The 57,671-nt window shown below is 31.2% G+C and carries 68 protein-coding genes, 1 tRNA gene and 1 other annotated feature (2 of these 70 running past the window's edge); of the genes, 67 read left to right on the top strand and 2 right to left on the bottom strand.

Going from position 1 to position 57,671, the window contains the following annotated elements; translation table 11 throughout:
• The 7 genes from ARA19_RS14915 to ARA19_RS14885 all read left to right on the top strand — a co-directional run.
• Positions 1-1,183 carry the 3' portion of an aminotransferase class I/II-fold pyridoxal phosphate-dependent enzyme gene (locus tag ARA19_RS14915; RefSeq protein WP_055071733.1) on the top strand. The gene continues 245 nt to the left of window position 1, outside the view, so only the last 1,183 of its 1,428 coding nucleotides appear in the window; its start codon lies off the left edge, out of view; the stop codon is at positions 1,181-1,183.
• Positions 1,184-1,202: 19 nt separating this feature from the next.
• Positions 1,203-1,790, top strand: a complete 588-nt coding sequence (locus ARA19_RS14910; RefSeq protein ID WP_055071732.1) for a nucleoside/nucleotide kinase family protein — start codon at positions 1,203-1,205, stop codon at positions 1,788-1,790.
• 309 nt (positions 1,791-2,099) lie between these two features.
• The gene (locus ARA19_RS14905; RefSeq protein ID WP_055071731.1) at positions 2,100-2,426 is read left to right on the top strand and encodes a cyclic-di-AMP receptor; all 327 of its coding nucleotides are present in this window, start codon (positions 2,100-2,102) and stop codon (positions 2,424-2,426) included.
• A 25-nt stretch (positions 2,427-2,451) separates the two neighbouring features.
• A complete protein-coding gene (locus ARA19_RS14900; RefSeq protein WP_242862452.1) occupies positions 2,452-3,426 on the top strand; it encodes a DNA polymerase III subunit delta' in 975 nt (324 codons plus the stop codon).
• A 3-nt stretch (positions 3,427-3,429) separates the two neighbouring features.
• The gene (locus ARA19_RS14895; protein ID WP_055071729.1) at positions 3,430-4,341 is read left to right on the top strand and encodes a PSP1 domain-containing protein; all 912 of its coding nucleotides are present in this window, start codon (positions 3,430-3,432) and stop codon (positions 4,339-4,341) included.
• 13 nt (positions 4,342-4,354) lie between these two features.
• Complete coding sequence (locus tag ARA19_RS14890) at positions 4,355-4,558, top strand: hypothetical protein (protein WP_055071728.1); 204 nt, start codon at positions 4,355-4,357, stop codon at positions 4,556-4,558.
• Between the two features lie 101 nt (positions 4,559-4,659).
• Positions 4,660-4,830 carry a DUF362 domain-containing protein gene (locus ARA19_RS14885; protein WP_055071727.1) on the top strand — a complete coding sequence of 57 codons (171 nt, stop codon included), beginning with the start codon at positions 4,660-4,662 and terminating at the stop codon, positions 4,828-4,830.
• A 52-nt stretch (positions 4,831-4,882) separates the two neighbouring features.
• Here ARA19_RS14885 and ARA19_RS14880 read toward each other — a convergent pair whose 3' ends face one another.
• Positions 4,883-5,545 carry an MBL fold metallo-hydrolase gene (locus ARA19_RS14880; RefSeq protein WP_055071726.1) on the bottom strand — a complete coding sequence of 221 codons (663 nt, stop codon included), beginning with the start codon at positions 5,543-5,545 and terminating at the stop codon, positions 4,883-4,885.
• A 356-nt stretch (positions 5,546-5,901) separates the two neighbouring features.
• Between ARA19_RS14880 and ARA19_RS14875 the strand changes: the two genes are divergently transcribed.
• From ARA19_RS14875 to disA, 13 genes are all read left to right on the top strand, one after another.
• On the top strand, positions 5,902-6,408 hold the full coding sequence (locus ARA19_RS14875) for a UvrB/UvrC motif-containing protein (protein WP_055071725.1): 507 nt from the start codon (positions 5,902-5,904) through the stop codon (positions 6,406-6,408).
• A gap of 1 nt (position 6,409) precedes the next feature.
• Positions 6,410-7,423, top strand: coding sequence for a hypothetical protein (locus tag ARA19_RS14870; protein WP_055071724.1), 1,014 nt, complete (start codon positions 6,410-6,412; stop codon positions 7,421-7,423).
• Positions 7,424-7,447: 24 nt separating this feature from the next.
• On the top strand, positions 7,448-9,910 hold the full coding sequence (locus ARA19_RS14865; protein WP_055071723.1) for an ATP-dependent Clp protease ATP-binding subunit: 2,463 nt from the start codon (positions 7,448-7,450) through the stop codon (positions 9,908-9,910).
• Positions 9,911-9,947: 37 nt separating this feature from the next.
• Entirely contained in the window at positions 9,948-10,310 is a 363-nt protein-coding gene (locus ARA19_RS14860; protein ID WP_055071722.1) for a hypothetical protein, read from the top strand.
• A gap of 201 nt (positions 10,311-10,511) precedes the next feature.
• Positions 10,512-11,447: a thioredoxin-disulfide reductase gene (gene trxB / locus ARA19_RS14855; RefSeq protein ID WP_055071721.1), complete on the top strand. Its 936-nt coding sequence runs from the start codon at positions 10,512-10,514 to the stop codon at positions 11,445-11,447.
• Between the two features lie 2 nt (positions 11,448-11,449).
• Complete coding sequence (locus tag ARA19_RS14850; protein WP_055071720.1) at positions 11,450-11,686, top strand: glutaredoxin domain-containing protein; 237 nt, start codon at positions 11,450-11,452, stop codon at positions 11,684-11,686.
• Between the two features lie 16 nt (positions 11,687-11,702).
• Complete coding sequence (locus ARA19_RS14845; protein WP_055071719.1) at positions 11,703-13,148, top strand: NADP-dependent glyceraldehyde-3-phosphate dehydrogenase; 1,446 nt, start codon at positions 11,703-11,705, stop codon at positions 13,146-13,148.
• 55 nt (positions 13,149-13,203) lie between these two features.
• Positions 13,204-13,434, top strand: a complete 231-nt coding sequence (locus ARA19_RS14840; RefSeq protein ID WP_055071718.1) for a glutaredoxin family protein — start codon at positions 13,204-13,206, stop codon at positions 13,432-13,434.
• Between the two features lie 206 nt (positions 13,435-13,640).
• Positions 13,641-14,789, top strand: coding sequence for a polysaccharide deacetylase family protein (locus ARA19_RS14835; protein ID WP_055071717.1), 1,149 nt, complete (start codon positions 13,641-13,643; stop codon positions 14,787-14,789).
• A 537-nt stretch (positions 14,790-15,326) separates the two neighbouring features.
• Positions 15,327-16,049, top strand: coding sequence for a GntR family transcriptional regulator (locus ARA19_RS14830; protein ID WP_055071716.1), 723 nt, complete (start codon positions 15,327-15,329; stop codon positions 16,047-16,049).
• Positions 16,046-16,777: a glucosamine-6-phosphate deaminase gene (gene nagB, locus ARA19_RS14825; protein WP_055071715.1), complete on the top strand. Its 732-nt coding sequence runs from the start codon at positions 16,046-16,048 to the stop codon at positions 16,775-16,777. The genes ARA19_RS14830 and nagB overlap by 4 nt, the downstream gene beginning before the upstream one ends.
• A 624-nt stretch (positions 16,778-17,401) precedes the next feature.
• Entirely contained in the window at positions 17,402-18,772 is a 1,371-nt protein-coding gene (gene radA, locus ARA19_RS14820; protein ID WP_055071714.1) for a DNA repair protein RadA, read from the top strand.
• A 15-nt stretch (positions 18,773-18,787) separates the two neighbouring features.
• Complete coding sequence (disA, locus tag ARA19_RS14815) at positions 18,788-19,852, top strand: DNA integrity scanning diadenylate cyclase DisA (protein WP_055071713.1); 1,065 nt, start codon at positions 18,788-18,790, stop codon at positions 19,850-19,852.
• A gap of 77 nt (positions 19,853-19,929) precedes the next feature.
• Here the strand turns inward: disA and ARA19_RS14810 are convergent, their stop codons facing one another.
• Positions 19,930-20,325, bottom strand: coding sequence for a hypothetical protein (locus ARA19_RS14810; protein ID WP_055071712.1), 396 nt, complete (start codon positions 20,323-20,325; stop codon positions 19,930-19,932).
• Between the two features lie 279 nt (positions 20,326-20,604).
• On the opposite strand from ARA19_RS14810, the gene ARA19_RS14805 reads away from it, so the two are divergent.
• The 47 genes from ARA19_RS14805 to secY form a co-directional block, all read left to right on the top strand.
• Positions 20,605-21,717 carry a PIN/TRAM domain-containing protein gene (locus ARA19_RS14805; RefSeq protein ID WP_055071711.1) on the top strand — a complete coding sequence of 371 codons (1,113 nt, stop codon included), beginning with the start codon at positions 20,605-20,607 and terminating at the stop codon, positions 21,715-21,717.
• A 3-nt stretch (positions 21,718-21,720) separates the two neighbouring features.
• Entirely contained in the window at positions 21,721-22,392 is a 672-nt protein-coding gene (gene ispD, locus ARA19_RS14800; protein ID WP_055071710.1) for a 2-C-methyl-D-erythritol 4-phosphate cytidylyltransferase, read from the top strand.
• A gap of 325 nt (positions 22,393-22,717) precedes the next feature.
• A complete protein-coding gene (locus ARA19_RS14795) occupies positions 22,718-24,418 on the top strand; it encodes a proline--tRNA ligase (RefSeq protein ID WP_055071709.1) in 1,701 nt (566 codons plus the stop codon).
• Between the two features lie 112 nt (positions 24,419-24,530).
• Positions 24,531-25,928: a cysteine--tRNA ligase gene (cysS, locus tag ARA19_RS14790; RefSeq protein WP_055071708.1), complete on the top strand. Its 1,398-nt coding sequence runs from the start codon at positions 24,531-24,533 to the stop codon at positions 25,926-25,928.
• A gap of 267 nt (positions 25,929-26,195) precedes the next feature.
• The gene (locus tag ARA19_RS14785) at positions 26,196-26,612 is read left to right on the top strand and encodes a Mini-ribonuclease 3 (protein ID WP_055071707.1); all 417 of its coding nucleotides are present in this window, start codon (positions 26,196-26,198) and stop codon (positions 26,610-26,612) included.
• 3 nt (positions 26,613-26,615) lie between these two features.
• Entirely contained in the window at positions 26,616-27,362 is a 747-nt protein-coding gene (gene thyX, locus ARA19_RS14780) for an FAD-dependent thymidylate synthase (protein WP_055071706.1), read from the top strand.
• Positions 27,363-27,380: 18 nt separating this feature from the next.
• Positions 27,381-28,277, top strand: coding sequence for a 23S rRNA (guanosine(2251)-2'-O)-methyltransferase RlmB (gene rlmB / locus ARA19_RS14775; RefSeq protein ID WP_055071705.1), 897 nt, complete (start codon positions 27,381-27,383; stop codon positions 28,275-28,277).
• A 17-nt stretch (positions 28,278-28,294) separates the two neighbouring features.
• Positions 28,295-28,819, top strand: coding sequence for an NYN domain-containing protein (locus ARA19_RS14770; protein ID WP_055071704.1), 525 nt, complete (start codon positions 28,295-28,297; stop codon positions 28,817-28,819).
• Positions 28,820-28,906: 87 nt separating this feature from the next.
• Positions 28,907-29,560, top strand: coding sequence for an RNA polymerase sporulation sigma factor SigH (sigH, locus tag ARA19_RS14765; RefSeq protein WP_055071703.1), 654 nt, complete (start codon positions 28,907-28,909; stop codon positions 29,558-29,560).
• Between the two features lie 80 nt (positions 29,561-29,640).
• Positions 29,641-29,716, top strand: a tRNA-Thr gene (locus tag ARA19_RS14760).
• Positions 29,717-29,773: 57 nt separating this feature from the next.
• Positions 29,774-30,967, top strand: coding sequence for an elongation factor Tu (gene tuf / locus ARA19_RS14755; protein WP_055068975.1), 1,194 nt, complete (start codon positions 29,774-29,776; stop codon positions 30,965-30,967).
• A gap of 189 nt (positions 30,968-31,156) precedes the next feature.
• Positions 31,157-31,306 carry a 50S ribosomal protein L33 gene (gene rpmG, locus ARA19_RS14750; protein ID WP_055071702.1) on the top strand — a complete coding sequence of 50 codons (150 nt, stop codon included), beginning with the start codon at positions 31,157-31,159 and terminating at the stop codon, positions 31,304-31,306.
• A gap of 38 nt (positions 31,307-31,344) precedes the next feature.
• Positions 31,345-31,566: a preprotein translocase subunit SecE gene (secE, locus tag ARA19_RS14745; protein WP_055071701.1), complete on the top strand. Its 222-nt coding sequence runs from the start codon at positions 31,345-31,347 to the stop codon at positions 31,564-31,566.
• A 45-nt stretch (positions 31,567-31,611) separates the two neighbouring features.
• Positions 31,612-32,133, top strand: coding sequence for a transcription termination/antitermination protein NusG (nusG, locus tag ARA19_RS14740; RefSeq protein WP_055071700.1), 522 nt, complete (start codon positions 31,612-31,614; stop codon positions 32,131-32,133).
• Positions 32,134-32,207: 74 nt separating this feature from the next.
• Entirely contained in the window at positions 32,208-32,633 is a 426-nt protein-coding gene (gene rplK, locus ARA19_RS14735; protein WP_055071699.1) for a 50S ribosomal protein L11, read from the top strand.
• A 60-nt stretch (positions 32,634-32,693) separates the two neighbouring features.
• Positions 32,694-33,383 (top strand): 50S ribosomal protein L1, encoded by a 690-nt coding sequence (gene rplA / locus ARA19_RS14730; RefSeq protein ID WP_055071698.1) that lies wholly within the window; start codon positions 32,694-32,696, stop codon positions 33,381-33,383.
• A 56-nt stretch (positions 33,384-33,439) separates the two neighbouring features.
• Positions 33,440-33,567 (top strand) — a sequence feature (ribosomal protein L10 leader region).
• A gap of 31 nt (positions 33,568-33,598) precedes the next feature.
• Positions 33,599-34,102, top strand: coding sequence for a 50S ribosomal protein L10 (gene rplJ / locus ARA19_RS14725; protein WP_055071697.1), 504 nt, complete (start codon positions 33,599-33,601; stop codon positions 34,100-34,102).
• Positions 34,103-34,155: 53 nt separating this feature from the next.
• The gene (rplL, locus tag ARA19_RS14720; protein ID WP_055071696.1) at positions 34,156-34,521 is read left to right on the top strand and encodes a 50S ribosomal protein L7/L12; all 366 of its coding nucleotides are present in this window, start codon (positions 34,156-34,158) and stop codon (positions 34,519-34,521) included.
• Between the two features lie 300 nt (positions 34,522-34,821).
• Complete coding sequence (gene rpoB, locus ARA19_RS14715) at positions 34,822-38,523, top strand: DNA-directed RNA polymerase subunit beta (protein ID WP_055071695.1); 3,702 nt, start codon at positions 34,822-34,824, stop codon at positions 38,521-38,523.
• A 126-nt stretch (positions 38,524-38,649) separates the two neighbouring features.
• A complete protein-coding gene (gene rpoC, locus ARA19_RS14710) occupies positions 38,650-42,186 on the top strand; it encodes a DNA-directed RNA polymerase subunit beta' (protein ID WP_055071694.1) in 3,537 nt (1,178 codons plus the stop codon).
• Positions 42,187-42,324: 138 nt separating this feature from the next.
• Entirely contained in the window at positions 42,325-42,564 is a 240-nt protein-coding gene (locus ARA19_RS14705) for a ribosomal L7Ae/L30e/S12e/Gadd45 family protein (RefSeq protein WP_055071693.1), read from the top strand.
• 54 nt (positions 42,565-42,618) lie between these two features.
• Positions 42,619-42,996, top strand: a complete 378-nt coding sequence (rpsL, locus tag ARA19_RS14700; RefSeq protein ID WP_055071692.1) for a 30S ribosomal protein S12 — start codon at positions 42,619-42,621, stop codon at positions 42,994-42,996.
• 166 nt (positions 42,997-43,162) lie between these two features.
• Positions 43,163-43,633 carry a 30S ribosomal protein S7 gene (gene rpsG / locus ARA19_RS14695; RefSeq protein ID WP_055071691.1) on the top strand — a complete coding sequence of 157 codons (471 nt, stop codon included), beginning with the start codon at positions 43,163-43,165 and terminating at the stop codon, positions 43,631-43,633.
• Positions 43,634-43,716: 83 nt separating this feature from the next.
• Complete coding sequence (gene fusA / locus ARA19_RS14690) at positions 43,717-45,786, top strand: elongation factor G (protein WP_055071690.1); 2,070 nt, start codon at positions 43,717-43,719, stop codon at positions 45,784-45,786.
• A gap of 122 nt (positions 45,787-45,908) precedes the next feature.
• Positions 45,909-47,102 (top strand): elongation factor Tu, encoded by a 1,194-nt coding sequence (gene tuf / locus ARA19_RS14685; RefSeq protein WP_055068975.1) that lies wholly within the window; start codon positions 45,909-45,911, stop codon positions 47,100-47,102.
• 670 nt (positions 47,103-47,772) lie between these two features.
• Complete coding sequence (gene rpsJ, locus ARA19_RS14680) at positions 47,773-48,081, top strand: 30S ribosomal protein S10 (RefSeq protein ID WP_055071689.1); 309 nt, start codon at positions 47,773-47,775, stop codon at positions 48,079-48,081.
• An 89-nt stretch (positions 48,082-48,170) separates the two neighbouring features.
• Positions 48,171-48,800, top strand: a complete 630-nt coding sequence (gene rplC / locus ARA19_RS14675; RefSeq protein ID WP_055071688.1) for a 50S ribosomal protein L3 — start codon at positions 48,171-48,173, stop codon at positions 48,798-48,800.
• Positions 48,801-48,824: 24 nt separating this feature from the next.
• Positions 48,825-49,445, top strand: coding sequence for a 50S ribosomal protein L4 (rplD, locus tag ARA19_RS14670; protein ID WP_055071687.1), 621 nt, complete (start codon positions 48,825-48,827; stop codon positions 49,443-49,445).
• Entirely contained in the window at positions 49,445-49,738 is a 294-nt protein-coding gene (gene rplW, locus ARA19_RS14665; RefSeq protein WP_055071686.1) for a 50S ribosomal protein L23, read from the top strand. The genes rplD and rplW overlap by 1 nt, the downstream gene beginning before the upstream one ends.
• A gap of 56 nt (positions 49,739-49,794) precedes the next feature.
• On the top strand, positions 49,795-50,628 hold the full coding sequence (gene rplB, locus ARA19_RS14660; protein WP_055071685.1) for a 50S ribosomal protein L2: 834 nt from the start codon (positions 49,795-49,797) through the stop codon (positions 50,626-50,628).
• 82 nt (positions 50,629-50,710) lie between these two features.
• Positions 50,711-50,992, top strand: a complete 282-nt coding sequence (gene rpsS, locus ARA19_RS14655; RefSeq protein ID WP_055071684.1) for a 30S ribosomal protein S19 — start codon at positions 50,711-50,713, stop codon at positions 50,990-50,992.
• Between the two features lie 26 nt (positions 50,993-51,018).
• Complete coding sequence (gene rplV / locus ARA19_RS14650) at positions 51,019-51,354, top strand: 50S ribosomal protein L22 (RefSeq protein ID WP_055071683.1); 336 nt, start codon at positions 51,019-51,021, stop codon at positions 51,352-51,354.
• A gap of 17 nt (positions 51,355-51,371) precedes the next feature.
• The gene (rpsC, locus tag ARA19_RS14645) at positions 51,372-52,037 is read left to right on the top strand and encodes a 30S ribosomal protein S3 (RefSeq protein WP_055071682.1); all 666 of its coding nucleotides are present in this window, start codon (positions 51,372-51,374) and stop codon (positions 52,035-52,037) included.
• A gap of 27 nt (positions 52,038-52,064) precedes the next feature.
• On the top strand, positions 52,065-52,499 hold the full coding sequence (gene rplP / locus ARA19_RS14640) for a 50S ribosomal protein L16 (RefSeq protein ID WP_055071681.1): 435 nt from the start codon (positions 52,065-52,067) through the stop codon (positions 52,497-52,499).
• The gene (rpmC, locus tag ARA19_RS14635; RefSeq protein ID WP_055071680.1) at positions 52,499-52,708 is read left to right on the top strand and encodes a 50S ribosomal protein L29; all 210 of its coding nucleotides are present in this window, start codon (positions 52,499-52,501) and stop codon (positions 52,706-52,708) included. The genes rplP and rpmC overlap by 1 nt, the downstream gene beginning before the upstream one ends.
• Positions 52,709-52,729: 21 nt before the next feature.
• A complete protein-coding gene (rpsQ, locus tag ARA19_RS14630; protein ID WP_055071679.1) occupies positions 52,730-52,984 on the top strand; it encodes a 30S ribosomal protein S17 in 255 nt (84 codons plus the stop codon).
• Between the two features lie 28 nt (positions 52,985-53,012).
• Positions 53,013-53,381, top strand: a complete 369-nt coding sequence (rplN, locus tag ARA19_RS14625) for a 50S ribosomal protein L14 (protein ID WP_055071678.1) — start codon at positions 53,013-53,015, stop codon at positions 53,379-53,381.
• A gap of 24 nt (positions 53,382-53,405) precedes the next feature.
• Positions 53,406-53,720, top strand: a complete 315-nt coding sequence (rplX, locus tag ARA19_RS14620; protein ID WP_055071677.1) for a 50S ribosomal protein L24 — start codon at positions 53,406-53,408, stop codon at positions 53,718-53,720.
• Positions 53,721-53,745: 25 nt separating this feature from the next.
• Entirely contained in the window at positions 53,746-54,285 is a 540-nt protein-coding gene (gene rplE / locus ARA19_RS14615) for a 50S ribosomal protein L5 (RefSeq protein ID WP_055072127.1), read from the top strand.
• A gap of 15 nt (positions 54,286-54,300) precedes the next feature.
• The gene (locus ARA19_RS14610; RefSeq protein WP_055071676.1) at positions 54,301-54,486 is read left to right on the top strand and encodes a type Z 30S ribosomal protein S14; all 186 of its coding nucleotides are present in this window, start codon (positions 54,301-54,303) and stop codon (positions 54,484-54,486) included.
• A gap of 30 nt (positions 54,487-54,516) precedes the next feature.
• Complete coding sequence (rpsH, locus tag ARA19_RS14605) at positions 54,517-54,915, top strand: 30S ribosomal protein S8 (protein ID WP_055071675.1); 399 nt, start codon at positions 54,517-54,519, stop codon at positions 54,913-54,915.
• Between the two features lie 99 nt (positions 54,916-55,014).
• Positions 55,015-55,554 carry a 50S ribosomal protein L6 gene (gene rplF, locus ARA19_RS14600; RefSeq protein ID WP_055071674.1) on the top strand — a complete coding sequence of 180 codons (540 nt, stop codon included), beginning with the start codon at positions 55,015-55,017 and terminating at the stop codon, positions 55,552-55,554.
• Between the two features lie 22 nt (positions 55,555-55,576).
• Complete coding sequence (gene rplR, locus ARA19_RS14595; RefSeq protein ID WP_055071673.1) at positions 55,577-55,936, top strand: 50S ribosomal protein L18; 360 nt, start codon at positions 55,577-55,579, stop codon at positions 55,934-55,936.
• A 23-nt stretch (positions 55,937-55,959) separates the two neighbouring features.
• Positions 55,960-56,457, top strand: coding sequence for a 30S ribosomal protein S5 (gene rpsE / locus ARA19_RS14590; protein WP_055071672.1), 498 nt, complete (start codon positions 55,960-55,962; stop codon positions 56,455-56,457).
• 11 nt (positions 56,458-56,468) lie between these two features.
• The gene (gene rpmD / locus ARA19_RS14585; RefSeq protein WP_197276603.1) at positions 56,469-56,642 is read left to right on the top strand and encodes a 50S ribosomal protein L30; all 174 of its coding nucleotides are present in this window, start codon (positions 56,469-56,471) and stop codon (positions 56,640-56,642) included.
• Between the two features lie 23 nt (positions 56,643-56,665).
• Positions 56,666-57,106: a 50S ribosomal protein L15 gene (gene rplO, locus ARA19_RS14580; RefSeq protein WP_055071670.1), complete on the top strand. Its 441-nt coding sequence runs from the start codon at positions 56,666-56,668 to the stop codon at positions 57,104-57,106.
• A 1-nt stretch (position 57,107) separates the two neighbouring features.
• Positions 57,108-57,671, top strand: partial view of a preprotein translocase subunit SecY gene (secY, locus tag ARA19_RS14575; RefSeq protein WP_055071669.1) — the beginning only. Its footprint extends 714 nt past the window's final position; the window shows 564 of its 1,278 coding nt (coding positions 1-564); its start codon is at positions 57,108-57,110; the stop codon falls past the right edge of the window.

The raw sequence follows: 57,671 nt of genomic DNA, 5'->3' as shown, positions 1-57,671 counted from the left end.
ATCATTTTTCTTAGTTAATGGTAGTACATCAGGTAACTTAATTATGATATTTTCAGCTTTTAATGAAGGGGATAAAATAATTGTTGAAAGAAATTGTCATAGAAGCATAATGAATGGGATAATAATGAGAAAATTAAAACCTATTTATGTGGATAATATAGTAGACAAAGATTTAAAATGTCCTATAGCAATTAATGAGGAGCATTTAAAGGATATTATTAAAGAAAACCATGATATTAAAGGAATTGTACTTACTTATCCTTACTACCATGGTATTGGAGTTAATACTGAAGAAATAATAGATTATTGTAAGGAAAATGGATTAATTGTTTTAGTAGATTCAGCTCATGGGGCTCATTTTGGTTTTAATGAAAAATTGCCAAAGTCAGCACAAGAGTTTAAAGCTGATATTGTTATTATGAGTGCTCATAAAACATTACCTAGTTTAACTCAAACAGCTTATATCCATGTAAATAATGAATCGTTATTAGATAAGGTGAAATTTTATAAGGGTATATTCTTAAGTACTAGTCCTTCTTATATGTTTATGATGTCTTTAGAATATGGCAGATACTTCTTAGAACAACATGGGAAAGAAGCTTATGATAAGCTTATAGATTATATTAATGAATTCAAGGAAAGTGTTTCTGACATTGAGGAAATAAATATAATTGATAGTGCTTATCTTAAAGAGTATAAGAATTTAAGTATAGATGAAAGCAGAATAGTAATTCATTTAAAAGAAGGATATTCAGGACATAAATTATTAGATTATTTAAGAGATAATAGAATTCAGAGTGAAATGAGTGATGAAAGGAACGTTGTTTTAATTCCGTCACCATTTAACTCTAAGGAAGATTTTCAAAGATTAAGTGAAGTTCTAAGAAAATGTGATTATTCATCAATAAAAGCTGAAGAAAAAGGATTTTATGAAGTTACTATTCCGAAAATAGTAATGGCACCTTTTGAAGCAGTTGAAAAAACTACAGAAAAAATAGACATTACTGAAGCTAAAAATAGAGTTGTAGCAGAAAATATTATTCCTTATCCACCAGGGGTTCCAATTTTAATTATGGGAGAACTAATGGAAGAAAAACATATTAATTTAATTTATAAATATATAGAAGATGGTGTTACAATTTTAGGTGTAGAAGATAAAAAAGTTAAAGTCATAAATAATTAAAGATAATTTGGAGGAATACATGGGGAAAATATTTTGTATTATGGGGAAAAGTAGTTCAGGTAAAGATACTATTTTTAAATATATAAAAGAAGATGAAAAGTTGAATCTTAAGGAAATAGTAAGTTATACTACAAGGCCAATTAGAAAAAATGAAACAAATGGCGTTGAATATAATTTTACAGATCAAAATACCTTTCATAAACTTAAAGAAGAAGGAAAGATAATCGAATACAGATGTTATCACACTGTTCATGGTGATTGGTATTATTTCACGGTTGATGATGGAAAAATAGACTTGAATAATAATTATGTGGTTATAATAACTTTAGAAGCTTATAGTAGTTATAAAAAGTATTATGGAGAAGAAAAAATAGAACCTATATATATAGAGTTAGATGATGCTATAAGACTAAAAAGAGCTATTGAAAGAGAAGAGCGCCAAGAAAACCCTAATTATGATGAAGTATGTAGAAGATTCTTAGCTGATAATAAAGACTTTTCAGAAGAAAATTTAGAGAAACTTAGAATAGAAAAAAGATTTCTTAACTATGATTTAGATAAAACAGTGAATGAAATAAAAGATCATATATATAAGTTAATAAATTAACTTAAAATTGGAAAATATTGAAGAGATATTTAGATTGTAATGTTTAATAACTAAAAATAATGTTATAATTTTTATGTAAGAGATTTTAAAAATTAATATTTAGGTATTTGGGTTAGTTAAGGAAATTAAAAGTAAATATATAAAGTAATTAAGTTTATTTTACAGTTAATCAATGGATTATTATCTGATGACTAGAATTTATAATACTCCAATTTTCTATAGGTTGGAGATAAATATTTACATGATTAAGTCTTAGTTTAGGAAAATAAACATTGATAGATCCTATCTGATTTTATGGAGGTTTTATTTATGAAATTGGTTATTAGTATAGTTCAAGATGAAGATGCTATAGATTTAGTAGATAATTTAACAGAAGCTGGTTTTTCTGTAACTAAATTAGCAACAACAGGTGGCTTTCTAAAACAAGGAAATACTACTATTTTAACTGGTGTTGAAAAGGAAAAAGTAAGTTCTGTAATTGATATAGTTAAAGAAAGTTGCAAAACTAGAGAGGCTATAGTTGAACCTGAAATTGTACCAGATCCAACAGGAATATATATGCCTTATCCATTAGAAGTTCAAACAGGAGGAGCTACTGTTTTTGTCCTTGATATAGACCAATATTTCAAATTTTAATTTACTTTAAGGAGGCAATCTATTGGTGAATATAATAGGACATCAAAAAATAATAGAAAGCTTTGAAAGAACTATAGAAAGAAATTCTGTTGCACATGCTCATTTAATTGTAGGTGATAACGGTATAGGGAAAAGCGTTATAGCACAAAAATTTGCGTGTGACATTTTAAATATAGACTATAAAGAAAATCATGTTGATATTGTTAATTATAAATTAAACAAAAATTCTTTTGGTGTCGATGATGTAAGAAAGGTCATAGAGGAAATTAATAAAAAGCCCTATGAACTTAATAAGAAGGTGGTAATACTTTATGGAGGAGAAAAAATTACTATGCAAGGGCAAAATGCCTTATTAAAAACAATAGAATCTCCTCCAAAAGGTGTTTATATATTTATATTATCAACTAGTCTGGATTCTATGTTAGATACTATAAAATCAAGGTGTCAAATTCATAAACTTTCACCACTTAGTAAAGGTGAAATGTTAGAGTTTATAAAACGAGATTTTAAAGATGTTCAAGATAGTATGTTAAATTCATTAATATCATTTAGTGCAGGTGTTCCTGGACGAGTAAGTAGCTTTTTAGAGGATGTAAGCTTTGATAATATAAGGGATGTAGTTATAGATATTTTAGATGTTATTTCTCAGAGGGATGAATTTAAAGCTATTAACATGATAACTTTAAATTCTAAAAGAAATATAGAAATATCAAATATAAGTAATGAAATAAGGGTTGATATAAAAGGTAAAGAAGATGTTTTTCTAGAAAGCTTTGTATCTATAATAAGGGATATAATAGTTTATAAAGAAGTAAGTAACAAGGAATTAATAATAAATATAGATAAAATAAACAGGCTAGAAGATTTAGCTGTTTCTTTATCTTATAAGAAAATGAATAAAATAATAGATATTATAGATGAAACAAGAATGAATTTAGTTAGTAATACAAATAGCTGGCTAACATTCAATACAATGATTAGAAAAATGTTGGAGGACTAAATAATGATAGAAGTTGTCGGAATCAGGTTTAAAAAAGCTGGTAAGATTTATTACTTTGATCCAAATGGTCAAGATGTTAAAAAAGATGATTACATAATAGTTGAAACTGCTAGAGGAATAGAGTTTGGAGAATGTGTAATAGGGAAAAGGTATATAAGTGAAGATGAAATTATAGCACCTTTAAAAGCTGTCTTAAGAGTTGCAACAGTAGAAGATGAAGCTAAACATAAGGAAAATAAAGCTAAGGAAAAAGATGCTTTTCAGATATGTGAAAAGAAAATAGTAGAACACGGATTGAGTATGAAGTTAATAGATGTAGAATATACTTTTGATAATAATAAAGTTATATTTTACTTTACTGCAGATGGAAGAGTAGACTTTAGAGAATTGGTTAAGGACTTAGCAACTATATTTAAAACAAGAATAGAGCTTAGACAAATAGGGGTTAGGGATGAAGCTAAAATGATTGGAGGTCTAGGACCATGTGGACGACCTTTATGTTGTTCTACTTTTCTTGGTGATTTTGCTTCAGTGTCAATAAAAATGGCTAAAGAGCAAAATTTATCACTTAATCCAACTAAGATATCTGGAATTTGTGGAAGACTTATGTGTTGTTTAAATTACGAGCAAAGTACTTATGAAGAAATAAGAAAGAGACTCCCTAAGGTTGGTTCTATAGTATCAACAGAATGTGGTAAGGGAGAAGTAATTGACAATAGTGTTGTTAAAGAACAAGTTAAAGTAAGAATTAAAAGAGGCAAAAAAGATGAAGACTTCATAGATATATTTAAAATTAAAGATATAGAATTAATAGAAGGACACTATGAAGGTGAAGTTGAAGATAATGATATAAGATTAGAAGTAACAGACGAAATGGATAAAAAATTAATAAAAGAGTTATTTAAGAACGATTAACGGAGGAATTACAATGAAATCTTCAATAAGAGTTATCAATTTAAATAATAAAAATATTATCAATGATATAAGAACAGCTTTAGCAAATAAGAATGGTATTATTGCCTGTGAAATTAAGGCTACTCAAGGAATTATAGATGTTATTTACGATGAGCATTATATAAAAGAAGAAGAAATTTTCGATACTATTGAAAATTTAGGATATAGTACAATTTAATTTCTAAAAAAAATATGTATTTAATATGCTTTTAAAATAAAAAAAATTATGATAAAATAAACTTGGTAAATTAATACCACAATTTTAGGAGGTGTTTTATAATGGCTTATAAAATAGAAGATTCATGTGTAAACTGCGGATCATGTGCTGCAGAATGTCCAGTAAGTGCAATATCACAAGGAGATACTCAATTCGTAATTGACGCTGATACTTGTATCGATTGTGGAAACTGTGCTAATGTATGCCCAGTTGGAGCACCAGTTCAAGAGTAATTGAATTTAAAAGGAAGTAATCATATTTAGAGATTACTTCCTTTTTTTTATTTTAATTAGAGTTTAAGGTTTTTTTCTTATTAATATCTAAAATTATTATTAAAGGTGTAGAGTATTTAGGTTGCTTATCTAGTGGTAAGTAATCTAATTTTTTATAGTTATAATTTTTAAACTTTAAAAGGAAGGAATCTAAACCTTTTAAGTAAGAGGAATACTTATCTATTTTATAGCTCATTGGAATAACATACTTAGGATTAATTTCTTCTATAAGATTTTTTAAATCTTTTAGTCCTATTGTAAAATATGCTCCAACTGGAACAAATAATATGTCAATTTCTTTTAGGGAATTTATTATATTGTCATTTAATTTATGACCAAGATGACCAAGATGACATAGATAGTAGCCATCACAATTTATTTTAAAGATTATGTTAGGGCCTCTTTTCTGACCATTATGATTGTCATGAAAGGAGGTTATTGCTTTAATACTACAAAAATCATTAGTAAAATCAGTTGATGTGTAGAGTATTTCTGTATCGTCATAAAAATAAGAATTTAAATTTTGTCCTTTATGGTTATGGCTTATAGTTACTAAGTTTATATTAGGATTTATATTTTCTTTTAATTCTATAAGTTCCATGGGATCAAGTAGTATTCTTCTTCCTTTGCGAGTTTCTAATAAAAATGAAGAATTACCATTGAAGTAAATATTCATAATATGCACCTCCTAATACATATTAATAATTATTTGCAATAAATATATTTTTAAACAAATAGAGAGAAAATAATGAAATTACGAATATATTTTATAATAAGAATAAATTAAGAGGTTTTTTGTTAAAAATAAGATAAGAGACTAGGTTAGATAATTGAGGATATTAAGACTTAATTTAGATAGAGTTTTGACTCTAAATGAATTTTATAGGTCCTTATCTAGGGATGAGTGTCTTTTATATTAAACTTATAGAGATTTTAGTAGTACAGATATTAGTTATGAGGAAACAGATACTAGTCATTAGATAAATATATATTGATTATTTAAATAAATATTTAAATTTGAGAGGTTATATTATGATATGTGAAATTTGTAAAAAAAATAAGGCTGTTGTTCATTTTATAAATATAGTAAATGGAAAAAAGAAGCATAAAATGCTTTGTGAAGAGTGTGCTCTAAAAATAAATAATATATCAGTTGAAGAGGAAGTAAAAGAGGAATTGAATTTTAATAAAATATTAAATGGCTTATTGGATTATATGGACAACTATAAAGAAGATGAAAAAAGTGAATTATTTTGCAAAAAATGTGGTAGAACTTACAAGGATTTTAAGGAAAGTGGAATTTGTGGTTGTAGTGAATGTTATAAAGTTTTTTCTCAGAAGTATGACTTTTTAGAGGGAAAAGAGCATATTGGAAAAGTTCCTAGAGGAAAAAGAGAAGAAATAAAGAATAAAAGAAGTATAGATAATTTAAGAATAGAGTTAAAAGAATTAATAAAAAACGAAGAATTTGAAAAAGCAGCGACTGTAAGAGATAAATTAAAGGACTTAGAAAAAGAATTTAAAAGAGAGGAGGAATAGAATGAATAGAAAGTTACAAAATAGGTGCAATAAAAATATAGTGTTAAAGTCAAAAGTTTCTTTAATTCGAAATTTAGATGATAAAATATATTCCTCTTTTTTAGATAATATGGACGCAATAGAGATTGCTAGAGAAATAAAAAATAAAATATTAAATTTAGAGAAATATAAGTTTAAAGTTTTTAAAATAAGGGAAGAATCAAGAGAGACAAGTGGCCAATTTTTAGAAAGAGGTTTAATTAATGAACACTTATTTAACAATAAAGAAAGTGGTGAATTTCTTTATGATGATTTAAGTGGCGTAGCTGTAATGTTAAATGAAGGTAATCATATAACCATAGTAAAAACGACAATAGGTTTATCTTTAAGCGAAAATTATAAGATGGTGAAAGATTTAGATGATTATCTAGACGATGAATTTGAATTTGCTTTTGATGAAAAGCTAGGTTATTTAACTATGGATAAAAATGATTTAGGCACTGCTATGAAGATTTATTTAGTCTTGCATATACCAATATTAAGTTATAAGGGAGAAGTGGAAGATTTAAAATTAAACTTAAAAAATATAGATGTAGGTCTAAGTAGTGTTTTTGGAGAAGGTAATGGAGCTTTTTATGAAATAAGTAACATCAAGTCTTTAGGGGATACTGAGGAAGAAATTATAGGCTGCTTAGAAGCAGTGGCAAATGAAATAATATTAAAAGAAAAAAGGTTTAGGGATGAGTTGATGAATAACGATGCATTTATAAATGCTGTAGAAGATGAGGTCTTCAGAGCTTATGGAGTATTAACAAATGCAAGGATAATAACTTTTGAAGAAGCCATAGATTTACTATCTAAATTAAGATTAGGTATAGAGTTTTATTTAATAGATTCTATAAAGTTAGCAACAGTAGATAAGCTAATAGAAGATATACAATATTATAATTTAAAAGTAATGTCAAAAAATAACAAGAATGAAGAAGAAGAAAAAATTTTAAGGGCTAAGATAATAAGAGAGAGATTAATTGGTTGATAATTTAGGAGGGTATTTTAATTTATGATATTTGATAAATTTACTGATAGAGCTAAGATGGTTTTAGATAATGCAAAAATTATTTCAAATGAATTTAATCATGGATACGTAGGAACAGAACATATCTTAGTTGGTATATTAAATGATGATGGTGAAGCAAAAAAAATTTTGAAATCAATGAATGTAACTTTAGATGGAGTTAAAGCTTTAATAAAGGAATATATAGGAATTGGTGATATAGATATGAGTTATCCTTTACTAGAAATTCCTATAACCCCTAGAACAAAAAGAATTTTAGAAGAAAGTATCTCTGAAGCAAGATCAGCTAATGTAACCTATGTTTTACCAGAGCATATTTTATTAAGTTTAATAAAGGATAAAGATAGCGTTGCATATATAATATTAAGTAATTTAGAAGTTAATTTTAGTAAGATAAGAAAGCAATTAAGAGATTACTTAGGTTATGAAAATGAAGGAATAGTGGATAAAGATAAAATAGAAAATAAGAAAAGAAGTAAGGATAAAAAAGATATAAATGTGTTATTAAAACATGGAGTAGATTTAACCTCATTAGCCGAAGATGGAAAATTAGATCCGGTAATAGGAAGAGATGATGAAACACAAAGAGTATTAGAAATCCTATGTAGAAGGAATAAAAATAATCCATGTTTAATAGGAGAACCAGGAGTTGGAAAAACTGCAATTGTAGAAGGTTTAGCTCAAAGAATAGTTTCTGGTGACATTCCAGATATACTTAAAGATAAAACTATTATAACTTTAGATTTGACATCTATGGTTGCTGGTGCAAAATACAGAGGTGAGTTTGAAGATAGATTAAAGAATGCTATTAATGAGTTAAAAAGAAATAAGGATGTAATTTTATTTATAGATGAAATTCATACTATAGTAGGGGCTGGAGGAGCAGAAGGGGCTATAGATGCATCAAATATTTTAAAACCGGCTCTAGCAAGAGGAGAAATTCAATGCATAGGAGCTACAACTATAGATGAGTATAGAAAACACATTGAAAAAGATACAGCTTTAGAAAGAAGATTTCAACCAGTTACTATTGGTGAACCTACAAAAGAAGATGCCTTAAGTATCTTGAAGGGACTAAGAAGTAATTATGAAAATCATCATGGAGTTATTATAACTGATGAAGCTATAAATGCATCTGTGGAATTATCAGTTAAATATATTAATGATAGATTTTTACCAGATAAAGCCATAGATTTAATTGATGAAGGGGCAGCAAGAATTAAAATAGAAGGATTTAAGATGCCAGAAAATATACTAGAGTTAGAAAAAATAATAGAAAAAACTACTATGGAAAAAAGAGATGCTATATCAATGCAAGATTTTGAAAAAGCAGCTAGATTAAGAGATAAGGAAAAAACATTGAAATCTGAATTAAATAAATTAAAAAATAATTGGGTTTTAGAAAAAAATAATAAACAACAAACATTAGATGAAAATGATGTTGCTGCTATTGTAGCTAGATGGACTAAAATTCCTGTTGAGAAATTAACAGAAGGAGAAAGTGAAAAATTATTAAATTTAGAAAAAACATTAGGAGAAAGAGTAATTGGACAAAAAGAAGCTATAAAGGCTTTAGCAAAAGCAATAAGAAGATCAAGAGTTGGATTAAAGGATCCAAAGAAACCTATGGGATCTTTTGTATTATTAGGACCAACAGGAGTTGGAAAAACTGAAATATGTAAAGCTCTTGCAAGTGCGTTATTTGGAAGTGAAGAACATATGTTAAGAGTGGATATGTCAGAATATATGGAAAAACATGATGTGTCAAAGCTTATAGGTGCCCCTCCAGGGTATGTTGGATATGACGAAGGTGGGCAATTAACAGAAAAAGTTAGAAGAAATCCATATTCAGTTATACTGTTAGATGAAATAGAAAAAGCTCATAAAGATGTGTTTAACATATTATTGCAAATATTAGAAGATGGAAGATTAACAGATGGAAAAGGAAAAGTCGTTGATTTTAAGAATACCATAATAATAATGACATCTAATATAGGAGCAGATACTTTAAAAAAGCAAAATAAATTAGGATTTTCATATAAAGAGGATATAAATAAAGAAAAATATGAAGAAATGAAAGAGCATATGTTAGCAGAGTTCAAGAAGGGATTTAAACCAGAATTTATTAATAGATTAGATGAAATTATAGTTTTCCATCAGTTGACTGAAGATGATTTAATTAAAATAATAGATATTTTATTGAAGGATACTGTGGATAGACTTAAAAATAATAATATAACAATAAATTTCACTGATGAAAGTAAGAGGTTTTTAGTTAGACAAGGAAATGAGTTACAATATGGTGCAAGACCACTAAAAAGAGTTATAACAAAATATATAGAAGATAAATTAAGTGAGGATATATTGCTAGGAAAAATAAATAATGGAGATACTTTAGAAGCTGTAAATGATGAAAGAAGTATAAATTTTTCTTTAGTCGCTAAGTAAATATAAGGATAAATGTTATAATATAGGTGATTATAAAGTGAGGGACAATTTATTGGTTAGATTTGTAGAAGTAATATCATCAATTATTGGATTTGCACTAATAGTTTACTCTTATCTAGTAGCAAAAAGAAAAAAACTTAATATAACATTTGTGAGTGAAGAGGAACTTGAAGGTATAGATCTTAAAGAAGAATTAGGAAGAGATATAGCTGTACCAATATTAGTAAAGGGGATTATTTTCTTAACTTTTGGTATTTTATTTGCAAAGTTTAAAATATTATCTGTACTATTGTTAGGATTTATTACTTTATGTGTATATGCATTGGAAAATAAAATTGCTAGAAGTTTATTTAGATATAAAAAACAAAAAAATAAAAAAAGAAAATTAAATAATAAATAAAGCAAAATGGCATATTCTAAGAGATTAGATATGTCATTTTATTTTTAATTTTCTGACAATTAGAATTAATTATCAAAAAAACAGTTGATTTTAAAAAAATAAATGTTATAATTTATTTAAAGATACCCCCAAGGGGTATGGTGAATTTTTTTTATAATGTTGGATATGATAATAATATCAGCAAAAAGGGAGTGAATTTTAATGGCTAAGGAAATGAAAGAAATAGATTTAATAATAATAGGTTCAGGACCATCAGGGTTAGCAGCAGCTATTTATGCAGGGAGAGCTAATCTTAGTACATTAGTTTTAGAAAATCAATATATAGGTGGACAAGTTAAAACAAGTTATATGATAGAAAATTATCCAGGATTCAATTCAATATCTGGAGAAGAACTTGCTAAAAAATTTGAGGAACATGCATTATCAGTAGGTGTTGAAATAGAAGAGTTTGATACTATTAAAAGTGTTACATTTGAAAATAATGAAAAAATAGTTGAAACAGAGGATTATATTTATAAACCTAAAGCTATTATAATTGCTACAGGAGCAAGTCCTAAAAAACTTCCTATAGAAAATGAAGAAAAATTTGCTGGTAAAGGTATTCATTATTGCGCAGTTTGTGATGGAGCTATGTATAAAGATAGTGTTATCGGAGTTGTTGGAGGAGGAAATTCAGCATTAGAGGAAGCATTGTTTTTAAGTAATATAGCTAAAAAAGTTTATATAATAAGAAGAAAAGATTATTTTACAGGAGAAAAAACTTCTTTAGAGAAAGTTGAAAATAATCCTAAGATAGAAATATTATATAATTTTGATTTAGTGAATGTTGAAGGTGATAATTTAGTAAAAAAAGCTATAATTAAAAATACCAAAACATTAGAAGTAAAAGAAATAGAATTAGAAGCTGTTTTTGGTTATATAGGTACAGAGCCTAAAATAGAACTAATAAAAGATAAAGTAGAAACAGATGATTATGGATATATAAAAGTAAATAGAGATATGAAAACAAATATAGATGGAGTATATGCTATAGGTGATGTAACTGATAAAAAATACAGACAAATAACAACAGCTGTATCAGATGGAACAATAGCAGCACTTGAAGTAGCTAAATATATAGAGGAAATGGGGAAATAATTATGGTAAAAGTTTATTCAGTAGAATGGTGCCCACCATGTAACAAATTAAAAAAATATTTGGATAAAAAAGGTGTGAACTATGAAGTAGTAACTGTTGCTGACAGTAAAGAAGAAAGAGAAGAAGTTCTAAAAATCTCAGGACAAAGATCAGTACCTGTACTAAAGGTCAATGATGAAGTATTAGTAGGTTTTGAGAAAGAAGAAGTAGATAGATTAATAGAAAAGTACAATTTATAAACAAAGGAGAAAACAAATGAGTAGTATAGTATACAGAAATATTGTCAATGGCGTAGAATACAAGCCAGAAAATGAAGAATTTATTGAAATAAAATCACCAATAGATGAAAGTGTTTTAGGAAAAGTAACAGCAATGAGCCAAGCTGATGTTGACTTTGTAATGGAATCAACTAAAAAGACACAAAAATATTGGGCTACAGTAAATGTACATGAGAAAGCAGAAATTCTTTATAAGGCAGCAGATTTAATCTTAGAAAGAAAAGATGAATTTGCAGACCTTTTAATGAGAGAAATATGTAAAGATAAGAAAAGTTCATTATCAGAGATAGTTAGAACAGCTGATTTCTTAAAGTTTACAGCTGATACAGCTAAATCTTTAGAAGGAGAAAGTATTCCATCAGATAGTTTCCCAGGATTTAACAGAAAGAAAGTATCTGTTGTAACAAGAGAACCTTTAGGGGTAGTTTTAGCTATATCACCATTTAACTATCCTGTAAACTTAGCAGCTTCAAAAATAGGACCTGCTTTAATGGCTGGAAATACAGTGGTATTTAAACCTGCTACACAAGGAGCTTTAAGTGGATTATACTTAGCAAAAATATTTAAAGATGCAGGTCTTCCAGATGGAGTTTTAAATACAGTTACAGGTAAAGGAAGCGTAATAGGAGATTACTGTGTTACACATCCAATAGTTAATTTTGTTAACTTCACAGGAAGTACAGAAGTTGGTAAGAGAATTTCTAGATTAACAGAAATGAAACCACTTCTTATGGAATTAGGTGGAAAAGATGCAGCTATCGTATTAAAAGATGCTGATTTAGATTTAGCAGTAAAAAATATAGTTGCAGGTGCATATTCTTATTCAGGACAAAGATGTACAGCAGTAAAAAGAGTTTTAGTTGAAAATGAAATTGCTGATGTATTAGTTGAAAAAATAAAAAATGAAGTAGAAAAATTATCAGTGGGAAGCCCATTAGATAAAGATGATGTTGTAGTAGTACCTCTAATAGATGAAAAAGCAGCAGACTACGTAGAAGAATTAATGGAGGATGCTAAAGCTAAAGGAGCTACTTTATTAACAGGTGGTCAAAGAGAAGGAAAATTAATTCAACCAACATTATTTGATAATGTAACTAAAGATATGAGATTAGCTTGGGAAGAACCTTTCGGTCCAGTATTACCTATAATCAGAGTTTCTAACATGGAAGAAGCAATAGAGATTGCAAATGAGTCAGAATACGGTCTACAATCTTCAGTATTCACTCAAGATATAGAAAAAGCATTCTATATAGGTAACAGATTAGAAGTTGGTACAGTTCAAGTGAATAACAAAACTGAAAGAGGACCAGACCACTTCCCATTCTTAGGAGTTAAATCATCAGGTATGGGAACTCAAGGAATAAAATACTCAATAGAATCAATGTCAAGACCTAAAGCTGTAGTGGTAAATCTACATTATTAAGAAAAAAAGTATTATAATATATAAAGAGAAATAAAATAAATCAGAGGTGATACGTATGATAAAAGTATTTAGTACAGAAACTTGCCCATGGTGTGTAAAAGCTAAAGATTATTTAAAGTCAAAAGGTTTAGAATACACTGACTTAAACGTAAGAGAAGACATGGAAGCAAGAGATGAAATGATTAAAAAAAGTAATCAAATGAGTGTTCCAGTATTAGATATTAATGGAACAATAATAGTTGGATTTGATAAAAAAGCTATAGATGAAGCTATAAAAACACTATAATGATGTTAAAATAATATAAAAGCAGATATTTAAACAGAGTTTTAAATATCTGTTTTTTTTTGTAGAGAAAACATTTTAAAAATTACTTAATAGTTTATTAACAAAAAGTTCTAAATAAAACAATCAAATTTAAAACCTTTAGTAATTAATATGTAATCATTACTTGATAAGATTTAATTAAGAAAAACAACAGTGGGGGAAGAGCAGTGAAAAGAATTGAACGAATGAATAAAAAAAAGAAAAATATACTTATGGGATTAGGGTTAACAACAGTGCTATTTGGAACAGTAGCTACTGCAACAGTTACAATTGCTAATAATAAATTGGATACAAATAGTATTATTAATAAAATTGATGATAAAAATAGTGATGATAAAAAGAATAAAAATATTGAAGAGAAAACAACAGCAATAAACGAAAGTAATAATGTAGATAAGGGAAATATTATTAAAACAGATAATAAGGATAATAGTAGTAATATAAGTGCAAATAATGACACTACAAAAAGCCTTGCAAATACTTCAGGTGAGGTAAAGGATCAAAAAGAAAATAGTGAAATAAAAAAAGTAGAAAATACCGAAACTAGTTTAGAAAAGGGTAATGATGCATCATCCACTCAAGAAAATATAGTTGTTGCTCCTACTAATGGAAGTAATATAATAGATTCAGCTAAAAGCTATGCTGTGAGTAGATTTGATGTTGCAAAAATGTTAAAGGGAACTTATTCAGGTCCATTAAGTGATGAAAAAACTGTATTCTTAACATTTGATGATGGGCCAAGTAAAAATACACCAAAAGTATTAGATATACTTAATAAATATGGTGTTCATGGTACATTTTTTGTTTTAGGTGGACAAGTAAAAGGTGGAGCAAACTACATAAAAAGAATATATAATGAAGGAAATGCTATAGGAAATCATTCATATACACATGATTTTGCTACATTATATCCAAAGAATAAAATAAATGTTTCTACGTATATGAATGAATATTATAAAACTGAAAATGCTTTAAAAAGTGTTTTAGGTAACAATTTTAATACTAAAGTGGTTAGAATGCCTGGTGGTGAGAATAGTAGACAATACTATAAGGATCCTAATTTGCCAGAGCTAAGAAATAAATTTTCAAATGAAGGTATAGCAAGTATTGATTGGAATGCTCTAAATGGAGATGCAGAAGGAAAAAGATATACTGTATCACAAATGGTTGATTATGTTAAAAGAAGTTCAGCAGGTCAAAAGCATGTTGTAGTTCTTATGCATGATGCAGCTGCTAAAGGGCTTACTGTTGAAGCTTTACCTCAAGTAATAGAATATTTTAAATCACAGGGGTATAATTTTAAAGTTATAAGTTAATAAGAAAAAATATATAGGACTATACTAGGTTGAAATTGGATTGCAACTTTAGTAATAGTCCTTTTTATCTAAATTTTAGTAGAAGTTCATTTAAAAGACTTTTGAAGATTCACTAAAATTAATGAATTTTTATAGTAATTGTTTTTATTATATATCCATTTAAAAAGTAGATGGGGGAGTACTTGATGATAGTAAGTAATGAATATAAAATATAATCAATAAAAAATAAATATTATAGAGAAAAGATTATAATAATATGAAGTAATTATATTTTTAGTAGGATTAAAAAAATTTATTAAGAATATAAAAGCTATCTATGGATAAAATAACATATATTGATTCAAAGAGAATAAGATTTATTTTTATTTTTAATTAGATTGGCTTATTTAGGAGTATAATAAAACAATACTAAGTGTTGAGGGAAGAGAGAATATTATAAAGTTAATAGAAAGAAAAATTTAACAAAATGTTAATAGAGGTATAGTGGTCTAGACATGTATAGATAAATAAAGTATAATTTTATTAGGAGGAAAGTTCATGATAGATAAAAATAGTCCTATTCCAGCGTATTATCAAATTAAACAAATAATTTTAGAAAAAATAAATAATAGTGAATGGAAGGTTGGGCAATGTATAGCGAGTGAAAGAGAATTGTCTGAAGCTTATGGTGTTAGTAGAATGACTGTAAGGCAAGCTTTAGGAGAATTAGTACAAGAAGGAATTCTACTTAGAGAAAAAGGAAAGGGAACCTTTGTTTGTGAACCAAAAGTAACTCAAAAGGATATGATGAGCTTCTCTGAAATAATATCAAAGTCAGGTAAGTCTTTAAAAAATGAAGTTATTGAATTTGGTATTGTTGATACGCCTGAAGAATTAGATGGTGTATTTCCTCAATCAAAGCTCTATAGAATTAATAGAAATAGAGTTGTTGATGGTGTGGTAATAGCTAATGAAGAGGTTTATATACCTTATGAATATTGTGGGGATATTACTAAATCACAAGTTGAGGGATCTTTATTTACATTATTAGAAAGTCTTAATTATAAAGTTGATTATTCAGAATCAAGTATTAAGTCAGTTTTAATGGATGAGAATTTAAGAAAAATATTTAAAGTTAATTCAGAAATTCCTTTATTACAAAGTGATAATAGAGTTTATAGTAATGAAGGAGTATTAATATTTGTTGAAAAAGCAATATACAGGTCAGATAAATATGTGTTAGAAGTAAATATTTCAAAAAGAGAGGGGAAAATAAAATGAAATTAATAGTAGCAAAAAATTACGAAGAAATGAGTAAATTAGCAGCTGAATTCATGGCTGAAGAGGTTAAGAAAAAGCCAGAAATTATTTTAGGATTAGCTACAGGTGGAACTCCAGTTGGAATGTATAAAGAATTAATAAGAATGTGTGATAATAAAGAAGTAGATTTCTCAAAAGCTACAACAGTAAATTTAGATGAATATATTGGATTATCAGGTGAGCATAATCAAAGCTATAGATATTTTATGAATAGTAATTTATTTAATCATATAAATATTGATAAAGCTAAAACTTTTGTACCAAATGGACAAGCATTGGATGTAGAAGCAGAGTGTAAGTCTTATGATGCAAGAATTAGGGAATTAGGTGGAATAGACCTTCAATTATTAGGTTTAGGAAGTAATGGACATGTTGCATTCAACGAACCAGATACTTTCTTAACAGTTGGAAGTCATGAAACTAAATTAACTCAAAGTACAATAGAAGCTAATGCAAGATTTTTTGATTCAATGGATGAAGTACCAAAGACAGCTATAACAATGGGACTTGGTGGAATAATGCAAGCTAAGAAAATATTAGTTATAGCAAATGGCGAAGGAAAAGCTGATGTAGTTGAAAAATTAATGAATGGAAAAATAACTACAGAAGTACCAGCATCAATGCTTCAAATGCATAGAGATGTAACAATAATAGTAGATGAGGCAGCTGCCTCAAAATTAAATAAGTAATAGAAGAGAATCAAATTGTTATAGGCATCAAATTTATGTTTATACAATTTGATTTTTTTATGTAAAGATATATTTTCTCTTAAGTTATAAGAAAAGATATATTTTTATTTTTATAATATAGAAATTACTGTTTTTAATGTAATAAAATATTATATAATAAATATATAAATATGTTCCATAAACTAAAGTTTAATTCAGTTAGAGTCAGAACTTTATTTGAATTTTATTGGAAGTTATCTAGAGGGTGTATTTCTTTGCCTTCAGTTTATAGAAGATTGAAATCTTATAGATACTAATATGGGATAAATAAGCTAAATGAATATTTATTTTGTATTTTAATTATAGTTACTTATAGATGATAATTTGATTTATGTAAAAAAAAGTAGAAACTTCATTGAATATTATAATGATAAGTTTTTATAAATTTGAAATAATATATAAATAAGTGCAATTCTTATTAAATAGTTTGTTACCAGATAAATTGAAACTTAATTCAGATAGAGTTAAAACTTCATTTGAATTTTAGTGGAAGTTATGTAGAGAGTTGTGTTTGGCTCTAGTTTATAGAATATTGGAGTAATACAAGAACTAGTTATTAGAGAAAATAATTTTGGAGTTGATTTAATGGCAAAGATAAAGAGTATGTTTTATTGTCAGGAATGTGGATATTCATCACCTAAGTGGATGGGAAGATGTCCAGGATGCGGTAAATGGAATACTATGGTTGAAGAAGTAAAAGAAGAAGTGCCTGCAAGTAAAGTGAAGGCATTAGTTGATATAGATAAAAAAATAAGTTCCATAAAGAAGCTAGGGGAAATAAAGTCAGGAGAGAAGGAAAGATATAATACAGATATAAGTGAACTTAATAGAGTTCTTGGAGGAGGGCTCGTAAGAGGATCTTTAACTCTTATTTCAGGTGCACCGGGTATAGGAAAATCAACTTTATTGCTTCAGGCAGCTAATAATATTTGTAAAAATTATGGGAAGGTTTTATATATATCAGGTGAAGAATCAGAAGAACAGATAAAAATTAGAGGCGATAGATTAGGTGTAAAAGCAGAAGAATTATACATAGTATCAGAAACAAATTTAGATGTGGTAGAGGCTTACATAGATGAGTTAGAACCTAAATTTGTAATAATAGATTCTATTCAAACTATATATAGGGAAAGTATAAGTTCAGCCCCAGGTAGTGTTTCTCAAGTTAAAGAATGTTCTAATACACTTATGAGAATAGCAAAGGGAAAAAATATTCCTCTATTTATAGTAGCTCATGTTACTAAACAAGGTGAATTAGCTGGGCCAAGAGTTCTTGAACATATGGTAGATACGGTTTTATCCTTTGAAGGAGAAAGAACCGAAGATTTTAGAATATTAAGAACAATGAAAAATAGATTTGGAACTACATCTGAAATAGGTGTTTTTGAAATGGCGGAAGATGGATTAAAGCCTATATATGATCCATCAAGAATGTTTTTAGAAGATACAACTTTTGGGCAAGAAGGATCTGTTGTCATAGGAATAATGGAAGGGACTAGACCTATATTGGTTGAAATACAGTCCTTAGTCAGTGAAACAAAATCTCCAATGCCGAGAAGAACAGCTATAGGAGTAGATAATTCTAGGATGAGTTTAATTTTAGCTGTGTTAGAAAAAAAGATAAAAGTACATTTTTATAGTTCAGATGTATATCTAAATGCAGTAGGTGGATTAGACATAAAGGGAACTACTGGGGATTTAGGTATTGCCTTATCCTTATTTTCATCTAATAGAGGTAAAATTTCTAAATTAGAAAAATTAATAGTAGTAGGAGAGGTTGGATTAACTGGAGAAATAAGACCAGTTTCAAATTGTGATAGGATAATAAACGAAGCAGAAAAAATGGGATTTATGTATGCAGTAGTGCCTTATAGAAATATTGATAAATTAAAGGATAGTAAATTAAAAATTATTGGAGTTAGTACTTTAAAAGAAGCGATAGGAAAGATATTTTAATGGATAGGTGAGTGTATGAGAATAGAGAACAATAATGAACTTAGGAGCATGTTGAGAGTTTTAAGTCCAGGAACTCCCTTAAGAGAGGGGGTTGATAACATATTAAGGGCTAAAACTGGTGGATTAATAGTGTTAAGTGATAAAGATGAAGTGTTGAAGCTTGTTGATGGAGGATTTGCAATAAACTCTGATTATTCTCCAGCATATATATATGAATTAGCTAAAATGGATGGAGCTATAGTAATAAGTTCAGATTTAAAAAGAATATTATATGCGAATACCCAACTTATGCCTGATTCCAATATTCCAACTTATGAAACTGGAACCAGGCATAGAACAGCTCAAAGAGTTGCAAAACAAACATCTTCAGTAGCTATAGCTATATCTCAGAGAAGAAATATAATTTCAATATATAAAGGCGATATAAAATATGTTTTAAGAGAAAGTAGTATAGTTTTAGGGAAAGCCAATCAAGCAGTTCAAACCCTTGAAAGATATATAGCAGTTCTTGATAGAGTGATAAATAATTTGAATATATTGGAATTTCAAGATTTAGCTACATTATTTGATGTGTGTACAGCTATTCAAAGAACAGAGATGGTTATGAGAATAGTAGAAGAAATAGAGGGATATATAATAGAACTAGGTAATGAGGGAAGACTTATTTCAATGCAGCTTAATGAGTTAGTTAAGTGTGTAGAACAAGATGGAATTCTCTTAATAAGAGATTACTGTGCAGAAAATTTAAATTATGAAAGTATATATAAAGAAATTCAAAAATATACTTCAGAGGAATTAATAGATTTAGAACAAATTGCTAAAAGTTTAGGATATGTAGGTAAATCACTTATTGATACACTTATATCCCCTAGAGGATATAGAATAACTAATAAGGTACCAAGAATCCCTTCTACAGTAATAGAAAATTTAGTGATGCATTTTAAGAGTTTTAAAGATATATTGGAAGCTTCAACTGAAGAGTTAGATAAGGTAGAAGGAATTGGTGAGGCTAGAGCTAGAGCGATAAGAAATGGGTTAAGAAGAATACAAGAACAAGTTTCATTAAATAAAAACTTGTAAAATAAGAATAAAAGGTGTTTTAAAGTGAAAAACTAAGTTGACACATTAAGGCACCTTTTATTTTTTTTATTTGAAATTTATCTGAAACTAAATTTACCTAAGGTCTGCATTTTTTCATATTCTTTAAGCATTATGTCAAAAATATTTATATCGAGACTATTACAAAGAGAAGTTAAATAAAAAATATTATTGCCTATCTCTTGTTCTATTATTTCTCTGCAATTGTGACAAAGGGAACCATTAATATGAGAGTTAAGAGAACTATTTAGTGATTCTAGATCTTCTAAACCATCAATGTTTTGTTTAAAAGCATTAATTTCAATACAACCACAATTGGTAACAGCTTTGCAAATTGCCCTAGTTGTCCTTGATTGAGAATCTTGATATTTACTTAAAATATCTAATATGCTTTTATGTCTTAAAAGAGAATTGTTAACAGAATTTTGAAAATCATCAAAAATAATATCTTTCATTATAATATTCACTCCTTATCAATATAGAATATGTACAAATTCTTCTGTAGTAAATTTACTAATATAGTTTTAATATAATATAAAACAATTTTTTCGTAATTAATAGGGGGTATTTATTAAAATTTCTTAATATAATTTGATAAATTTAATAAAAGCGTAATTAAATATATATCTTTTAACAGTTTTGTTATGATATAATTGATTTTAAGAAATATCCTTAAACAATTTTTTATTATATATAGTTCATGAAAATAATTAAATAAGTAGGAGGTGGTAAATTTGACAAAGAAAATTTTTAGAGGAATTCTTACGTTAGTAGGGTTGCTACTAGGAGCAGCGATGTCAGAGCTAATGTTAAGAAGTAGTTATTTTGTTCATAATGATTATACAAACAATAGTTTTATAAAGGTAATTTCTTATATCATACTTTCTTTAATTTTTGGAATCATATTTTTTATTATATCCCCATTTTGTTATAGAGCTTTAAAAAAGTTAATTGACTCAATAGAAAAAAGTATAGGGCGATTAAGTGGAAGTGAAATTATATTCGGGGCAGCAGGAGCATTTATAGGACTAATAATAGCTACAATAATAGTATTACCGATAACTAGTTTGTTAAATGGATTAAGTCAAACAATAGGTTCAATAATAGCGCCAATTATTTATTTAGTAGCTAACTTAGTTGCTGTTATAATAGGTGTAGATATATCAGTTAAAAGAAAAGATGAAATAATAACATTTTTTCAAAACTTTAAAAAGACTACATCAAAAGAGAAAAAGACAAAAACAACAAAAGGAAAGCTATCTAAAGTTTTAGATACATCAGTAATAATAGATGGAAGAATATTTGATCTTTGTAAAACTGGATTTATAGAAGGAACTCTTGTAATACCTAGTTTTGTACTAGATGAATTAAGACATGTTTCAGATTGTTCAGATTCTCTTAAAAGAATAAGAGGGAGAAGAGGATTAGATATACTTAATAAAATTCAAAAAGAATTAGATATGGAAGTTGAAATATGGGAAGGAGATTTCCCAGAAATAAATGAAGTTGATAGTAAGTTATTAAAACTTGCACAAAAGTTAGGTGGAAAGGTACTTACTAATGATTACAATTTAAATAAGGTAGCAGAAGTTCAAGGTGTACCTGTATTAAATATAAATGAATTAGCCAATGCTATTAAGCCTGTAGTTTTACCAGGAGAAGAAATGACTATAACAATAGTTAAAGATGGTAAAGAATCAGGTCAAGGGGTTGCATATTTAGATGATGGAACTATGATAGTAGTAGAAGGCGGAAAAAAATACATGGGTGAAACCATAGTAGTAGATGTAACATCAGTTTTACAAACTGCTGCTGGAAGAATGATATTTGCGAAAAAGAAGGATTAATAGATGAAAAATATAGCAATTATATTAGCTGGAGGTAAGGGCAAAAGAATGGGAGCTGATATAAGTAAGCAATTTCTTACTGTAAATGGCAAACCTATAATTTGTTATACTATAGAAGCTTTTCAAAAATCAGAACTAATAGATGAAATAATAGTAGTATTGCCTAAAGATGAAATTGATTATTTCAATAAAGAAATTTTAGGTAAGTATGATTTAAATATTTCAATGATAGTTGAAGGTGGAAAAGAAAGACAAGATTCTGTATATAATGCCTTACAATCTATTGAAAATTGTAATATTGTTTTAATACATGATGGAGCTAGACCGTTAGTAAGTAAAGAAATTATAGAAAAGGGTATTTCTTATGCTAAACTATATTCAGCAGCAGCACCTGGGGTAATGCCTAAGGATACTATAAAAGTAATTAATAGTGAAAGAATATCAAAGGAAACTTTAGTAAGAAGTAATCTTGTTGCAGTTCAAACACCACAATGTTTTAAATATTCTCTAATAAAGGAATGTCATAACAAAATAAAAGAGAATAACATAGAAGTAACAGATGATACTATGGTAGTTGAAACATATGGTAATGAGGTTTATATTTATGAAGGATCCTATGAAAATATAAAAGTTACAACAAAGGAAGATTTAATTTTAGTTAAAGCGTTATTATAAAATTAGATTGACATTGAATTATTGACATGAACAATGTAAACATATATAATATAAAAAAGTTAAAAGTAAATAATAAGCAATGATGAAGATTAGTAGAAACGCCATATACAGAGATAAAATCCTAGGTTGAGAGATTTTTTACAAGTTTTGAACCTACTTCGGAGCTATAGAAAACTATCGGTTTTATACCGTTATCATGAATTAGAGTACAAATTTAGGTGGTACCGCGATATACACTCGCCCTAATATATTTAGGGCGAGTTTTTTATTTTATTATTTGAATTAAGAATTAATTTCATTTTAAATGATGAGGAGGAAAACTAATATGAAAATGTCTAATATGATTATAGCAACTTTAAGAGAAGTTCCAGCTGAAGCCGAAATAGAAAGTCATAAGTTAATGTTAAGAGCAGGTCTTATGAAGAAAATGGCAGCAGGAGTATATAACTATATGCCAATGGGACTTAAAGCTCTTAAAAAGGTTGAAGATATAATAAGAGAAGAAATGGATAATGCAGGAGCACAAGAACTTTTATGTTCAGCTGTTATACCATCAGAACTTTGGAAAGAATCAGGAAGATGGGATGCTTACGGACAAGAAATGTTCAGAGTAACTGATAGAAATAGCAGAGAATTCTGTTTAGGACCAACACATGAAGAGGTGTTCACTGATATAGTAAGAACAACTATAAAGTCATATAAACAAGTTCCATTAAACTTATACCAAATTCAAACTAAGTACAGAGATGAGAGAAGACCAAGATTTGGAGTAATGAGATCAAGAGAATTTATAATGAAAGATGCATACAGCTTTGATACTAATCAAGAAGGTTTAGATGTAGCTTATGATAAAATGCATGATGCTTATGTAAACATATTTAATAGATGTGGTTTAGATGCTAAATGTGTAGAAGCTGACTCTGGTGCTATAGGAGGATCAAATTCTGCTGAATTTATGGTTAAATCAGAAGTTGGAGAAGATGATATAGTATTCTGTACATCTTGTGATTATGCAGCTAATATAGAAAAGGCAGAATCAACAGCAGAAATAGCTGAGAAAGAAGAATTATTACCTCTTGAAAAAATAGAAACACCAAATGAAAAAACTATAGAAGATGTTGTTAAATTACTTGGAGTTTCTCCAAAGAAAACTGCTAAAACTATAGTCTTCAGATATGATGATGATAAACTTGTAGTTGTAGTAGTAAGAGGAGATAGAGAAATAAATGAAGTAAAGGTAAGTAATGCTGTTAATGCAACTACAGATTTAGAAATGGCTAGTGAAGCAGAAGTTAGAGCAATTTTCAATGCTGGATTCGGTTCATTAGGTCCTGTAGGAATGAAAGAATGTACTTTATTAATTGATGAAGAAGTAGCTAAAGCATTTAATATAGTTGTAGGTGCTAATGAAGATGGATTCCACTATAAAAATGTTAACTTTGGAAGAGACTTTGAAGGTACAGTAGGGGATTATAGAAACATAACTGAAGGAGAAAAATGTCCACATTGTGGAGGAACAGTTACTATATCAAGAGGAACAGAAGTTGGTCATATATTTAAATTAGGAACTAAGTACTCAGAATCAATGGGAGCAACATTTATAGATGAAGATGGAAAATCAAAGCCATTCTTAATGGGTTGTTATGGAATAGGAGTAACAAGAACTTTAGCATCAATAATAGAACAACATAATGATGAAAATGGTATAATATGGCCAATGGAAGTAGCTCCATATCATGTTGTTGTAATACCAGCAAACTCAAAAAATGAGGAACAAATGAAAGTAGCTGAAGAAATATACAATAAATTAAAAGCTATGAAACTTGATGTACTATTAGATGATAGAAATGAAAGAGCTGGAGTTAAATTTAAAGATGCTGACTTAATGGGAGTTCCAATGAGAATAACTGTTGGTAAAAAAGTATCAGAGGGCGAAGTTGAATTTAAATTAAGAAGTAACTCAGAAGTGGAAACACTTTCAATAGAAGATGTTTATAATAAAGTAGAATCAGAATATAGAAAATAAAAAAGTTATTTAGTTATTAATTTAAATGATGTATAATAACAAAACAGTATAGAATTAGGAGGATTTTTTAATCCTCCTAGTTAAAGTTATAAAAATATAAGGAGGTTTAAATATGAAAATATATAATACTCTTACAAGACAAAAGGAGGAGTTCAAACCTATAACTCCAGGAGAAGTTAAAATGTATGTTTGTGGACCAACAGTATACAATTACTTTCATATAGGGAATGGAAGAACTTTTATTGCTTTTGATACAATAAGAAGATATTTAGAATACAGAGGATACAAAGTAACATTCATTCAAAACTTTACTGACATAGATGATAAAATGATAAATAAGGCTAATGAAGAAGGTTGCACTGTAAAAGAACTTGGTGATAGATATATTAGTGAATATTATAAAGATGCAGATGCTTTAAATATAGAAAGAGCATCAACTAATCCAAGAGCTACAGAATATATAGAAGAAATTATTGATTTCGTTAATGGGCTTGTAGATAAGGGATATGCCTATGAAGTTAATGGGGATGTGTATTTCTCTACTAAAAAGTTCGAAAATTATGGAAAACTTTCAGGCCAAAACATAGAAGATTTACAATCAGGCGCAAGAATTAAGGTTGATGAGAGAAAAAATGACCCTCTTGATTTTGCAATTTGGAAATCTCAAAAGCCAGGAGAACCTGCTTGGAAAAGTCCATGGGGAATGGGAAGACCTGGATGGCATATTGAATGCTCATGCATGGCTAAAAAGTTACTTGGTGAAACAATAGACATTCATGCTGGTGGAGCTGATTTAGCTTTCCCACATCATGAAAATGAAGTGGCTCAAAGTGAGGCTTTAACAGGAAAACAATTCGCTAACTATTGGATGCATTCAGCTTTTGTAAATGTTAATAATCAAAAAATGTCCAAATCATTAAGCAACTTCTTTACAGCAAGAGAAATATTAGAAAAGTATGATGTTGATGTTATAAGATTTTTAATGCTTTCAGCCCATTACAGACAGCCTGTTAACTTTAGTATGGAATTATTAGATTCAGCTAAAGCTTCAGTAGAAAGATTATATAACTGCGTAAGTAATATAGAAAATCTATTAGATGAAACAACTGTAGAGACTATGACTGAAGCAGAAGCAGAATTCTTAAAGAGTTTAAATAAACATAAAGAAAAGTATATAGAAAAAATGGATGATGACTTTAATACAGCTGACGCTATAACAGCTATGTTTGATTTAGCTAAAGATATAAATTCAAACTTAAATGCAGAGTCATCAAAAGAAGTACTAAATGGTGCTTTGAGTTTAATAAGAGAACTTGGAGCTCCACTCGGTATAATTCAAAAATCAACCAAAGTTAGTTTAGAAGATGAAATAGAAGAGCTTATTAGACAAAGACAAGAAGCTAGAAAAAATAGAGATTTTGCTATGGCGGATAAAATAAGAGATGATTTAAAAGCAAGAGGCATCGTTCTTGAAGATACTCCACAAGGAGTAAGATGGAAAAAGCTTTAATAAAAAATATTAAGGCTTAAGTTAAGATGTAATAAAGCAAATTGAAAGAAAAAATAGATTTAGGATGTAACATTATAAAATTTTATTGTTACATCTTATTTTTTAGAATGATTTATTGTTGCATATATAGTAAAATAATAGTTAATCATTAAGAAAAATATATAAATTTAAATTAACTTAATTTATGCTTATCACTATATTTAGATGTAAGCTATTTATGTAGTGATAAAAATGAGATAAGTTATTCTTTATGTTTAGGAGAAGGTTATGATAGATAAAATATTACTTAAAGAATATACCAAGGAAGAAGCAAGGATGCTTAATCCATTACAATTAGCATTTATAGGTGATGCTATTTATGAGATTTTTGTTAGAACTTATATTTTAGATAATAATAAGGAGCTGTCAGCACATAAGCTTCATGTAAAAACAGTAACTTATGTAAAAGCACAGGGACAAAGTGACATAATTAAAAAAATAGAAGAGAAGCTAACAGAAGAAGAAATGTATATTTTTAAAAGAGGAAGAAATACAAAATCAGCAACAGTCCCTAAAAATGCAAATGTAAGAGACTATAGATCTGCTACTGGATTTGAAGCTTTAGTTGGTTATCTATACTTAACTAATCAAATAGAAAGATTAAAAGAATTATTTAAAATAGGAATAATAGATGGAGAGGAGTAAAAGATGGCATTAAAAGTTAAATTATTGCAATATACACCAGAACCTGAAAAATTAATATCAGCTGCTGCAAAATTATGTTATAGTTCATCTGGAGTAGATGATATAATGGAGAATCTAACAGAAGAGGGGGTGGAAAAATTCTTAAATATGCTTATGTCATTTGGACATCAATCACCAATAGAGCATGTTAGCTTTACTTTCGGTGTAGAAGGTGTTTCAAGAAGTTTAACACATCAATTAGTTAGACATAGATTAGCAAGTTATTCACAACAATCCCAAAGATATGTTAAGCTAGAGCAGTTTGAATATATAATACCACCAGCTATAGAGAATGATGAAGTTGCAAAGGAATTATTTATAAAGTCAATGGAAGAATCTCAAAAGAGCTATGATGAAATAGTTCATAGATTAAAATTGAAATATATAGAAAATGGAATGAAAGAAAAAGCAGCTGAAAAGAAAGCCATTGAAGATGCTAGATATGTCTTTCCAAATGCTTGTGAGACTAAAATAGTATTCACAATGAATGCTAGAACTCTTTTAAACTTTTTCCATCATAGATGTTGTGATAGAGCACAGTGGGAAATAAGAGAAATGGCTAACGAAATGGTTAAGCAAGTTAAAGAAGTTGCTCCAATTTTATTCAAAGCTGCTGGACCTAGTTGTGTAGCAGGACCATGTCCAGAGGGAGCTATGTGCTGTGGAAAAGTACAAGAGATGAGAGAGTTATATTTAAAAAATAAATTATAAAAAGAAAAGAGGATAAAAATGACTAAGTCAGAAAATAAAATGAGACAAATGAGAAAATTCCAAAAGGAACAAGAGGCTTATGAAAGAAGAGCTAGATATGAGGCTAGAAAGCAAGCTAGAGAAGAAGCTATGCAACATCAGTATAAAAATGATGGAGCAGTAGAAAAAGTATCAAACAGAGAAGATTTAGTTGAAGGAAGAAATGCTGTAATAGAATTACTTAAATCAGATAGAACTGTTGAACAAATATTTATTGCATCAGGTAAAATAGAAGGATCAATAAAGAAAATTATAGCTTTAGCCAAAGAAAAAGATGTAGTGTTAAAAGAAGTAGATAGAAAAAAGTTAGACTTTATGAGTGAAACAGGTGCGCATCAAGGTGTAATAGCACAGATAACTCCATTTAAATATAGTAGTGTTGATGATATATTAAATTATGCTCAAGAAAAGGGAGAAAAACCATTTATAGTTATATTAGATGAGTTAGAAGATCCACATAACTTAGGTTCAATTGTTAGAACAGCAGAATTATCAGGTGTTCATGGAATTATAATACCAAAAAGAAGAAATGTTGGAGTAACAGGAACTGTCTATAAAGCATCTGTTGGAGCTATTGAATATATGAAAATAGCTAAGGTAACAAACATAAATGCTGAATTAGATAGATTAAAAGAAGAAGGCATATGGATATATGGAGCAGATATAAACGGTGAAGATTATAGTTACAACACAGACTTCTCAGGAGCATGTGCTTTAATTATTGGTAATGAAGGCAAAGGAATGTCACCATTAACAAAGAAAAAATGTGACAAACTAGTAAAGATTCCTATGGTTGGAAAAATAAACTCTTTAAATGCATCAGTAGCAGGTGGTATAATGATGTATGAAATATTGAAGTCAAGGATAATAAAGTAGAAAAAGAGTGATTAACAATGAAAATTGTTTTTATAGATGGTTATAATGTTATTAATAGTTGGCCTAATCTTAAAGAAACTGCTAAAAGTAATCAATTAGAGTTAGGTAGAAATAAGTTAATAGAAATAATAGAGAATTATTCATCTTTCAATCATTGTAGAGTATTTATTGTTTTTGATGCTCATAAGGTCCATGGAACAATTGAAAAAGAAGAGATTTTAGGGAAAAATAAACAAATAAGTGTTATTTACACCAAAAGTGGTGAAACAGCTGATTCTTATATTGAACGAATGGTAAATGAATTTGGGAAAAGATTCGATGTAATGGTAGTTACATCAGACAATTTAGAGCAACAAACTATTTTTCAAAGAGGTGCCACTCGAATGAATTCGTTGGAATTTTATCATGAAGTATTAAATATAGAAAAGCAGATAAAAGAAAAAACAAGAAAAAGTTCACAGGGAAAAAAACTTTTGCTTGGAGATAACATAGATGACAGGGTAGCAGAAGTTTTAGATAATTTGAGAAAAGGCAATATATAAGTTTATATTAAAGATTTCAATAAATATTACGTATATAAATATATAATGTTTATCTTTCATAATTAATAAGGTTAAAAGGGGGGATGTATGTTGAGTAACAGTAATGCAATTATTTTAGAAGAAAAAGATTTTGCAAATAAAACTGAAGAAGAAATTGTTGCAGAAGCAAAAGAAGGAAATTCTTTAGCTCAGGAAATTATAATAAATAAATATGAAGCTTTCATAAGAGGAAAATCGAGATCTTATTTTTTAATAGGAGCAGATAAAGAAGATATATATCAAGAGGGTATGATAGGTCTTTATAAAGCAATACGAGATTTCAAAAATGAAAAAGAAACTTCATTTAAAGCCTTTGCGGAATTATGCATAACAAGACAGATAATTACAGCTATAAAAACTGCTACTAGACAAAAACATATCCCTTTAAATACATATGTGTCTTTAAATAAACCTATATATGAAGATGAGTCAGAAAGAACCCTGTTAGACGTTATAGTAGGATTAAAGATTACAAATCCTGAGGATGTTGTTATAAGTAAAGAAGAAGTAGCAAATATTGAGCTCAAAATGAGTAAGGTTTTGTCAGGACTTGAACTAGAGGTTTTGAACTCTTATTTAGACGGTAAAAGCTATCAAGAAATAGCTGTAGACTTAGATAGAGAGGCGAAATCTATAGATAATGCTCTGCAAAGAGTAAAAAGAAAATTAGAAAAATCTTTAAGTAAAAAAAATAGCAAATAGTTTATTTAAAATCATTGACAAAAAGTTTTATTAGTAGTAAACTTTTTATGGTATATAAATAGATTTTAAGCTATTAAGTTGCTCACGTGGCTCAGTCGGTAGAGCGTCGCCTTGGTAAGGCGGAGGCCGTCGGTTCAAGTCCGATCGTGAGCTCCAAAAAATGTAAAATATAAAACGCTAGGCAAAGTTTATTTAATTAAAGGAGGAATTACGATGTCAAAGGCAAAATTCGAAAGAAGTAAACCACACGTAAATATTGGAACAATCGGTCACGTAGACCACGGTAAAACTACATTAACAGCTGCTATAACAAGTGTATTAGCAACTCAAGGTGGAGCTGAAGCTTTCAAATATGATGAAATAGATAAAGCACCAGAAGAAAAAGAAAGAGGAATCACAATCAACAGTGCTCACGTTGAATACGAAACAGCAAACAGACACTACGCTCACGTAGACTGTCCAGGACACGCTGACTACGTTAAGAACATGATCACAGGAGCTGCTCAAATGGACGGAGCTATATTAGTATGTTCAGCTGCAGACGGCCCAATGCCTCAAACAAGAGAGCACATCCTATTAGCATCAAGAGTTGGAGTTGACTACATCGTAGTATTCTTAAACAAAGCTGATATGGTTGACGACGAAGAATTATTAGAATTAGTTGAAATGGAAGTAAGAGAGTTATTAAACGAGTACAACTTCCCAGGAGACGATATCCCAGTAATAAAAGGATCAGCTTTAAGAGCTTTAGAAAACCCAGCAGATGCAGAAGCAACAGCTTGTATCAATGAGTTAATGGAAGCAGTAGATAGCTACATCCCAACACCAGAAAGAGCTACAGATAAAGCATTCTTAATGCCTGTAGAAGATGTATTTACAATCACTGGTAGAGGAACAGTTGCAACAGGAAGAGTTGAAAGCGGAGTTCTTCACGTATCAGACGAAGTAGAAATCGTTGGATTAAAAGAAGAAAGCAGAAAAGTAGTAATCACAGGAATAGAAATGTTCAGAAAATTACTAGATGAAGCACAAGCTGGAGACAACATAGGAGCATTATTAAGAGGTGTTCAAAGAGACGAGATCGAAAGAGGTCAAGTTTTAGCAAAAGTTGGATCAATCAAACCACATACAAAATTCGTAGGTCAAGTATACGTACTTAAAAAAGAAGAAGGTGGAAGACATACTCCATTCTTCGATGGATATAGACCACAATTCTACTTCAGAACAACTGACGTAACAGGATCAATAAAATTACCAGAAGGAATGGAAATGGTAATGCCAGGAGATCACATCGATATGGACGTTGAATTAATTCACCCAGTAGCTATGGATGAAGGATTAAGATTCGCGATCAGAGAAGGTGGAAGAACTGTAGGATCAGGAGTTGTTACTAAGGTAGCAGAATAATATATCTGATTAATTACAGGTAATGACTATTGCATAAAATGAATGAAGGACTGGGTTCATAACCTAGTCCTTTACATAGTCAAGATTTGTTGACATGATTACAGTTTTATGATAGTGTTATAATGCAATAAAATCAAAGTTAATAAAGCTTTTTAAGCTTTATATATAGGAAAACTGGAGGTGCTGAACGTGAGAGTAAAAGTAACTTTAGCATGTACTGAATGCAAGCAAAGAAATTACAACTCAATGAAGAATAAGAAAAATGATCCTAACAGAATCGAAATGAACAAATATTGCAAATTCTGTAAGAAACATACTCTTCATAGAGAAACTAAGTAGTAAAACATTACTCATAGGGTGTTAAGGATGTGAAATAAATGGCTGCAAATGATAGATCAAAGGATTCTACAAAAGCAGTAGGTCCTATTAGATTTCTTAGAGAGGTTAAGGCAGAAGTTAAAAAAATAACTTGGCCTTCTAAAGAAGAAACTAAAAAATCCATAGCTGCAGTTATAGCCATAGCTATTGCGGTTTCGGTTTTAGTAGGTGTTGTAGATTTTGTGTTTAAAAACCTCTTTGAATTTATATTCAAACTTTAAGAAAAAAAGGGAGGTTTGAAGGCCTTAGTGCGCCTGAAAATTAATATGAGTGAAGAAGCAAAATGGTACGTAGTACACACTTATTCTGGTTATGAAAATAAGGTGAAAGCAACTATTGAGAAAACAATAGAAAACAGAAACTTACAACATTTAATTCCTAATATGCAAATTCCTATGGAAGAATGCATGGAGGAAAAAGATGGTAAGATGAAGGTTACCTACAAAAAGAAATTCCCAGGATATGTATTAATTAAAATGGTTATGACAGATGACTCTTGGTATGTTGTAAGAAACACAAGAGGAGTTACTGGGTTCGTAGGACCTGGATCAAAACCAGTTCCTCTTACCGATGAAGAGATTGAAACTATGGGAGTTCAAGATGCTCTTGTAGAGGTAGACTTGGAGGTAGGAGAATCAGTTAAGGTTATTTCTGGAGCAATAAGCGGATTTATGGCAACTATCCAAGAAATATACCCTGAAAAAAATAAGGTGAAAGCCTTAGTTGATATGTTCGGAAGAGAAACTCTTGCCGAGCTTGATTTTAATCAAGTAGAAAAAATAGATTAAAAAATCAGACTAACGTCTTAATCAAGTGGGAGGGCGTAAGTCCGAAATTACCACAGTATAGGAGGAAAATACTCATGGCTAAGAAAGTAACAGGAATGATAAAACTTCAACTTCCTGCAGGGAAAGCGACACCAGCACCACCAGTAGGACCAGCTTTAGGTCAACATGGTGTAAACATCATGGGATTCTGTAAAGAATTTAATGCAAAAACTTCAAATCAAGCTGGATTAATAATACCAGTTGTAATAACTGTATATCAAGACAGATCATTTAGTTTTATACTAAAAACACCACCAGCTGCTGTTTTAATTAAGAAAGAATTAGGACTTCAAAGCGGATCAGGTGTTCCAAACAGAACTAAAGTAGGAAGCTTAACTAAAGAACAAGTTAAGAAAATAGCTGAAACAAAAATGCCAGACTTAAATGCAGCAAGCATCGAATCAGCAATGAAAATGATCGAAGGTACTGCAAGAAGTATGGGAGTTACTATAACAGAGTAATAATAATTTACAGAATCGGTGGGAGGTCAAGGCCGTTAATACCACAAAGGAGGATTAATAATGGGAAAAAAATATGTTGAAAGTGCAAAATTAGTTGATAAAAATGCATTATATACTCCAGCAGAAGCATTAGAACTTGCTGTAAAAACTGCAAAAGCTAAATTCGATGAAACTATCGAATTACATGTAAGATTAGGAGTAGACCCAAGACATGCTGACCAACAAGTAAGAGGTGCAGTAGTACTTCCACACGGAACAGGTAAAACTGTAAGAGTTTTAGTGTTCGCTAAAGGTGATAAAGCTAACGAAGCTAAAGAAGCTGGAGCTGATTACGTTGGAGCAGAAGATTTACTACAAAAAATCCAAGGTGAAAACTGGTTTGATTTTGATGTAGTAGTTGCAACACCAGATATGATGGGTATCGTTGGTAGATTAGGTAGAGTTTTAGGACCTAAAGGATTAATGCCAAACCCAAAATCAGGTACAGTAACATTTGATGTAGCTAATGCTATATCAGAAATAAAAGCAGGTAAAGTTGAATATAGAGTTGATAAAACTGCTATAGTTCACTGCCCAATTGGTAAAAAATCATTTGGAGAAGAAAAATTAGTTGAAAACTTCAAAACATTAATGGATGCTATAGTAAAAGCTAAACCAGCTGCTGCTAAAGGACAATACATTAAGTCAGTTTCAGTTTCTGCTACAATGGGACCTGGAGCTAGAATCAACCCAACAAAAGTTTTAGATTAATTTTTATAAAAAAGCTTGACACAAGAGAATTATGTTATTATAATAAATCTTGTTGAAAAAGTGAATAAAAGTTTCCGTAGACAGTAGGTGCTCAAGCATAACGTAAACAACCTACCGAGGGATTTTGAGATATATATCTATGAAGTCTTCCTCTGTCTACGGGAAGACTTTTCTTAATATATAAAGCAGTTTTTAACTGTGAGGAGGTGGACACAGTGAACAAGAATAGACAACTAAAAGAAGCTAAAGTTGCTGAAATCAAAGAAAAAATGGAAAAAGCACAAGCTGTTGTACTTACAAACTATCAAGGTTTAACTGTAGAACAAGATACAGAATTAAGAAAGAACCTAAGAGAAGCTGGTATAGAATACAAAGTATACAAAAATACTTTAGTAACATTAGCAGCTAAAGAATTAGGACACGAAGGAATCATAGAATACTTAGAAGGACCAGTTTCAATAGCATTCGGTTACGAAGATGCTACTGCTCCAGCTAGAGTACTTAATAACTTCGCTAAAGACCACAAAGCTTTAGAATTAAAAGCTGGTATAGTAGACGGAATAGTTTACGATCAAGACATGATCAAGAAAATTGCAGATATCCCTTCAAAAGAGGTTCTTATCGCAAAACTTCTTGGAAGCATCAAGTCTCCATTATCAAACCTTGCATACTTATTAAATGCAATTAAAGATAAAAAAGAGGCAGAAACTGCTGAATAATTAGTAAATAAAAATAATAAAAATATGAGAAATATTTTCGGAGGTGCGAAAAAATGACAAAAGAACAAATCATAGAAGCTATCAAAGGTATGACTGTTTTAGAATTAAACGAATTAGTAACTGCTTGTGAAGAAGAGTTTGGAGTAAGCGCTGCTGCTCCTGTAGCTGTTGCAGGTGCTGCTGTTGCAGGTGGAGCTGCTGAAGAAAAATCAGAGTTCGACGTAGTATTAACTAACGCTGGAGCTAACAAAATCAAAGTAATCAAAGTTGTTAGAGAAATAACTGGATTAGGATTAAAAGAAGCTAAAGAAATAGTTGATGGAGCTCCAAAAACTATTAAAGAAGGCGTAGCTAAAGAAGAAGCTGAAGACATGAAAGCTAAATTAGCTGAAGTTGGAGCTGAAATAGAATTAAAATAATTTAAAATTATTTTAATCTTTGAAATTAAAAATAAAAGAGGTACTTTAAAGTGCCTCTTTTTTTTCTAAAATATTCTTAAAATAAATTTAAATAGGTTAGTTGACAGGAAGCTATACCTATGGTACTATAATTTAATGTATTATTCATTATGAATAAGTATATTCTATAGAAAATTTTTGAATAAAATAAGAAAATATGGATATACTAAAAAGATGATATTGTATGCAGTCCGAAAGTGAAAAAGTCCTTAGGGAAAGTGCGCTTTTGGTTATTTTAGTTTATACGAGGGGTGAATATTGATGGTACATCCTGTCCAAGTTGGAAAAAGAACGAGAATGAGCTTTGCTAAAGTTAAAGATGTAGCTGAAATGCCAAATTTAATAGAAGTTCAGCTAGACTCTTACAAATGGTTTTTAGAAGCTGGTTTACAAGAGGTTTTTAATGATATTAATCCTATTGCAAACTTTACTGGAAACCTAGTTTTAGAGTTTGTCGGTTATAATCTTGATATGGAAAATATCAAGTATACAGTAGAAGAGTGTAAAGAAAGAGATTCTACTTATGCAGCACCATTAAAAGTGACTGTAAGATTACAGAACGAAGAAACAGGAGAAATAAAAGAACAAGAGGTATTTATGGGAGACTTCCCATTAATGACTGAACAAGGAACGTTCATAATAAATGGAGCCGAAAGAGTTATTGTTTCTCAGTTAGTAAGATCACCTGGTGTTTATTACAACTATTCAGTTGATAAAACAGGTAAAAAATTATTCTCCTCAACTGTTATTCCTAACAGAGGTGCATGGTTAGAATATGAAACAGATTCTAACGATATAATATATGTAAGAATCGATAAGACAAGAAAACTTCCTATAAGTATTTTAGCTAGAGCTATGGGCTTTGGAAGTGATCAAGAATTATTAGATTACTTTGGAGAAGAAGAAAGATTAAAAGCTAGTATAGAAAAAGACAATACGAAGACAAGAGAAGAAGCTTTACTTGAAATCTATAAAAGACTAAGACCAGGTGAACCACCTACAGTTGAAAGTGCGATTTCATTAATAGATTCTTTATTCTTCGATGCAAAAAGATATGATTTATCAAAAGTTGGTAGATATAAATTTAACAAAAAATTAGCTATAAATTTAAGAATAGCTAACAAAATTTCAGCTGAAGATATAGTTGACCCATCTACAGGAGAAATCTTAGTAGCTAAAGGTGAAAAAATATCAAGAGTAAAAGCTGAAGAAATACAAAATCTAGGAATAAATTCAGTAGATGTTTTAGTAGAAGACAGAGTTATCAGAGTAATTGGTAACCATTTTGTTGACCTTGCTAAACATGTAAACTTTGATGTAGAAGAGCTTAGTATAAAAGAAGCAGTTCACTACCCTACATTAAAAGAAATCTTAGATAGCTGTTCATCAGATGAAGAGATTAAAGAAGAAATTAAAAAGAACATAAACAAACTTATACCAAAGCATATAATCAAAGATGATATATTTGCAACAATAAGTTACGAAATGGGCTTAGCTTATGGTATTGGTGTTGTTGATGATATAGACCACTTAGGAAATAGAAGACTAAGAAGTGTTGGTGAGCTTCTTCAAAATCAATTTAGAATTGGTTTATCAAGAATGGAAAGAGTAGTTAAAGAAAGAATGACTATTCAAGACCAAGAAGCAATTACACCACAACAATTAATTAACATAAGACCAGTAGCCGCAGCTATTAAAGAATTCTTCGGAAGTTCACAATTATCACAATTCATGGATCAAACTAATCCACTTTCAGAATTAACTCATAAGAGAAGATTATCAGCCTTAGGACCAGGAGGTCTTTCAAGAGAAAGAGCTGGTTTCGAAGTAAGAGACGTTCACCATTCTCACTATGGAAGAATGTGTCCTATAGAAACACCAGAGGGACCAAACATAGGGCTTATAAACTCATTAGCAACTTATGCTAGAGTAAATGAATATGGATTCATAGAAACACCATATAGAATTGTAGATAAAGAAACAGGTATTGTAACTAAAGAAATTAGATACTTTACAGCAGATGAAGAAGATCAATACCTTGTAGCTAAGGCTAATGAGCCTATAGATGAAGAAGGTAGATTTATTGACTCTAAGGTAACTGTAAGAGCTCAAGATGAAGTTTTAATAGTACCTAAAGAAGATGTTGATTTAATGGATGTATCTCCAAGACAATTAGTATCAGTAGCAACAGCTATGATACCATTCTTAGAGAACGACGACGCATCAAGAGCACTTATGGGATCAAACATGCAACGTCAAGCAGTTCCATTATTAAAACCACAAGCTCCAATAGTTGGTACTGGAATAGAGTACAGAGCAGCTGTTGACTCAGGAGTTTTACCAAAAGCTAAAAATGCTGGTGTAGTTAGTTATGTAAGTGCTAACGAAGTTAGAATAACTAGAGATTCAGATGGTGGTACAGATGTATACAGACTTCTTAAATTCAAGAGAAGTAACCAAGGTACATGTATAAACCAAAGACCAATAGTTGATAAAGGTGAAAAAGTAGTTAAAGGTCAAGTTTTATCTGATGGACCATCAACTGATTTAGGAGAAATAGCTTTAGGTAAAAACATCAGAATGGGATTCATTACTTGGGAAGGATATAACTACGAGGATGCTATGCTAATTTCAGAAGAATTAGTTAGAGAAGACGTATTTACATCAATCCATATAGAAGAGTATGAATGTGAAGCTAGAGATACTAAATTAGGACCAGAAGAAATAACAAGAGATATTCCAAACGTAAGTGAAGATACTCTTAAAGATATAGATGAAAGAGGTATCATAAGAATTGGTGCCGAAGTAAGATCAGGAGATATCTTAGTTGGTAAAGTAACACCAAAAGGAGAAACTGAACTTACTGCTGAAGAAAGATTACTTAGAGCTATATTCGGAGAGAAAGCTAGAGAAGTTAGAGATACTTCATTAAGAGTTCCTCACGGAGAAGCTGGTATTATAGTAGATGTAAAAGTATTTACTAGAGAAAATGGAGATGAACTTCCACCAGGAGTTAATGAGCTTGTAAGATGTTATATAGCTCAAAAGAGAAAAATCTCTGTTGGAGATAAGATGGCAGGACGTCACGGTAATAAAGGGGTTATCTCAAGAGTATTACCAGAAGAAGATATGCCATTCTTACCAGATGGTAGACCACTTCAAATCTGCTTAAACCCACTAGGGGTTCCATCACGTATGAACATCGGTCAGGTTCTTGAAGTCCATTTAGGTTGGGCTGCAAGTGCATTAGGATGGCATATTGCTACTCCAGTATTTGATGGTGCTACTGAAGAAGATATCGAAAAGCACTTAGAAGAAGCTGGATATAATGCAGATGGTAAAACAGTATTAAGAGACGGAAGAACTGGTGAAGAGTTCGATAGCCGTGTAACAGTTGGTATAATGTATATCTTAAAACTTGCTCACTTAGTAGATGATAAGATACATGCTAGATCAACAGGTCCTTACTCATTAGTTACTCAACAACCACTTGGAGGTAAAGCTCAATTCGGTGGTCAAAGATTTGGTGAGATGGAGGTTTGGGCATTAGAAGCATACGGTGCTGCTCATACACTTCAAGAAATCTTAACAGTAAAATCAGATGACGTTGTAGGAAGAGTTAAGACTTACGAAGCTATTGTAAAGGGTGAAAATATACCTGAACCAGGTGTTCCAGAATCATTTAAGGTTCTTATTAAAGAACTTCAAGCTTTATGCTTAGATGTTAAAGTCTTAAATGACTCACACGAAGAAGTTACTTTAAAAGAAATTTCTGAAGAAATATTAGATGACTTAGAAGTAAATATGGAAGGAACAGAAGATTCTTTACCAGTAGAAACAGCTAATGAAGATGGATACATTGATAATGTAGAAGTTGAAGCTGAAGAAGAAGATGTAGATTATGAAAATTTAGACCTAGAAGACTTCAATACTGATTTAGAATTAGATGATTTCGAAGAGTAATTATATATATTGGGTTAATCCTACTAACCCAAACCTAGTAGGAGCTAAAAAAAAAATATTCCTCTACTAAATTTAGTAGAGGAATATTAATCTATTAATACATTAATATGAAGGGAGGATACACCCTTGTTTGAATTAAATAATTTTGATGCTTTACAAATAGGGCTAGCATCTCCAGGGCAAATTAGAGAATGGTCTAGAGGTGAGGTAAAAAAACCTGAAACAATTAACTATAGAACATTAAAACCAGAAAGAGATGGTCTTTTCTGTGAAAGAATATTTGGACCAATGAAGGACTGGGAATGTCACTGTGGAAAGTATAAAAGAGTAAGATATAAAGGTGTAGTTTGTGATAGATGTGGAGTTGAAGTCACAAAATCTAAAGTAAGAAGAGAGAGAATGGGACATATAGAATTAGCAGCTCCTGTATCTCATATATGGTACTTTAAAGGTATCCCATCAAGAATGGGATTAATCCTTGATATGTCACCAAGATCATTGGAAAAAGTTTTATACTTTGCTTCTTATGTTGTAATAGATCCTAGAGAAACTGGATTATTAAAGAAACAACTATTAAATGAAAAAGAGTATAGAGAAGCTTGTGATAAATACGGTGAAGAAAGCTTTGAAGCAGCTATGGGTGCTGAAGCTGTTAAATCTCTTTTAGCTGAAATTGAATTAGAAAGATTATCAGTTGAATTAAAAGAAGAATTAAAGCAAAGTACTGGCCAAAAGAAAGTAAGAATAGTTAGAAGACTTGAAGTTGTAGAATCATTCAGAAAGTCTGGTAATAAACCAGAATGGATGATAGTAGATGTAATACCTGTAATACCACCAGATTTAAGACCAATGGTTCAATTAGATGGTGGAAGATTTGCGACTTCAGACTTAAATGACTTATATAGAAGAGTTATAAACAGAAATAACAGACTTAAAAAGTTATTAGATCTTGGAGCTCCTGATATAATCGTAAGAAATGAAAAAAGAATGCTTCAAGAAGCTGTTGATGCTCTTATAGATAATGGTAGAAGAGGAAGACCAGTAACAGGTCCAGGAAACAGACCTCTTAAATCATTATCAGATATGCTTAAAGGTAAGCAAGGAAGATTCAGACAAAACCTTCTTGGTAAGAGGGTTGACTATTCAGGAAGATCAGTTATCGTTGTTGGACCTGAATTAAAAATGTATCAATGTGGTCTTCCTAAAGAAATGGCATTAGAATTATTTAAGCCATTTGTTATGAAGAAATTAGTTGAAGACGGAATATCTCACAACATTAAGAATGCTAAAAGATTAGTTGAGAGAGTAATGCCTCAAGTATGGGATGTATTAGAAGAAGTAATTGCAGATCATCCAGTTTTACTTAACCGTGCTCCTACTCTACACAGACTTGGTATTCAAGCATTCCAACCTGTTTTAGTTGAAGGAAGAGCAATAAAACTTCATCCATTAGTATGTACAGCTTATAATGCTGACTTTGATGGAGACCAAATGGCTGTTCACGTACCATTATCAGTTGAAGCACAAGCTGAAGCTAGATTCTTAATGTTAGCAGCAGGGAATATAATGAAACCTTCAGATGGTAAGCCTGTATGTGTACCTACTCAGGATATGGTACTTGGATCATACTACTTAACTATGGATAAGGATAATGTAAAAGGTGAAGGTAAATACTTCTCAAGTTTAGATGAAGTTATAATGGCTTATCAACTTAAAGAAGTTGCAATTCATGCAAAAATAAATGTTAAAATAACTAAAATGATCGACGGAGAATTAAAGTCAGGAATAATAAAGACTACTCCTGGTAAGGTTATATTTAATGAATGCGTACCTCAAAACTTAGGATTTGTTGATAGAACTAATCCAGATGAAATGTTTAATTTAGAAATTGATTTCTTAATTACTAAAAAGTCATTAGGAAAACTTATAGATAAATGTTACCAAAAATATGGACCAACAGAAACATCTATAATGCTAGATAATATAAAAGCAACAGGATATCATTATTCATCAATAGGAGCTGTAACAGTTGCAGCATCTGATATGATAGTACCTAAGAGAAAATACGAATTACTAGAAGAAGCTGATCAAACAGTTGAAAAGATAGAAAAGATGTATAGAAGAGGTCTTATATCAGAAGATGAAAGATATGAAAGAGTTATAGAAAAATGGACTAATACAACTGAAGAAGTTGCTAATGCCTTAATGGATAGCTTGGATAAATTTAACCCAATATTCATGATGGCTGACTCTGGAGCCAGAGGATCTAAGTCACAGATCAAACAGCTTGCAGGGATGAGAGGACTTATGGCTAGTCCATCAGGTAAAATTCTAGAACTTCCAATCAGAGCTTCATTCAGAGAGGGTCTTGATGTATCTGAATACTTCATATCAACTCACGGAGCTAGAAAAGGTAATGCCGATACAGCTCTTAAAACTGCAGACTCAGGATACTTAACAAGAAGACTTGTTGACGTAAGCCAAGATGTTATTGTTAGAACTGAAGATTGTGGAACAACAGAAGGTATTTATGTTGCAGAAATAAAAGAAGGAAATGAAAGTATAGAAGGTCTTGAAGAAAGATTAACAGGTAGATACACTGCAGAAGATGTTTTACATCCAGAAACAGGTGAACTTCTAGCTGAAAGAGATACTTACATGAACTCAGAATTAGCTGCTAAAATAGCTAATACAGGAATTAAAAAAGTAAAAATTAGATCAGTATTTACATGTAACGCTAAAGTTGGAGTTTGTTCTAAGTGTTATGGTATGAACATGGCAACAGCAGATAAGATAAATATCGGAGAAGCTGTTGGTATAGTTGCTGCTCAATCAATCGGTGAGCCAGGAACACAGCTTACAATGAGAACATTCCATACAGGTGGAGTTGCTGGAGCAGATATAACTCAAGGTCTTCCAAGGGTTGAAGAGTTATTCGAGGCAAGAAAACCAAAAGGATTAGCAATAGTAAGTGAAGTTTCAGGAAGCGTAAAAGTTGAAGAAACTAAGAAGAAGAAAACAGTATATGTAATTGCAGACAACGGTGAAGAATACACTTATGACATACCATTCGGTTCAAGAATAAAAGTACATGATGGTGATTCAATAGAAGCTGGAGATGAAATTACAGAAGGATCAGTTAATCCACATGATATAATGGCAATCAAAGGTGTTGATGGAGCAAGACAATACTTACTTTCAGAAGTTCAAAAAGTTTACAGACTTCAAGGGGTTGATATCAATGATAAACACTTAGAAGTAGTTGTAAGACAAATGACTAGAAAGATAAAGGTTAGTGAGTCAGGGGATACTGATTTATTACCAGGTGTAATGATAGATATGTTTGATTTCCACGAAGAAAATGCTAGAGTTGAAGCTCTAGGTGGAGAAAAAGCTAAAGGAGAGCAAGTACTATTAGGTATAACAAAAGCTGCCTTAGCAACAGACAGTTTCTTATCAGCAGCTTCATTCCAAGAAACAACAAGAGTTCTTACTGATGCAGCTATTAAAGGAAAAATAGATCCATTAATAGGATTAAAAGAAAATGTAATAATCGGTAAGTTAATACCTGCTGGAACAGGAATGATGAAGTATAGATCTGTTAAACTTAACACAGATAGCAACATTATAGAAAATGAATTAGCAAATACCATTGAAGAATAAGATTAATTTATTGACATGGTTATTTTAAAATGATAAAATACATTTTGTATGTATAGCAAAAAGTCATAAAGGATTAACTTGTCTACGTAATTCGGAAGAATTCGATTTATCTCAGCAGTTTTTATAGAGGAGGTAAAGATGGTAGACAGACTTTTTGAGAAAAAGGTTATTGGTGTTAAACAATCAATAAAATTTTTGAAAGAAGGAAAAGGAAAATCTCTATATTTAGCAAAAGATGCGAAAGAAGAGATAATAAATCCTTTAAAATCTTTAGCAAAAAATCAAAAAATCGATATAGAATATGTCGATACTATGAAAGAACTTGGTAAAATCTGCGGCATAGAAGTAAAAGCAGCTGCAGCATTATTACTTAAATAAGTTAACATCTTATATTTATATAGATAGTTATAATAATGATCAGGAGGTGAAAGTATGCCAACTATAAGTCAATTAGTAAGAAAAGGCAGAAAAACATTAGTTTCTAAGTCAACTGCACCAGCACTTAAAGAGTGTCCACAAAAAAGAGGAGTTTGTACTGTTGTTAAAACTAGTACTCCTAAGAAACCTAACTCAGCTTTAAGAAAAGTTGCCAGAGTTAGATTAACTAACGGATACGAAGTAACTGCTTACATTCCAGGTGTAGGCCATAACTTACAAGAGCACAGTGTTGTTCTTATAAGAGGTGGAAGAGTAAAGGACCTTCCTGGTGTTAGATACCACATAGTAAGAGGAGCTTTAGACTCAGCTGGAGTAGCTAACAGAATGCAAGGAAGATCTAAGTACGGTGCTAAGAGACCAAAGCAAAAATAATTTAAGTTATTTTAAAGCTTGAACTTAGTTTAAGTGCTGTGACTTCAAAGTTTAGATAGATTTTAATATAGTTTATATAGATTAGAAGCGAGCACTTTACGACACATTTAAAGTTATGTCGAGTACCGATGAACTTAAATTTGAATATGTTAAGGAGGGAAGAAAAGTGCCAAGAAAAGGACATATAGCAAAAAGAGATGTATTAGCAGATCCAATGTACAACTCAAAAGTTGTAACAAAGTTAATAAATGGTGTTATGCTTGATGGTAAAAAAGGAGTAGCTCAAAAAATATGCTACGACGCTTTCGAAATAATAGCTGAAAAATCAGGTAGAGATGCTATGGAAGTATTCGAAGATGCATTAAACAACATCATGCCTTTATTAGAAGTAAAAGCAAGAAGAATAGGTGGAGCTAACTACCAAGTTCCAATAGAAGTTAGACCAGAAAGAAGACAGACTTTAGGTTTAAGATGGTTACTTGCAGCTACTAGAAAAAGAGGCGAAAAGTACATGAGAGAAAAATTAGCAGCAGAAATATTAGATGCAGCTAACAATACTGGAGCAGCTGTTAAGAAGAGAGAAGATACTCATAAAATGGCTGAAGCTAACAAAGCGTTTGCTCATTACAGATATTAATATTAATACAAAGCTGTTTTGGTTTCCCAAAACAGTTTTGTTGAATTTAAGTTACCATAAATTGAGAGGAGGACATTGATACAATGGCAAGACAATATCCATTAGAAAAATTCCGTAACTTTGGAATAATGGCTCATATAGATGCGGGTAAAACAACAACTACTGAGCGTATACTTTTCTACACAGGTAAAAATCATAAAATAGGTGAAACTCACGATGGAGCTTCAACTATGGACTGGATGGTTCAAGAGCAAGAAAGAGGTATAACAATTACTTCTGCTGCTACAACTTGTTTCTGGAAAGGTCACGAATTAAACATAATAGATACTCCAGGTCACGTAGATTTCACTGTTGAGGTTGAAAGATCATTAAGAGTACTTGATGGAGCTGTTACAGTTCTAGATGCAAAGAGTGGGGTTGAACCACAAACTGAAACTGTTTGGAGACAGGCAGATAAATATCAAGTTCCTAGAATGATATATGTAAACAAAATGGATGCAACAGGAGCTGACTTCTTCAACTGCTTAGGATCAGTTAGAGAAAGATTAAGAGCTAATGCTATTGCTATTCAAATTCCAATAGGAAAAGAAGCTGAATTTGCAGGAATGATCGACTTAATGAAGAACGTTGCTGTAGTTTACGAAGATGACCTAGGTCAAACTGAAAAAGAAATTGAAATACCAGCTGAATTAAAAGATCAAGCTGAAGAGTATAGATCAATGATGATCGAAGCTATCGCTGAAACTGATGAAGAATTAATGATGAAATACTTAGAAGGTGAAGAGTTAACTATCGAAGAGTTAAAAGCAGCTTTAAGAAAAGCTACTATAGCTAATGAAATAGTACCAGTAATCTGTGGTTCATCATACAAAAATAAAGGTGTTCAACACATGATCGATGGAGTTGTTGATTTCTTACCATCTCCATTAGATATAAAAGCTGTTGAAGGTACTGATTTAGAAGGTAATGAAGATACAAGAGAAGCTTCAGATGCAGCTCCATTATCAGCATTAGCATTCAAAATTGCTACTGACCCATTCGTTGGTAAATTAGCATTCACAAGAATTTATTCAGGAGTTATGGAAAGTGGTTCATACGTTCTAAACTCAACTAAGGGTAAAAAAGAAAGAATAGGAAGACTTGTTAAAATGCATGCTAACTCAAGAGAAGAAGTTACATCATTAGAAGCAGGTGAATTAGGAGCAATAATAGGATTAAAGAACACTACTACTGGTGATACTTTATGTGCTGAATCAGCTCCAATCATACTTGAAAGTATGGAATTCCCAGAACCAGTTATCTCTGTTGCTATAGAGCCAAAGACAAAAGCTGGTCAAGAAAAGATGGGATTAGCTTTAGCTAAGTTAGCTGAAGAAGACCCAACATTCAAGACTTGGACTAACCAAGAAACTGGTCAAACAATCATCGCTGGTATGGGTGAATTACACTTAGATATCATCGCTGATAGATTACAAAGAGAATTTAAAGTTGAGTGTAACGTAGGTGCTCCTCAAGTTGCTTACAAAGAAACTATCAGAACTGCTGTTGAAGCTGAAGCTAAATTCGCTAGACAATCAGGTGGTAGAGGACAATACGGTCACTGTAAGATAGAAATGATACCTCACGAAGGTGAATATGAATTCGAAAATGCTATAGTTGGAGGAGCTATTCCAAAAGAATACATACCAGCTGTAGATAACGGTATTCAAGAAGCTTCACAAAGTGGTATAATAGCTGGATACCCAGTTATAAACTTTAAAATCAAATTATATGATGGATCATACCATGAAGTTGACTCATCTGAAATGGCATTCAAAATTGCTGGATCAATGGCATTCAAAAATGCTATGGCTAAAGCTAACCCAGTATTACTTGAGCCAATGATGAAAGTTGAAGTAGTAGTACCAGAAGAGTATATGGGAGATGTTATAGGTGACATCAACTCAAGAAGAGGTAGAATCGAAGGTATGGAAGCTAGAAATGGTGCTCAAGTTATAAGAGCATTCGTAGCACTTTCAGAAATGTTCGGTTATGCAACTGCTTTAAGATCAAGAACTCAGGGTAGAGGAAACTACTCAATGGAATTTGATCACTATGAAGAAGTACCTAAGAGTATCCAAGAAAAAGTTGTTGGAGAAAGAAAAGGTAAATAATTAAAGTTAAAAATACTTAGAGGGGATTAAATTCCCTTCTAGGTAATTAAATAAATTATTTAAAATAGTTTAAAAAGCAAAATGCTTTTTTATAGATTTATATAGTTTTAGGAGGAATAACGATGTCAAAGGCAAAATTCGAAAGAAGTAAACCACACGTAAATATTGGAACAATCGGTCACGTAGACCACGGTAAAACTACATTAACAGCTGCTATAACAAGTGTATTAGCAACTCAAGGTGGAGCTGAAGCTTTCAAATATGATGAAATAGATAAAGCACCAGAAGAAAAAGAAAGAGGAATCACAATCAACAGTGCTCACGTTGAATACGAAACAGCAAACAGACACTACGCTCACGTAGACTGTCCAGGACACGCTGACTACGTTAAGAACATGATCACAGGAGCTGCTCAAATGGACGGAGCTATATTAGTATGTTCAGCTGCAGACGGCCCAATGCCTCAAACAAGAGAGCACATCCTATTAGCATCAAGAGTTGGAGTTGACTACATCGTAGTATTCTTAAACAAAGCTGATATGGTTGACGACGAAGAATTATTAGAATTAGTTGAAATGGAAGTAAGAGAGTTATTAAACGAGTACAACTTCCCAGGAGACGATATCCCAGTAATAAAAGGATCAGCTTTAAGAGCTTTAGAAAACCCAGCAGATGCAGAAGCAACAGCTTGTATCAATGAGTTAATGGAAGCAGTAGATAGCTACATCCCAACACCAGAAAGAGCTACAGATAAAGCATTCTTAATGCCTGTAGAAGATGTATTTACAATCACTGGTAGAGGAACAGTTGCAACAGGAAGAGTTGAAAGCGGAGTTCTTCACGTATCAGACGAAGTAGAAATCGTTGGATTAAAAGAAGAAAGCAGAAAAGTAGTAATCACAGGAATAGAAATGTTCAGAAAATTACTAGATGAAGCACAAGCTGGAGACAACATAGGAGCATTATTAAGAGGTGTTCAAAGAGACGAGATCGAAAGAGGTCAAGTTTTAGCAAAAGTTGGATCAATCAAACCACATACAAAATTCGTAGGTCAAGTATACGTACTTAAAAAAGAAGAAGGTGGAAGACATACTCCATTCTTCGATGGATATAGACCACAATTCTACTTCAGAACAACTGACGTAACAGGATCAATAAAATTACCAGAAGGAATGGAAATGGTAATGCCAGGAGATCACATCGATATGGACGTTGAATTAATTCACCCAGTAGCTATGGATGAAGGATTAAGATTCGCGATCAGAGAAGGTGGAAGAACTGTAGGATCAGGAGTTGTTACTAAGGTAGCAGAATAATCCTTAAAATTTATCTTGTTTAGGTGAGTTTATCTCACCTAAGCATTAATATATCATTTATAAACATTAATTTGTTTTTAGTGAATTAAATTGCCCAATGAACTCGGGTGTATGTTCTAAGAATTATTTTAAAATATTTAGCGCAAGATATTTTAATTTAATTCAATTAGAAAAAAGTTCAAAGTATATACAATGAAGCTTAAGAATTTCATATTTAAGTTTAAGCGCAAAAAACTAAAATATTTAAACTCTTAAGTTGTTCAAAAAAAGGCCTTTAAAAAAGAGATGGATGATTAATCATTCATCTCTTTTTTAAAGGCCTTTTTTTATGTTAATAATATACTCTTGAAAAATTTTTAAAATAGTATATTATATTAAATAGAGTGTTTTGAGAAGAAAAAAATCAAAAAATTAATTTTGAAAAAAGCTAATTAAAAAGCTTGAAAAAATAAAATATACATAGTATAATTAAGAAGTTGCAAAGCAAAAAAGCGTTGATTCGAGAGGTTGCCGAACTTCCGGGATATTCTTGATGAGCTAGCGTGGATCTAGAATCCAGCGACAGACATTCTTACTGTTTCTATCGAAATGTGAAACACCAGGGACAGTTTACAGAATGAAACTGTTGTGCGTTAAGAAGTAAAACGTACATGAAAAGGAGGGAAACCAAATGTCAAAACAAAAAATAAGAATAAGATTAAAAGCATTTGATCACACAATATTAGATCAATCAGCTGAAAAAATCGTAGAAACTGCGAAATCAACTGGTGCTAAGGTTGCAGGTCCAATACCTCTACCAACAGAAAAAGATGTAATCACTATCTTAAGAGCTGTGCACAAGTACAAAGATTCAAGAGAGCAGTTCGAAATAAGAACTCATAAAAGATTAATCGATATAGTTAATCCATCACCAAAAACTGTTGATGCATTAATGAGATTAAATTTACCAGCTGGCGTAGATATCGAAATTAAACTATAATTTTTAGATTTAATTGATATTGAAGTAATAATAGAAAAACTATTATGATTGTAAATCAATCCGCTAATAAGTTTAGGAGGTGTAACCACATGAAAAAAGCTATAATAGGTAAAAAAATCGGAATGACTCAAATATTCGATCAAAATGGAAAAGTTGTTCCTGTAACAGTTGTAGAAGCTGGTCCATGTGTTGTTGTTCAAAAGAAAACTGTTGAAAACGACGGTTACGATGCAATACAAGTAGGATTCGGTGAAATCAGAGAGAAATTAGTAAACAGCCCAAAGAAAGGTCACTTTGCTAAAGCAGGAGTATCAGCTAGAAGAACTCTTAAAGAATTCAGATTAGATGATATATCAGCTTACAATGTTGGTGACGAAATAAAGGTTGATACTTTTGAAGTTGGAGATAAAGTTGACGTTTCTGGAGTTTCTAAAGGAAAAGGATTCCAAGGCGTTATCAAGAGATGGAATCAAAGCAGAGGACCTATGAGTCACGGTTCAAAATTCCATAGAGCACCAGGTTCAATGGGAGCTGCATCAGATCCATCAAGAACTTTCAAAAACAAAAGAATGCCAGGACACATGGGTTCTGAAAATGTTACTGTATTAAACCTTGAAGTAGTTAAGGTTATGGCTGACAAGAATATCATTTTAGTTAAAGGTGGAATTCCAGGAGCTAACAAAAGTACAGTTGTAATCAGAAACAGCGTTAAAGCATAATTTTTCTAGAAAGGAGGAAATAAAATGCCTACATTAGGATTATTAAATAAAGAAGGACAAAAAGTTGGAGATATCCAATTAAACGAATCAGTATTTGCTGCTGAAATAAACGAAGCAGTATTACATCAAGTAGTAGTTGCTCAATTAGCTAACAAGAGACAAGGAACTCAATCAGCTAAAACTAGATCTGAAGTTAGAGGAGGCGGAATCAAGCCTTGGAGACAAAAAGGAACTGGTAGAGCAAGACAAGGTTCAATAAGAGCACCACAATGGATCAAAGGTGGTATCGTATTTGCACCAAAACCAAGAGATTACAGAATGTCAATACCAAAAAGCATGAGAGCTGTTGCTATGAAATCAGCTTTATCAAGCAAGGTTGCTGACAATAACATGTTAGTTTTAGAAAGCTTAGAATTTGAAGCTCCAAAAACTAAAGAAGCTATAAAAATGTTAAATGCATTAGAAGCTAAAAAAGCATTAGTTGTTACAGCTGAATCAAACGAGAATGTTTACAAATCAGTAAGAAACGTTCCAGGTGTTGAAGTATGTCCATTAAACAACATAAACGTTTATGACTTACTTAAATTTGAAAAGCTAATAATAACTAAGGAAGCTATAGAAAAAATCGAGGAGGTGTACGCATAATGAAACTTACAAGCTATGATATAATCAGTAAGCCAGTTATAACTGAAAAGAGCATGGCAGGTATGGCTGAAGGAAAATACACTTTCAGAGTTCATGTTTCTGCTAACAAAGTTCAAATCAGAAGAGCTGTTGAAGAAGTATTCAATGTTAAAGTTGCTGATGTAAAAACAATCAGACTTGAAGGTAAAACTAAAAGAGTTGGCGTTCACATCGGAAAAAGAGCTGACTACAAGAAAGCTATCGTAACATTAGCTGAAGGAAGCACTATTGAATTCTTTGAAGGAATGCAATAATATTAACCGGTAGTGGCTGAAGGCCAGAGAAGGATTAATAAGGAGGGAAATTTCAAATGGCAGTTAAAAAGTTTAACCCAATTACGCCATCAAGAAGACAAATGACAGTTGCAACATTTGATGAAATAACAACAAATGTTCCTGAGAAATCACTTCTTGTTTCATTAAAAAAGAAAGCAGGAAGAAATGCTCAAGGTAAAATAACTGTAAGACATCGTGGCGGCGGAGCTAAGAGAAAATACAGATTAATAGATTTCAAGAGAAATAAAGACGGAGTACCTGCAAAGGTTGCAACAATAGAGTATGATCCAAACAGATCAGCATATATAGCATTAGTTGTTTATGCAGATGGAGAAAAGAGATACATACTAGCTCCAGTTGGATTAAAAGTTGGAGATACAGTAGTATCAGGACCAGAAGCGGATATCAAACCAGGTAACGCTTTACAATTAAAGCATATGCCAGTTGGTACATTTGTACACAACATAGAATTACAAGCTGGTAAAGGTGGTCAATTAGTAAGATCAGCTGGTACATCAGCTCAATTAATGGCTAAAGAAGGTAACTATGCAACATTAAGATTACCATCAGGTGAAATGAGATATGTTAGAATAGAGTGTAGAGCAACTGTTGGTACAGTTTCAAATACAACTCATGAAATAGTTAACATCGGTAAAGCTGGAAGAAAGAGACATATGGGATGGAGACCTACAGTAAGAGGTTCTGTAATGAACCCTAACGATCACCCACACGGTGGTGGAGAAGGTAGATCACCTATCGGTAGACCAAGTCCAGTTACTCCATGGGGTAAACCAGCACTTGGATACAAAACTAGAAATACTAAAAAATACTCTAACAGATTTATCATCAAGAGAAGAAACGATAAGTAATTTGGAGAGAATAGTTAGTTCTCTTCAGTGCTTAGTCGCTTAGAGTAAATAACATTAAAGGTTATGAAGGGAGGCAATTCCAGTGAGTAGATCAATTAAGAAAGGACCTTTCGTGCATGCAGGTCTTTTAAAGAAAATAGAAGAAATGAACCAAAATGGAGATAAGAAAGTTATCAAAACTTGGTCAAGAAGCTCAACTATATTCCCACAAATGATAGGTCATACTATCGCAGTACATGATGGAAGAAAACACGTTCCAGTATATGTAAGTGAAGATATGGTTGGACATAAATTAGGTGAATTCGTATTAACTAGAACTTATAAAGGTCACGTTGATACAGAAAAATCATCAAAGAGAAAATAATACAGCCTGGAAAGGAGGAACTTTAAATGGAAGCTAGAGCTATAGCTAAGTATGTTAGAATGTCTCCAATGAAAGTAGGAGTTGTTCTTGATTTAATAAGAGGAAAGAATGTTAATGAAGCTTTTGCTATATTAAAATACACTCCAAAAGATGCAGCAGGAGTTATTGAGAAAGTTTTAAAATCAGCTGTTGCAAATGCTGAAAATAACAATGAATTAGATGCTGCTAAGTTATTCGTTTCAGAAGCATTTGTAGGTCAAGGTCCAACATTAAAGAGATTCAGACCACATGCTCAAGGTAGAGCGTTTAGAATAAACAAAAAAACAAGCCACATAACTCTTGTAGTTAAAGAAAGAGCTTAAGTAAGGAGGGAAACAGAGTGGGTCAAAAGGTAAATCCTCATGGACTAAGAGTAGGTGTCATCAAAGGATGGGATGCAAAATGGTACGCTGATAAAAAGAATTTTGCTGACAATTTAGTTGAAGACCAAGCAATAAGAAAATTTGTTAAAAAAGAACTTTACACTGCTGGGATTTCTAAAATAGAGATCGAAAGAGCAGCTAAAAGACTTAAGTTAAATATATATACTGCTAAACCTGGTGTTGTTATAGGAAAAGGTGGAGCTGGTATAGAAAGCTTAAAGAAAAAAGTAGCTAACTTATCAAGCCAAAAAAATATATTAATAAACATCGTTGAAGTTAAAAATGCTGAAGCTGATGCTCAATTAATGGCTGAAAACATAGCATTACAATTAGAGAAGAGAATCTCATTCAGAAGAGCTATGAAACAATCAATCCAAAGAGCTATGAAGTCAGGAGCACAAGGTGTTAAGACTGCATGTTCAGGTAGATTAGGTGGAGCTGAAATAGCTAGAACTGAGCAATATCACGAAGGAACTATTCCACTACAAACTTTAAGAGCTGATATCCAATACGGATTCGCAGAAGCTGATACAACTTACGGAAAAATCGGAGTTAAAGTTTGGGTTTACAATGGAGAAGTTCTTCCAACTAAAAAAGTAGAGAAAGAAGAAGCTGACGCATAGGAAGCATAGGAAAGGAGGAATCAGGTCATGTTAATGCCTAAAAGAGTAAAACACCGTAAGGTACAACGTGGTAGAATGAAAGGTAAAGCAACTAGAGGAAACTTCTTAGCATATGGAGATTTCGGAATACAAGCAACTAGTTGTGGATGGATTAGAAGTAATCAAATAGAATCTGCCAGAATAGCAATAAACAGACATATAAGAAGAGGCGGTAAGCTTTGGATTAAAATATTCCCAGATAAACCTGTTACTGCAACACCAGCTGAAACAAGAATGGGTAAAGGTAAAGGTTCAGTAGAATACTGGGTAGCAGTTGTTAAGCCAGGTAGAGTATTATTTGAATTATCAGGTGTAGCTGAAGAAGTAGCTAGAGAAGCTATGAGACTTGCTTCACACAAACTTCCTGTAAGAACTAAGTTTGTTACAAGAAGAGATTTTGAGGAAATGGGTGGTGAAGAATAATGAAGGCTAGAGAATTAAAAGAATTAAGAACAAGCAATCCTCAAGATTTAAGAGTTAAATTAAAAGATCTTAAAGCTGAATTATTCAATTTAAGATTCCAATTGGCAACAGGTCAACTAGAGAACCCAATGAGAATCAAAGAAGTAAAGAAATCAATAGCTCAAATCAAGACTATCATAAGAGAAGATGAGTTAAAGGTTGAGCAGTAATCCTGAAAGGAGGTAACACCTGTGGAAAGAAATTTAAGAAGAAAAAGAATAGGTAAAGTTGTTTCTGATAAAATGGATAAAACAATCGTTGTTGCTGTAGAAACAAAGGTAAGACATCCACTTTACGGTAAAACTGTTAACAGAACAACTAAGTTCAAAGCTCATGATGAAAATAATGAAGCTAGAATGGGCGATAAAGTTTTAATAATGGAAACTAGACCACTATCAAAGGATAAGAGATGGAGACTAGTTGAGATTACAGAAAAGGCTAAGTAGTCTTTAAGTCTGAAAGGAGGTTAATTTCATGATACAACAACAAACCCTATTAAAGGTCGCTGATAACTCAGGAGCAAAAGAAATTATGTGTATAAGAGTATTAGGCGGATCTAAAAGAAAATTTGGAAATGTTGGAGATATAATCGTTGCTAGCGTAAAAAGTGCAACACCAGGTGGAGTTGTTAAAAAAGGCGACGTTGTAAAAGCAGTTATAGTTAGATCAGTTAGAGGATTAAGAAGAAATGACGGATCATACATCAAATTTGATGAAAATGCTGCAGTAATAATAAAAGATGATAAGCAACCAAGAGGAACTCGTATATTTGGACCAGTTGCTAGGGAGCTAAGAGATAAAGAATTTAATAAGATCTTATCATTAGCACCAGAAGTTCTATAATTCGAAGGATTAGGAGGTGCGAAGATGAAGGTACATGTTAGAAAGAATGACAAAGTTGTAGTTATATCTGGAAAAGATAAAGGAAAAATCGGTGAAGTTCTTAAAGTTAACCCTAAAAAAGGAACAGTAGTTGTTAAAGATGTTAACGTAGTTAAGAAACATCAAAAACCTAATAGAGAAAACATGCAAGGTGGTATTGTAGAAAGAGAAGCTGCTATAAACAGCGCAAAAGTTATGCTTTACTGTGGAAAGTGTAAAAAAGCTACAAGAATCAGCCATAAGCTATTAGAAGATGGCGCTAAAGTAAGAGTATGCAAGAAGTGTGGAGAAACACTATAAGATTTGAAAGGAGGTACTTTACATGATGCCAAGACTTCAAGAAATATATGAAAAAGAAGTAGTTCAAGCAATGATCGATAAGTTTGGATACAAGAACGTTATGGAAGTTCCAAAGCTTGAGAAAATAGTTATTAACATGGGTGTAGGAGAAGCAAAGGACAATGCTAAAGTTTTAGAATCAGCTGTTGCAGATTTAACTTTAATATCAGGTCAAAAGCCTATCTTAACAAGAGCAAAGAAATCAGTTGCTAACTTTAAAATAAGAGAAAACATGCCTTTAGGATGTAAAGTAACTTTAAGAAAGGTAAAAATGTATGAATTTGCTGATAAGCTAATGTCAATCGCTTTACCTAGAGTTAGAGACTTTAGAGGAGTTTCAAGCAAAGCTTTCGATGGAAGAGGAAACTACTCATTAGGAATTAAAGAACAATTAATATTCCCAGAAATAGAATATGATAAAATAGATAAAGTTAGAGGAATGGATATCATCTTCGTAACAACAGCTAAAACTGACGAAGAAGCAAGAGAATTATTAAGATTCCTTGGAATGCCATTTGCTCAATAATAAGGAGGGTATATTATGGCTCGTAAGGCAATGATCGAAAAATGGAAACAAGAACCAAAATACAAAACAAGAGCTTATACTAGATGCAGATTATGTGGAAGACCACATTCTGTATTAAAGAAATTCGGAATTTGCCGTATTTGCTTTAGAGAATTAGCTTACAAAGGCGAAATTCCTGGTTGTAAGAAAGCAAGTTGGTAATATTTAAAGAATGAAAGGAGGCACAATATAATGGTTATGACAGATCCTATCGCAGATTTGCTAACACGTATCAGAAACGCAAATTCTGTTAGACATGAAGTAGTTGAGGTTCCTTCTTCAACAGTTAAGAAGGCAATCGTTAATATATTATTACAAGAGGGATATCTTAAAGGAATAGAGGAGTACAACGACGGTGTAGTTCCAATGTTAAGATTAACTCTTAAATATGGTGCAGACAGTACTAGAGTAATCACTGGTCTTAAGAGAATATCAAAGCCAGGATTAAGAGTATACTGCAAGAAAGATGAAGTACCTAGAGTATTAAACGGATTAGGTATCGCTTTAATATCAACATCAAAAGGTTTAGTTGTAGATAGAGAAGCTAGAAAATTAGGATTAGGCGGAGAAGTTATCTGCTACGTTTGGTAATAAGAATTTAGTTACTGAATTTATATAAATTGATTGAAGCATTGAAAATAATAAGAATATAGATTTTTCACGGATCAAAAAATTACAGGAGGTGCGATTATGTCAAGAGTAGGTAGATTACCTATAGCTATACCTGCTGGCGTAACTGTTACTGTAACACCAGAGAACGTTGTTATAGTAAAAGGTGCTAAAGGCGAGCTTAAGGAAGCTATGAATGCAGACATAAACATAGCTGTTGAGAACAACGAAGTAGTTGTTACTAGACCAAGTGACCATAAAACTCACAGAGCTTTACATGGTTTAACAAGAGCTTTAATAAACAACATGATAATTGGTGTAAGTCAAGGTTTTTCTAAGACTTTAGAATTAAACGGTGTTGGTTATAGAGCACAATTACAAGGAAATAAACTTGTTATGAACTTAGGATTTTCACATCCAGTAGAAGTTGAAGCAATGGAAGGAGTTTCATTCAAATTAGATGGAACAACTAAAGTCATTGTTGAAGGTATAGATAAGCAAAAAGTTGGAGCTGTAGCTGCTAACATTAGATCATGGAGAAAACCAGAACCATATAAAGGTAAAGGTATCAAGTATGCTGGCGAAGTGATCAGAAGAAAAGAAGGTAAAACTGGTAAGTAATAAATAGAAAGGAGTGAACCCTATGTTTAAAAAAGCAAACAAGCAACAATCTAGAGCAAAGCGTCACTTAAGAGTTCGTAAAAAAGTTTCAGGAACTCCTTCAAGACCAAGACTTGCAGTATATAGAAGTGAGAAAAATATATATGCTCAAATCATAGATGACGTAAATGCTGTTACATTAGTAGCTGCATCAAGCTTAGAAAAAGGGTTTGACAAAGCTGGAAGCAATAAAGAAGCTGCTAAATTAGTTGGCGAAATGGTTGCTAAGAAGGCTATAGATAAAGGAATTACTGAAGTTGTATTCGATAGAGGCGGATACATATATCACGGAAGAATAGAAGCTTTAGCTACTGCAGCAAGAGAAGCAGGCTTAAAATTCTAATAAATAAGGAGGGAAAGTACGCAATGAGAATCGATCCTAGTACATTAGAGCTTAAAGAAAAAGTTGTTAATATAAGCAGAGTTACTAAGGTTGTTAAAGGTGGTAGAAACTTTAGATTCAGCGCATTAGTAGTTGTTGGTGACGAGAACGGACACATAGGCGTTGGAACTGGTAAGTCAATCGAGATCCCAGAAGCAATCAGAAAAGGAATTGAGGACGCTAAGAAAAACTTAGTATCAGTTGCTATCGTTGATGGCACAGTACCTCATGAAATACACGGAAAATTTGGAACTGGTAATGTTTTAATAATGCCAGCTAAAGAAGGTACAGGAGTTATAGCTGGTGGTCCAGCTAGAGCGGTAATTGAACTTGCAGGACTTAAGAACGTTAGAGCTAAGTCATTAGGTTCAAACAACCCAAGAAATATGGTTAAAGCAACAATCAATGGATTAACAAACTTAAGAACAGCTGAAGATATAGCTAGATTAAGAGGTAAATCTGTTGAGGAAATATTAGGTTAGGAGGTATAGCGATGATAAAAGTAACTTTAGTTAAAAGCTTAATTGGTAGAAAAAAAGACCATATAGCTACTGCGCATGCCCTTGGACTTAAGAAGATAGGTAAAACAGTAGAAAAAGAGGAAACTCCTCAAATAAAAGGTATGATAACTAAAATCAGTTATTTATTAAAAGTAGAAGAAGCATAATTAAAGAGGAGGTGTAATAAAGTATGAAACTTCATGAATTAAAACCAGTTGCTGGTAGCAGACATTCTAAGAAAAGAATCGGTAGAGGTACTGGTTCAGGACTAGGTAGAAATGCTGGTAAAGGGGAGAAGGGTCAAAACGCTAGATCAGGTGGCGGAGTAAGACCAGGATTCGAAGGTGGTCAAATGCCTTTATACAGAAGACTTCCTAAGAGAGGATTCACTAATCCTTTCACTAAGCATTTTGTTGCTATCAACTTAGATAGATTAAATATCTTTGAAGATGGAACAGAAGTAACTCCAGAATTATTACTTGAAAGAAGAGTAGTAAGTAAAGTTTTAGACGGAGTTAAGATATTAGGTAACGGAACTATAGAAAAAAAATTAGTAGTTAAAGGTTGCAAGTTCTCAAAGCAAGCGGCTGATAAAATAGTTGCAGCTGGAGGAAAAGTAGAGGTGAAGTAGTATGCTATCAACCCTAAGTAATGCCTGGAAAGTTTCTGACCTAAGAAAAAAAATATTATGGACTGTATTCTTAATAGTTATTTTCAGGATGGGAAGCTATATTCCTGTTCCTGGAATTGACGCTCAGAGTTTGAAGCAATTAACACAATCAGATGGGTTGTTTGGCTTTTATAATATGATATCTGGAGGATCCTTAAGTAGATTTAGTGTCTTTGCCTTAGGGGTTGTTCCATATATTAACTCATCAATAATTATGCAATTATTGACAATAGCAATTCCTCAATTAGAGCAATTATCAAAAGAGGGAGAAGAAGGTAGAAAGAAAATACAAAATATTACTAGATACCTCTCACTTGTTATTGGAATTATAACAGCTTATGGTAGTTATTTATTGATTAATAGATATGGTGCCATAAAGACTAATTCACCAATGACCGTTATGTTGATTATAATTTCATTGGTAGTTGGTTCAACATTCTTGATGTGGTTAGGTGATCAAATAACAGTTAAAGGTGTTGGTAATGGTGTTTCAATCATTATCTTCGCAAACATAATAGCAGGATTA

The organism is Clostridium massiliamazoniense (assembly GCF_001403635.1).
Classification (GTDB): Bacteria; Bacillota; Clostridia; order Clostridiales; family Clostridiaceae; genus Sarcina; species Sarcina massiliamazoniense.
Note: the sequence above shows the minus strand (reverse complement) of the source record. Positions and strands in the feature narration are given on the sequence as shown.

What these genes read in the sequence shown, in the direction of transcription:
- ARA19_RS14910 (WP_055071732.1), top strand. Translation starts at nt 1,203, where the DNA reads ATGGGGAAAATATTTTGTATTATGGGGAAAAGTAGTTCAGGTAAAGAT.
- ARA19_RS14905 (WP_055071731.1), top strand. Translation starts at nt 2,100, where the DNA reads ATGAAATTGGTTATTAGTATAGTTCAAGATGAAGATGCTATAGATTTA.
- ARA19_RS14895 (WP_055071729.1), top strand. Translation starts at nt 3,430, where the DNA reads ATGATAGAAGTTGTCGGAATCAGGTTTAAAAAAGCTGGTAAGATTTAT.
- ARA19_RS14890 (WP_055071728.1), top strand. Translation starts at nt 4,355, where the DNA reads ATGAAATCTTCAATAAGAGTTATCAATTTAAATAATAAAAATATTATC.
- ARA19_RS14885 (WP_055071727.1), top strand. Translation starts at nt 4,660, where the DNA reads ATGGCTTATAAAATAGAAGATTCATGTGTAAACTGCGGATCATGTGCT.
- ARA19_RS14880 (WP_055071726.1), bottom strand. Translation starts at nt 5,545, where the DNA reads ATGAATATTTACTTCAATGGTAATTCTTCATTTTTATTAGAAACTCGC.
- ARA19_RS14875 (WP_055071725.1), top strand. Translation starts at nt 5,902, where the DNA reads ATGATATGTGAAATTTGTAAAAAAAATAAGGCTGTTGTTCATTTTATA.
- ARA19_RS14870 (WP_055071724.1), top strand. Translation starts at nt 6,410, where the DNA reads ATGAATAGAAAGTTACAAAATAGGTGCAATAAAAATATAGTGTTAAAG.
- ARA19_RS14865 (WP_055071723.1), top strand. Translation starts at nt 7,448, where the DNA reads ATGATATTTGATAAATTTACTGATAGAGCTAAGATGGTTTTAGATAAT.
- trxB (WP_055071721.1), top strand. Translation starts at nt 10,512, where the DNA reads ATGGCTAAGGAAATGAAAGAAATAGATTTAATAATAATAGGTTCAGGA.
- ARA19_RS14850 (WP_055071720.1), top strand. Translation starts at nt 11,450, where the DNA reads ATGGTAAAAGTTTATTCAGTAGAATGGTGCCCACCATGTAACAAATTA.
- ARA19_RS14845 (WP_055071719.1), top strand. Translation starts at nt 11,703, where the DNA reads ATGAGTAGTATAGTATACAGAAATATTGTCAATGGCGTAGAATACAAG.
- ARA19_RS14840 (WP_055071718.1), top strand. Translation starts at nt 13,204, where the DNA reads ATGATAAAAGTATTTAGTACAGAAACTTGCCCATGGTGTGTAAAAGCT.
- ARA19_RS14830 (WP_055071716.1), top strand. Translation starts at nt 15,327, where the DNA reads ATGATAGATAAAAATAGTCCTATTCCAGCGTATTATCAAATTAAACAA.
- nagB (WP_055071715.1), top strand. Translation starts at nt 16,046, where the DNA reads ATGAAATTAATAGTAGCAAAAAATTACGAAGAAATGAGTAAATTAGCA.
- radA (WP_055071714.1), top strand. Translation starts at nt 17,402, where the DNA reads ATGGCAAAGATAAAGAGTATGTTTTATTGTCAGGAATGTGGATATTCA.
- disA (WP_055071713.1), top strand. Translation starts at nt 18,788, where the DNA reads ATGAGAATAGAGAACAATAATGAACTTAGGAGCATGTTGAGAGTTTTA.
- ARA19_RS14810 (WP_055071712.1), bottom strand. Translation starts at nt 20,325, where the DNA reads ATGAAAGATATTATTTTTGATGATTTTCAAAATTCTGTTAACAATTCT.
- ispD (WP_055071710.1), top strand. Translation starts at nt 21,721, where the DNA reads ATGAAAAATATAGCAATTATATTAGCTGGAGGTAAGGGCAAAAGAATG.
- ARA19_RS14795 (WP_055071709.1), top strand. Translation starts at nt 22,718, where the DNA reads ATGAAAATGTCTAATATGATTATAGCAACTTTAAGAGAAGTTCCAGCT.
- cysS (WP_055071708.1), top strand. Translation starts at nt 24,531, where the DNA reads ATGAAAATATATAATACTCTTACAAGACAAAAGGAGGAGTTCAAACCT.
- ARA19_RS14785 (WP_055071707.1), top strand. Translation starts at nt 26,196, where the DNA reads ATGATAGATAAAATATTACTTAAAGAATATACCAAGGAAGAAGCAAGG.
- thyX (WP_055071706.1), top strand. Translation starts at nt 26,616, where the DNA reads ATGGCATTAAAAGTTAAATTATTGCAATATACACCAGAACCTGAAAAA.
- rlmB (WP_055071705.1), top strand. Translation starts at nt 27,381, where the DNA reads ATGACTAAGTCAGAAAATAAAATGAGACAAATGAGAAAATTCCAAAAG.
- ARA19_RS14770 (WP_055071704.1), top strand. Translation starts at nt 28,295, where the DNA reads ATGAAAATTGTTTTTATAGATGGTTATAATGTTATTAATAGTTGGCCT.
- sigH (WP_055071703.1), top strand. Translation starts at nt 28,907, where the DNA reads ATGTTGAGTAACAGTAATGCAATTATTTTAGAAGAAAAAGATTTTGCA.
- tuf (WP_055068975.1), top strand. Translation starts at nt 29,774, where the DNA reads ATGTCAAAGGCAAAATTCGAAAGAAGTAAACCACACGTAAATATTGGA.
- secE (WP_055071701.1), top strand. Translation starts at nt 31,345, where the DNA reads ATGGCTGCAAATGATAGATCAAAGGATTCTACAAAAGCAGTAGGTCCT.
- nusG (WP_055071700.1), top strand. Translation starts at nt 31,612, where the DNA reads ATGAGTGAAGAAGCAAAATGGTACGTAGTACACACTTATTCTGGTTAT.
- rplK (WP_055071699.1), top strand. Translation starts at nt 32,208, where the DNA reads ATGGCTAAGAAAGTAACAGGAATGATAAAACTTCAACTTCCTGCAGGG.
- rplA (WP_055071698.1), top strand. Translation starts at nt 32,694, where the DNA reads ATGGGAAAAAAATATGTTGAAAGTGCAAAATTAGTTGATAAAAATGCA.
- rplL (WP_055071696.1), top strand. Translation starts at nt 34,156, where the DNA reads ATGACAAAAGAACAAATCATAGAAGCTATCAAAGGTATGACTGTTTTA.
- rpoB (WP_055071695.1), top strand. Translation starts at nt 34,822, where the DNA reads ATGGTACATCCTGTCCAAGTTGGAAAAAGAACGAGAATGAGCTTTGCT.
- ARA19_RS14705 (WP_055071693.1), top strand. Translation starts at nt 42,325, where the DNA reads ATGGTAGACAGACTTTTTGAGAAAAAGGTTATTGGTGTTAAACAATCA.
- rpsL (WP_055071692.1), top strand. Translation starts at nt 42,619, where the DNA reads ATGCCAACTATAAGTCAATTAGTAAGAAAAGGCAGAAAAACATTAGTT.
- fusA (WP_055071690.1), top strand. Translation starts at nt 43,717, where the DNA reads ATGGCAAGACAATATCCATTAGAAAAATTCCGTAACTTTGGAATAATG.
- tuf (WP_055068975.1), top strand. Translation starts at nt 45,909, where the DNA reads ATGTCAAAGGCAAAATTCGAAAGAAGTAAACCACACGTAAATATTGGA.
- rpsJ (WP_055071689.1), top strand. Translation starts at nt 47,773, where the DNA reads ATGTCAAAACAAAAAATAAGAATAAGATTAAAAGCATTTGATCACACA.
- rplC (WP_055071688.1), top strand. Translation starts at nt 48,171, where the DNA reads ATGAAAAAAGCTATAATAGGTAAAAAAATCGGAATGACTCAAATATTC.
- rplD (WP_055071687.1), top strand. Translation starts at nt 48,825, where the DNA reads ATGCCTACATTAGGATTATTAAATAAAGAAGGACAAAAAGTTGGAGAT.
- rplW (WP_055071686.1), top strand. Translation starts at nt 49,445, where the DNA reads ATGAAACTTACAAGCTATGATATAATCAGTAAGCCAGTTATAACTGAA.
- rplB (WP_055071685.1), top strand. Translation starts at nt 49,795, where the DNA reads ATGGCAGTTAAAAAGTTTAACCCAATTACGCCATCAAGAAGACAAATG.
- rplV (WP_055071683.1), top strand. Translation starts at nt 51,019, where the DNA reads ATGGAAGCTAGAGCTATAGCTAAGTATGTTAGAATGTCTCCAATGAAA.
- rplP (WP_055071681.1), top strand. Translation starts at nt 52,065, where the DNA reads ATGTTAATGCCTAAAAGAGTAAAACACCGTAAGGTACAACGTGGTAGA.
- rpmC (WP_055071680.1), top strand. Translation starts at nt 52,499, where the DNA reads ATGAAGGCTAGAGAATTAAAAGAATTAAGAACAAGCAATCCTCAAGAT.
- rplN (WP_055071678.1), top strand. Translation starts at nt 53,013, where the DNA reads ATGATACAACAACAAACCCTATTAAAGGTCGCTGATAACTCAGGAGCA.
- rplX (WP_055071677.1), top strand. Translation starts at nt 53,406, where the DNA reads ATGAAGGTACATGTTAGAAAGAATGACAAAGTTGTAGTTATATCTGGA.
- rplE (WP_055072127.1), top strand. Translation starts at nt 53,746, where the DNA reads ATGCCAAGACTTCAAGAAATATATGAAAAAGAAGTAGTTCAAGCAATG.
- ARA19_RS14610 (WP_055071676.1), top strand. Translation starts at nt 54,301, where the DNA reads ATGGCTCGTAAGGCAATGATCGAAAAATGGAAACAAGAACCAAAATAC.
- rpsH (WP_055071675.1), top strand. Translation starts at nt 54,517, where the DNA reads ATGGTTATGACAGATCCTATCGCAGATTTGCTAACACGTATCAGAAAC.
- rplF (WP_055071674.1), top strand. Translation starts at nt 55,015, where the DNA reads ATGTCAAGAGTAGGTAGATTACCTATAGCTATACCTGCTGGCGTAACT.
- rplR (WP_055071673.1), top strand. Translation starts at nt 55,577, where the DNA reads ATGTTTAAAAAAGCAAACAAGCAACAATCTAGAGCAAAGCGTCACTTA.
- rpsE (WP_055071672.1), top strand. Translation starts at nt 55,960, where the DNA reads ATGAGAATCGATCCTAGTACATTAGAGCTTAAAGAAAAAGTTGTTAAT.
- rpmD (WP_197276603.1), top strand. Translation starts at nt 56,469, where the DNA reads ATGATAAAAGTAACTTTAGTTAAAAGCTTAATTGGTAGAAAAAAAGAC.
- rplO (WP_055071670.1), top strand. Translation starts at nt 56,666, where the DNA reads ATGAAACTTCATGAATTAAAACCAGTTGCTGGTAGCAGACATTCTAAG.